The following is a 45213-nucleotide window of genomic DNA, read 5'->3' on the forward strand; positions in this document are numbered from 1 at the left end:
CCCAGCCAATGCGACAGATTTCAAAGAAGGGCTGCACTACGATACATATGCATCATCAAAATTAACAGGTAAGCCTACATTTATTGAATATCTGAGTTTCTTTTGCCCGGCTTGTGAAAATTTGAACACGTTTCAAGATGAGATTTACCGTTCTGTGCCAAAGGGTGTGATTAAGAGAAGGGTGAGTGTCGATATTATATCAAAAACCAGTCCTGATGGTTTTTTAGCTTTATCTAAAGTCATGGCAGTTAGTGATGAGCTTTATCCAGAGATTGGTAATTCTTTAGTCGATTTGATATTTGTGGCCATACACAAAGAGAAAGTGACAATTACACCATCGTTAGTGGAGAAGTTAATCAAGGTTGTGGATGAAAAGTATGAAGCAGATATTTGGGCGCTATATAACAACCCGAAAACAAACGAAGTGGCTAAATTCACTCTTGGAAATCAAAGGTTGATGTCATCGAGAGGTATGCTGAGTACAGTTCCACGCATCATTATAAACGGTCGTCATGTTGTTAAATTTGATGGTTTGGATAAGAGTGATTTTTTTAAAGAGCTTCATGAATTAACTAAATATTTGGTAAATAAGGACTATGGTAATGATGAACATAACAACTAATTTAGAAGATGTAGAATTTATTGAGAATCAAATTATAAGTGATCCTGCAGCAAGCTATTGGCTTAAAGAGCAAATTAAAGAAAGTTCAAATCGCGACATATTAGATGTTTTAAACGACGTTGATATTTTGCGTTCTATATTAACCTTACGTCACGAGGCCATAAAGACTGCAAGGGGTTAAAAACTCTTGAAAATCAAGGGTTTATGTCCGATACTGCCTAGTATTGGACATAAGGCGTTGTTTTTAATCAACTTTATTGTTTTACTATTATATTGCCAGCCTCAAGTTCATCCAATTACAGATATTCTATTACCAATAAACTTACCCATATCGCACAAAGTGTCCGTCTAAATGAGCTTATTTGGTAATATCCATTACTGAAACCAAAAAAGTTGAGTTATAATAAAATAATATATATGCCATATATGGTATAAAAATTAAATTATAATATAGAAATTCAAAAATAATTCATGCAATTAATTGTTTTATTTATCAACAAATTCAATGGCTTGTTGAGCATAATTTGTTCGGAAACAGATTTAAATTTCGACCTATACGTAAAATTATGCATTACAATTATAAGTGCTTGTAAAAGGATTTTTGAGCCTAAAAACCAAAATAAAATATGGAAATTATCTGAGCATGCTTACAAAAAAGTTTACCTATTTATTAAAAGAACTAAAACAACCTCATAGTTCAAGTCTCTACATCGCGTATACTGACACTTTAAAGCAATTCGATTTTGATAAGCAAGATGCTCCCCACCAGCAGTGGATAGAAGCATGGCTTGAGAGCACACCTATTAAATCAATAGAGCTTACAAACCAAGGCATTTATGTTGGAATTACTATTAGAGAAAAGATTTTAGAAAAGTTTTCATTTATTTTAATAGATGCCTTAAAAATCGAAAATACCGCTACTTTACCTGCCGCACAAAATGATATAGAAAAAATAACTGAATTAGAAATAGAAGCATGGTTGGAATACGATTCAGATTGGATGATAACCTTGCTGACAGCAATATTTAGCAAAAACATGGGGATAGACAGTAAATATATAGATCCATACTTAAATGGGCGCCTCTCTATTTATGCAGACTCTTTCAATGAAAGGCTTTCGCTTGCCACAATAGCGATTGAATTTATAGAAAGTGGAGAAATGCCTATTAGTGATTATGAAAAAATCTTGGATTTCTTTGGGGCATTTTTTATATTGGCATTCTGTGAAGATGACGTACTTAAACAAAGAGTTTTGAACACTATAGGTGATATTTGAGCCCTATCACCTTATTTGTAACTCTTGTTTTGGTTAATTTTATTCTAAGATTAAAAATTAGGTCTACTTCATCTTCATGGTTACTCAAGCTTATATTTACACTTGGCGTACCTTTGCACGAAGCTGCACATTACATTTTTGCAAAAATCCTACTTTTAAAAGTCACAAAGACGCAATTTTTACCAAACTTCAAAGATAAAAATAAAATGGGGTTTGTTCAATTCATACCACACAGAGGACTTTTGGGCGCTCTTACCAATATGTTGGTAGGCATCGCCCCCCTGCTTCTTGGTTTCGCTATACTTTTCATTCTATATAACCAGGAGAAAAGCACTGATACAAATGCACTAAGTTATCTAGGTATTGGCTTAACAACTGTGGTTGTTATGCAAAGCATGATCCCCTCATGGCAGGATATAAAGATAGCGCTAAAGGGCCTTTGTATCACGCTCGGTTTGCTCGTTGTAACTTCCCTTGCGTTCCCAGTAAGGTGGGAAAATATCATCTCTTATGAATTGTCTGCCCTACTAGAAGTAGTGTCACCGCACCTTATGGTATTAACCCTATATCAAGTAACAGCAGTTTTAGTCCTAACTGTTCTCAAAACTAGAAATTAAATAAGCACTGAATTATGCTGACTGTTTACTGGCAGCTAGCTTAGTAGTTTTATCTAAATCTTTTATAAAAGACTTCCAAATACCAGTATATTCTAAGACTGAAGATTGCTTACTCAATGAGTTAACCATTTTTACTGTCAAAGTAATTAAATCATCTTCGGCAAATTGTAACCATAAGCACTGTTCCTGTTGCATTATTTTGTTCGGATGATCAGAAAATGCCAACCATAATAAAATGCTGATACCATAATCTGCGTCAGTGAGTTCTATATTTTCAAAAGGCCGCATGGCTGAAGAATAATAGCTATTAAGTAGCATCTTCTTAATTGCAATTACTTCTTTTGTTGAGCCTGTTGGATTTTTGATAATCTGAAGGCATAAATTCCTATATAAAGGAGTGTTTATAGTGTTCAAAGCGCTATCTATATAAGCTTTCATATGTTGCTCAACTCTTTTTGTGTTGGCTCAATAATCTCTGAGCTTTTAAAATCTACGTCGCTAAATCGTTCAAGCAAGTATGGCTTACCGTTACCCTCAATAGCCCAAACATCTTCCCCACTTACAACAAAAGCAAGTTTATAGCTTTTGCTTTCAAATTGCAGATGCCTTGCTTCACTTGCCAAGATTACTGGGTTACCGGAACACGTTTTCATATTTGAAAATAAGTCTTCAACATCAGCGCTTATTTGTCTCGATATTAAAGTACCTGTGAGCGGCATTTGAGCACCACCTACAGACAGCCCGCTTTTAGAAAATTTATATTCTAATAACCCATGAATTTTAATTTTTCCCTCACATTTAGCCGGGTTATATACCCAGTGGCCACTGAGTTTTTCAAAGTCGTTATCGTGAACATTTACAAAGGTTAGACCAGGTGCTTCTTTCTCATCAGAAAATAGAGAGTCGCAGCCAGCTATACATATCGATAACACGGCTGCAAGTAAGATTCGTTTATTCATATTGAGACCTCTTCATTAAAAACACTATGTTATCCATACTTTATGAAGCCCGCAAAAGTTAGAGAGTGCAAATAGGTGTCCTCTAAATTTTTGAAGCTATAAATATGCAGGGTAAAATAACCTAATTAACAATCAACAAACAAACGAATGGAAAAGACAAAAGATTTACTCAACCAATTAGTTGTAGGGAATATCCAATTTCAAGATTTTCTTAACTTGGAGAGTGAGCTTGCTGAATTAATGCAAAAAAGTAGTTACTCGAAACCAGTTCTTCACGAAGATACACCGCTGTCAATTTTATGCATGAACCTATATCAAGCAATAAAGGCTGCAAATAGAAAACAGAGTGCGAGCGTGAAGATTTCGAGCTTTTACAGTAACCCGCTTTGTAAATACTGGCTTAGTAAAGCCCAGTTAGCTTTGCAGAACGGTAGCTAGGTTATTGGATTGTGGTTTAATAATGGGAAGGAGAATTTACATGACAAAATTTGAAATTTATTCCAAGTGCCCTGCTTTGTATTTGCCATCAAAGGTAGAAGATTACACCTATGTAATTGATAATTTTTCTAATCTCAAAACGTGTATAGGCCATGAAATAATAGTTTATGGCTTAGTGAGTAAGAAAGGCGAGCACACATCACAAAGAGGTGTGCCATACACTAGTTACCTCCTAACAGATTCTGACGATTCTGCTTCTTTCGTATTGTTTGGTGATGAAAACTCCCGCGTTAAAGAAGAAAATAAACCAATGCATATCAAGGGTGAAATCGAGCTTGTAAATGGTAAGTATCAAATCAATAAAGCCTCAATTATTGATGATGAAAAGGCTGGTAAAATTGTACCTGTATACGATGGAATTAAAGGTAAGCTAATAAAGGCAGACGCAAATAGATCACTACAGAGCAATATAGGTGAAAGCGAAATTAAAAAAGGGAAAGACCAAATATACTTAGAGTTAGAGCGTTTGTTTGGCAAATCTGTTGAAAGCGTATTAGTTGAATTAGGGTTTGCAGGTACGATGTCAGTCAATAACCTATTATATAAAGCTCACAATCCTAAATTAGTACATGAATTTTATAAATCAATCGAGATGTTAAAGCGACTAAGTACCGCATTAATGGCCGGGGCTATATTAAAAGAACGAAAATGCGTGCCGACTACCACGCTTCAGGTAACCACCAAAATTGATGAAAAATTACTTACCAAATATATACCGTTCACACTAACCGGTGAACAGTTCTATGTTGCTAGCCAAATCATAGATCGTTTGTGTAATGGGCCTACTGCGCTTGATGGCCTACTAATAGGAGATGTTGGGACAGGTAAAACGGTTATAATGGCAATGTTGGCTAGACAGGTTGTACTTTCACAGACTAACAGCAAAGTAATATTCCTCGCCCCTAATGTCTCATTGTGTGAACAACTAAGAAAAGAAGTTTGCGCGATGATACCTGAAGTTCAAAGCGCGTTAATATGCGCAGGTAATAACTCATACGCTAATGAAGCGCGTTTGATATTTGGTACCACAGCCCTACTCTTCAAGGAATTTAATGATGTTGAACTCCTCATAATAGATGAGCAACAGCAATTATCAGTAGAGCAGCGACGCCAAATAAAGTCCACACACTATCTTGAAGCGTCAGCTACACCGATACCAAGAACACTGGCGCTTACAAAATACAGCAGTGACAATGTTTTTTATCTCAAGCAGCAGCATTTACCGAAAGAAATATACACACGAATAGTACATAAAGAGCAAGGCTCTGACCTTATGCGCTCAATCCATGAAACTTTATCTTATGGGTGTAAAGTCTTAATTGTTTGCCCAAAGCGAGATAGCGAAGGGAGTAGCAATAAAATGATTGATGCTGAGTCGTTAGCGAGCAGTCTCAATTCACACTTTCCCGGCTTAGTGCGTGTATATCACTCGGCGCTTGATGATGAGGAATGCGAAATTGTACTTAATGAGTTTAAGACACATATACCAATAATGGTTTCAACGTCAAAAATACAAGTAGGGTTAACCATACCTGATTTGCGCCACTGTATAGTTTATGGTGCAGAACGCTTTGGCCTTACTACTCTACATCAAATACGGGGTCGATTAGCGCGCACACAACCGCAAAGCGGAAGTAATTGGGGGAAGTTTGACTTATTTTTACCTAATAAGCCCTCTGAATCCACTGAATTTAGATTGAATGTATTAACGCAGAGCAGTGATGGTTTTTATATCTCTGAAAAAGATCTCGAAATACGTGGAGCTGGAGAGTTATTGAGTGGCGGTAAAAAACAACATGGCTCTACAGACTCATTAATTAAAAATATAAGTATAGACTTAGGAAGATTAGCTTCTGCAATTGAATATTTTGAAGCTAAGGGAGAAAAAATACTCCAATCCACCAGCCCTGTTAAAATTCATGAATTAGCTTGAAAGCTTGAGTTGGCATTAATTGTAAAGTTAATGCCAGTAGTTGAGAGTCGTTAGAGGAATACGAAATAGCGTTTATGCAGCAACGTTCACAAGAATAGGATTTTTAGATAGTTTTGATTTTAACCTATGCAACCTTACTCGGTCGCGCATTCCAATTTTTCGTAGAGCGAAATCATGGATTGTAAAATCAATTACTTTAATACTGGTTAAGCTTGGTAGTGCAGGGATAATTGAACGAGAAGCACCCTGCCTGTAAATTGAATTAGGATTTAAACTAATCGGCAGTGGTTTTGTTCCTAGGTCTATGAAATCACCTTCCCATTCTATTACTAACTCTGCCCCCGCCCGATTATCCTTTGGTTTGGGCATACAGGATAGCCTTCAATGAAACCATAAATGCCAACCCCACCATATATAGAATCTTGATGAAGATTGAACTGTCCGTTTTTTAAAATTGATATAAGTGATTTTGGAGAACATACATGATTGAATTGAATCAAACTAAAATCTGCCTTTTACAGGAGAATTAAGCCGCAATAGTTATTCATTTTGCGGCACTAAAATTATTGTTGTCTTTGTTGTGCTTTAACAGGAAATTTACTACAAGCAATCATATCCTGACACATACGATTTATATTTCTCAAAATTATATCCGACCCTAAGCCAGCGAAATTTGAAGTATATTGAGCCAGCATAAAATGCCCAATATTTAAGGTTGTAGGCCAATCCATTTTGACAGCCATTGAGCCTCCTTTATGGAATACGCTAGCAAATAAACCATCTTCTTGGCGCTCGAAATTAAACCCTTTGTCTTTATTTTGACCGTGGTTCATAAACTGGCAACTAGTCGTGATACCAAGGAAAACAGCGATAACAACAGGTAGTTCTGTAAGCATGATTTGGACACTAAGCTTTTTACTCCAGTCGTAACGCTTGTCACTATGGTCATTTGGGTTAATGCGAACAGCCCCTTCAATCATAATCGTGTCAAAGCTAAAATTTCTACCTTGGCTTTTTCTAGTTTCACTTAACTTAAATTGCAATGCCGCACGTTTAGAGTAAACGGGGAACATTGTGTAATCTCTTTCGTTTTCACTGTTATTTTGAGGATCTTGTTCTTGATATTGCTGATTATTCGTTAGCCCATTACCTGTCCCTTGCTGAGCTTGTATGTCGTTGTGAGCATAACCATTTACTTGCGAATGTGGCCTTGCTCTATGTAGTGGATTGTTAGGTTGCTCAGTTGCATGGCCAGAGGCAGGCGCTTTCCCGTTATTATAAGAACTTTGCTGTCTATTAGAGCCATTGTTAAATGAGTTCTGCCTTGGTGAATTTTGAAAAGGGTCTGCTTGCATTGGTCACTCCTAAATACATTAGTTATCTTGTATGTATTTATATCAAATTTGTAAAAGCACGCTACTGACTAAATTCGCCTAGATCTACTTTTTACTCTGTTACTGAATAAAACTCAAAACTTAGAGGTGCCCTTTTGGGGTGCTCTAATATTTCGGTAGTTGGTTTAATTTTAATATCATGATGTAAATTTGGGGATTTTAGGAAAAATCATGAAATCAGAAAGTAAGTTAATATGTAGGTTTCTATTTGGCATCTGTGCATTAATATCCGCAACATCGGCTAATGCAGATATTGTTCAATATTCATTTAAGCATTCGCAGACCGGTTCAGACACAATAATGGGTTCACCAGGCTCCACTGAGTATCTTAGTGTTAAGAATACACTTGCGGTATATTCTTCAGCAGGCTTAGATCGAAAAATAAAAATTAAGATTGTTAACAGTGCTGGGTCTACTGTTTCATGGAAAGAAACTGGAATTATAAGTGCATCAGATAGATTTAATGTTGGTGAAAAAAGTTACTACGGTGATACCGTTATACTTGCAGCTCCTTCGGATGGTCGTTATAGCGTTGTTCAAGAGATTCTAACTAAAGATAACCAAATAGTAGAAACTTTTAGTAAAGAAATTATCATAGACACGCTAGCTCCAACCAGTAGTCCTAAATTGAGATCTAATTCACATGGCTATTCAAATGACACCACATCGGATGTTTGGAAGATGGGTATTGCTGGTAGCTCAGACCATTATGTGTTTTTAGATGACATTGAAGATGATATTGGTGTTCAAAAAATAACTATTCGAACCCTTAGACAAGATGGAAGTGAATATAAGTCAGCAACACTCGGATATAATATAACCACTAAAACTATTCAATATAATTACCATGATCTTTTTCCTGTATCTAATTTGGATGAGCTGTTTAATGTCAAAGTCGATATATATGATTTAGCGGGAAATATTAATACAGTTTCTCAGCCAGTTTATTATGATAACTATGCCGGCGCTCCATCAGAACCGTATGCAGTTTACGATCCTGATTCTAAGACAAGCATCGTACCGGGTACTACAGGTTATGTACCTTATGTTGCAGGTATGGGTGTTAAGACGAATCCAATCAAGATAATTTACCGACTTGATAGGAATAATTGGTATTCTTTTAATGAAGCTGGTCTAAAAATTTCAAGCCGTTTTGGTGGCGCCGGTCTTATATATTCCGACGAAAAATATGCATATATTACTTTCACATCTCCTATAAATTCCTTTAATCAAAATGACGTTAAATGGGTAAATTTCGGGTCATGGGCTGGAGGGAGCATACAGTATGATTTGGTATTGGAACCAGGCGTTCCTGAAACTCCAGAATTCGGCGCTGATGCACAATTCTATTATTCTGATATTGGCTGGGATACTTGGAGGAAATATTATATTTATAACGATCGCCTTCCTATTTCGATTCCTAAATTGAAGGTAAATGTATCCCCCAGAACGTTTGAACAAACTGTTGAGTTTAAAGGGTTCAAATGTATAGTTCCTACAGGTGGATCATCTTGTATTATTACATTTTCAGCTCCATTAGAATTAAAAAAAGGGACTACTGGATATATTCATAATGAGATTAATATATATAACGCTGAAAAAACACTTTACGCGCAAAGAAGGTGGGCAGAAGTAGAATGGAATGATGCGTACTACCCAGAAATTAGTACAACTTACGATGAAAGTTCGACAAAACTAACTGCTGAAATTTACCAACAAGGGCAAGGCAGCTATTTTGGTAGGCTTACGTTAAGTAATGTATGGATTGAAGACAAGGCGGGTTCTGTATTTGACGTACCTATAAAAAGAATAAGTTCGAATGGGGGCTATTATGTTTACCAGTGGGAATTGAAAAACCTACCTGAAGGCTCGCACGATATAGTTGTTGCCGCAAAAGAAAATCATGGACCTATATCAAAAGAATTAGCTGTAACTTTTAGTTCAGATAAATCAGCACCAATAGTTGAAATCAACTTTAGTAATAATAGTTCCACTATTCCAAGCCTTGATAATGTTGTAATCACTGCATACGATAATCAATCAGATATAAAATTTAGTGATATACAACTTGTAGGTGGGCCTGCAAATGAAAACGTATATCTTGCAAGCTCTTCATTGGGCTCAGATAAGTATGGTCTTCTATATCCAGTTCTGTTTCCCTCAGAAAATACAGCAGGTAATTATAAACTTAGAGTAAGTGTTACTGATGTCCAAGAAAATATAACCACTGTAGAAGAAAGCTTTTATTATGACCCTCCACGTGTATCGCTCATTGAAGGTAGTTCGTCAATTGTTTTACCAAGTATTAGTCAAAACCTGTTACGCCCTTCAGGTGGTAAACCTATTCAATCAAAAGAGTTAACGGTTAAAGATGGTAATGTACTTAGTGGTTCTTATCCTATTTTTGCTACATTAAGGAGTGATGCTTTAGGCAGTGTAGTTATACAAGGTGTTACTTTAAATCCGGGTGACACTAAAAATATTACTAACAGCTACAACTTTTCGAACGCTGGTGGAAAATATAATCTTGATTTTTATCCTGCTGATGTTTCAAATAATGCAAAGGGTAGCCTACTTATAGGCACAACAGCACCTAATGCCCCCGTTTTAGTATTTGCCTACGAATTTAAAAACCTAGAGACTAAACGAGAGGTAATGACTGAACCATTTGCGGTAATCGAAGAGATGACCTCGGATGTTTCTTTGTCTGAAGTAAGTCAGTTTTGTAAATCATTAACACATGATGTTGAAGCAGCGAAAAAAAGCGATCCTTACAATTCAGCTGTGTGTTTAGTGACACATGTTATAAGTGCCGTAAATAAAAAAGAAGTAACGAAAAGCGGTAAAGTTTCGTTTAGTGGATATATGGACTCCCTATCGTATGAAAACCTAAAAGTACGAATTAGCACTTATTCAGGCTCAAATAATTACACTTTGGGCGAATACACTTATGAAATACACCCGAAAACCCCAGATGGAACGATTAAGTCATCACTAAATATTGATACGTCAAGAGTCTTACATAAAATCGAACTTACTGAGTTTACGGCCACATTCGATAACTTTACAGGCTGTTCGATTACTGGAGATAAAGGTATAGCCATGGATTATGCCTTTGATAAAACGGCGAGCAATGGTGAAACTAAGTGTTACCTTGAATGGATAAAACTACCGATTGGCATAGCAAAAGTCGGAAGTAGTGTTACAGCAAAAGGGTATGCTGACGTTGTAGGCGCTAATACAACCTCATGGAGACTATCAATTTTCCATGATGGTGATCAAAGCTTAGTATTGTCTTCGGGGTCGGTAGTAAGCAACGTGGTCATTCCAGAGAGCCCTAAATTACTCGAAACCACTTTAAGCTATAGCAACGGTAGGCAGACTAAAGGTATTGCGCATTTACTTAGAGATAGCAACGCAAAAGTTAAGAGCATCCAATTCGAAGTAGAACCTAGAGACTTTGTTCAAGTAATAAAACTAAATGGACTTACTTGTAATGTACCAATTGGTATTAATGAATGTCGTATCGCACTCGATATTGGACCTTTAGGTGAACAAGAAACTATCATTACTGGAATGATCCCATTAAATACGCTAATTGATTCAATAATTCCATATTTTACGTCATTAAATGAAGGTAGTTTCGTCCATAAGCTAGATTGGGATTACACGCCACCTAAACTAGTGAAGGTGGCGATAAACAACAAAAGGGACGGCACAGTGCTAGTTGAAGATGTTGATGGGACTGAAATAAAACTAAATGAAGATGAAGTTGCACTAATATTATTCAGTCCATTCACCGATTTAAAAGATGAAGAAACATGGAAATTAGCTAATTCAAGCTTATACATTGCTTCTAATGAAGATATAACGTTTGAACAGTCAGTGTTTATTGATAGAAATCATTTTTTCTTTATTCACGATAAAATTAACTTAAATGATGAAAATAAAATTTTAGCAGACGATATTCAAGTCTATGGTAATTATATTGTTTACCGCTATAGTTTTAAATCTCTACCAGATGGTGCGTTTACCTTTGATGCTGATTTGCGTGACGAATTTACAAATGGCCAAGATTATAAGCACGACACCTTTGTAATGCAAAGAACAGCACCAGAAATTCAGTTAAGTCATCTACGTGATAAAGCGAGAATGATAGACGGTGTTTACTTTGCTACAGACTTTGGGGCTGTTACAAATCCGGGCTGGGATAGTAAAAATACGATAATTGAAGCAACGTTTGGCGGCGAAAACCTAACCTTAGTCGATGACCCTGCTGATCCACGAACTTATGTTAAATTTTTTACTGGTGACTTAGACACATTAACTCCCGGTAAATTATATCCCCTTATCATTAAAGCTAAGGATACAGCAGGAAATATAGGTGTATTTAACCAAGAGTTGACCTATGCACCATCTTTTTTCAACATCAAATCTAGTACAGCTACAACAGAGTTATACCAATATGTTCAGCGTGGTACTGCGTATGTATCTCAAAGCAGATACCTTTGTAACTATGTCGCTTCACAGGAGCTGGCAAGAGAGATCTCACGAGAAGCCCGTAAAGGATGCTACGTTAAAATTGATTCACTTCCTGATGGGATGAGCACAATTTGGCAAGGTTGGGCTCTTAAAGTAACTGGCTCTATTAATAAACTATCTGATAACGAAATAGAATACAGCGCCTATGTCGTTAATCCAGATGGTCAAGAAGTTAGAGTAAGTCATGAAACCTTTTCTTACGATATAAAACCTGCAGAGACAATGACCTTTGAAATGTCACCAATAATCAAGCTAGACGATAGCGTTTACGGGGTCATACCTGAAAATCCAGTTCTAGCTAGATATACGTTGGAAAATGTATCCGGCGAAATAAATATAAACGTTACGCGAGGTGAATATTCTAATAGTGAATTTATGGCTCAACGTAGTCATAAGCCCATTTATGAATTATTAGGTGTAATACGTGATGATGATGCTAACAAGCGTAACGTATTTGATAGATACCCATTTAAAGTTGAGGCTGCATACAACTTATCCCCTCAACACAACGCGGGAACATACGGTGAAGTGATTGTTTTACCTTCACGCAGAGTGGCTTTAAATTTAACGATGGAAAGTAACGACGTAATTTTAAGTACCGATGATGTAAAAGTAACGGCTCATATTGGTGCATGGAACTGGCAAGAAAAGCAAAGTGACTATGAAGTTTTATCGATGGGTGAATGGGATGTTTACCTCGCATATAAAGACAATAAAGGGAAAGAACAACGTATATCAGATGTAAAAACCAATTCAGCAAATGGACAGGTTATTTTCAATTTAAGTATTGAGGATATATTTAGAAAAAGTAGCGGTTTTTATGCAGTAGCGGAAGTTAAATCGCCTCACCCGGAATACACAAAAAAATTAACATCTACACCGATATTTATGCGTATTGTGCTAGGCACAGGTGTAAGTGGTGAGCTGGCGAGTAATCAAGTGCGTGGGAAAGTGCCGTTTACTACATTAGTTCGCTATGACTATGATTCAATAGAAGATATGGTTGCTGGTAATGATGCGGTGTGGCTTAAATCTAAAGACAATAAAAACTGGGAGACTATGGATGAATATAGTGGCAGAAGCGCAATACCGTTTTTTATGGGTGAAGCGGGTGATTACTATGTTAAAGCAAAAATCACGAACAAAAATACAAATGAGTCAACGACTACGCAAGCACTTAAAATAAGCGGTTATGATAAAGCTAGCCTTGTAATCAGTGGACCTTCACAGGTTTATGATGGACAAGATATGAAATTAAAAATGCTTGATTATGTAAAAGAGTTAACTGATTACGACGGCATAGCTCAATGGTCTCGTGATAATGGTGCTACGTGGATTGATGGCTCTCCACAGCAAATATTAGTAGCAACCGGCGAGCAAGAAATAATTTTAGGGCGTTTTAAATACCATACGTCTACTGCTGGTGCGGGTGATGATGCATGGGCGCTTTCACGTTTTTACGTAAGGCCTGTCGGACCAAGAACCGTTATGGCTCAAATCAAAGCAACACATCTCGTTGAGTTAGGCGTTCCTATTAAAGTAGAAGCGCAAGTTTTAAATCTAAATGGGGGGGTTGATTTACCCATAGTTTATCAATGGTCTAAACCAAATGGGGAAACGAGCGATGAAGTCATATTTGACTACACACCTGTAGAGAGCGACTTAGATGCTCAAGGCCGGTTAAACTTCAAATTAAGTGCGTGGGTAAAAGGATATAAGTCTGAAACATTTAGAGAAACACAGCGTAATTTAGAAACGTGGAAATATGTTTTTCCTGAAATGAATATAGCTGTAAGAAGTAATATATTGGTCGCACCAGCTACCATTACGGGCATGATAGAGGTTCAACGTAAATTTATGCCTGGTATTACATATGATTATGAATGGATACAAGAAGATGGCATAGAAGCAAGAACACCAGCTAGAATTTATAGTGAGATAACCCTTAAAGATGCAGGCGTTCATGAGCTAAAAGCAAAAGTGACTGACAGCCGTGGGATGAGTCGTATATTGAGTAAATATGTTGATGTAATTGAGCCAGATGAAACGAAAGGTACTTTTATCCATTTTCCGTCGAACCGATATAGTCGCGCTCCATTAGGCCTTGTAACTAGAGCCCAAATGACAGGAGGCCATCCAAAGGACTATATAATAGATTACAAATGGTTCGTGAATGGGGTTGAACAAGAAACGCTACAATCGCGTAGTCCAATGTTCCGCTTTGAAATTGAAAATCCGGGCAGTTATAAGATAAAAGCAGTTACAACGAGTCAATATGGCCAAGTAACTGAGGTTATCGAAAATTATACAGTTAACGCTAATTCATTACCTGAGTGTGTCAGTGATCAACTTGTTCGTTCTGGAACAATCCGTATTACTGCTAACTGTAAAGACAATGATGGTTACGTGATAGGTTACGACTGGTGGTTTAATGGCGAGTATGTGGGCCGTGGCGCCGCATCTACTCAGTTACGATTCAGTGAATATCCAAGCATGACAGTCAACTATGAAGCAATTGATGATGCTGGTGGACGTACAAAAGGTTCATTTAGCTGGTAGTTAAGAAAAAAACCATAGCCCCATCTAATGCAATATTAGATGGGGCTTTTTTCGTTTTTAACCCCTCTTAATTTCATTAAGAAAATTACAGCACCTATATTGGTACTCTCTATTTTTTAACCTTTCAATTTTCATGCTTGATAATAGAGAAAATTATCAAGGGCGACCCAAATGAAAAAGCATGTTTCAGCAATTTTTGTTGCAGTTTCATTCATATTTTATTTTATATATTTTTCTTCTCGGTACACGCTGGCTTACCCGCCGGGGCAGAGTGCGTGCCTTAACGCGTCTTTTTTCTTAATAGATAAGTGGGATATAGACATTGAACAAGGCGATTTAGCTTATTTTGAAATGAATGTTGAAAATCAATTCTACCCAACGGGTTTACGTTGGATCAAAAAAGTTGCAGCTATGCCTAATAGCGTCGTGTCAGTCGAGGAAAATAAAGTTGTGGTAGACAATTTAACAGAGTTTTCTTTGTCACTAAGACACATCATAACCGCATTAAATTTAGCTGATAACAGTATTGGCGAAATTGAAGATTATACAAAAGTAATTCAACTTGAAAATGATGAAGTATTCATGATTGGCGAGACTATTAACAGTTTTGACGGGCGCTTTTGGGGGCCTCTTAAGAAAGAACAAATTAAAGGAACAGCTTATGCGATTTTCTAAATTAATGACTTTAATCGTTGTCTTATCATGTGGCGCTCACGCACAAACTGCAGAAGAACATGCAGCAAAGGTAAAGCAAGATGCTGCCAATGCAGTCAAATCTATTGATCTGAATAATTCCCCGTTTGAAATTCCTGAAAGTATGAAGGAGAAATTTAGACAAGCTGCTCAGAATAAAGGTGATTTCGCTCTGCCAGATAGCAGCAATAGTTCAATGCACGAGATGACCCCAGCGCAACGTGAACAAATGAAAGTAGCGATTGATAATGTTAAAGCTAAAACAGAAGAAATGAAGGCAAAAGGCTGGTTAGACGCTTTTGATAAAGAAACGGTTAACAAGCAAGTTGAACAATATCGAGCCTCTGCGCAAATGCTTAGTGAGCAATCCACCAGCTCTCTTGAGCGTGCGTTACATGAGCATGCAGGACTAACAAAGGAACAAGCTAGCCACTTTAATGCAAGTGCTGATACTCCAAAATCACGCCAAAATGAAGCCAATGAAAAAGCTATATTTATTAGTTTTTCAATGGACAGAGAAACAATAAAAAATATTATCTACTTAGCCAAAAAGGAAGGGGCTGAGGTCTATGTAAATGGGTTACACCCACAACATAAAATGGTTAATGAAACGATGATGTTACTGCGCGAAATTGTGCAAGGCATTGAAGAACCTCCTATTGTGCGCTTTAACCCAACAGCCTTTAAAAAGTACGATGTAAATTCAGTTCCTACGATTCTTTATCGTGAACTTGATAGATATATCATTGCCTCGGGTGTGACCAGCTTTGATTGGTTAGAAACGGAATATAAAAATCAAAATGAAAGCGTAAATTACGGTGTAACAGGTCCTGTTAGCCAAGTTATAGAAAAAAGCATTATTGATGAAATGAAAGAGCGCATGGCTAATTATGATTGGAAAGCTCAGCGTAAGCGCACAATTGATAGTTTTTGGTCACGACAAGATTATACCCCACTCCCTAGAGCCACCAGCACCGAAGAATGGTTAATTGATCCAACAATATCTGCATCAAAAGATATAAGCACACCGCGTGGCGAACTGATTGCTAAGCAAGGCTCAGTAATGAACCCACTTAAAGGACATGGTGTTGGCTTTACGACAGTTATATTTAATGCAACTGATATTAAGCAAGTTGAATGGGTGTCGAAAAAGTTAAATGAAATGAATACGGTTGGCCAACTGATGTTAATCACTTCACAAGTGAGTAAGCAAAAAGGTTGGGCACATATTGAAGCGCTACAAAATCAGTTTAAACAAAAAATATTTTTAATGCCAAAAGAGCTGGCATCTCGATTCCAACTATCCGCCCTACCAGCAGTCGTTAAAACTGATTTACAAAAATCAATGCTTCACGTTACACAATTCGATATTAATGAGGAAGATAAATGAAAATTATACCCGCTTTATTTTTCGTGGCCGTCGGTATTTGGATAACTTACACATACCCTGATGTTGCCAAGCAAGCATACTCCTACATAGTTGTTGGTGTTAACTGGGCGCTCGCAATGCTCAATGATTTGAGGGGGGCTTAATGTCATTCTTTAATATTAAAAACAGTAACAAAAACAAAAGTGGAATGACCAAAAATATAATGTATACAGCATTATTCTTTTTAGCACTTATAGCTTGTACGGCAAAGGCTGAAGATGTAATTCCTAGTGGGACTGCTGCAAGTACCGACGGTGTAGGCGCTTCATCTGTGATTTGTGAAGATGCAAACTTATTTACGAGTGTATTTACAGGCATTTGCTGGGATTGTTTTTTAGATAACGTTTCATTACTTGGTATTGGCAATCCTCCAGACGGTGCGGCACCCCGCTCTCCTGTTTGTGCGTGTGAAGATAGAGCCGGTGTTCCTCAAATTGGTTGGCCTCTTGCTTTTTGGCAGCCACAGCGAGTAATTGAAGTTACTACTATCCCTTGGTGTAGCGGTGGTTTGGGAGGTATTAGGCTACAAAATAGTTATGAGGGTCTTGGTCACTCAAACGAAGCGCCTAAAGATGGCACTCGCTCAACGAGTGGCTTTTATCAATATCATTACTATTCATACCCAATAATGGTGATGCTACAAATGTTTGTTATGCCCTCATGTAGCTCTGAATACGTTGACTTTGATTTAATGTACCTGAGCGAAGTTGATCCATTGTGGCACAATGATTTACTTGCTCTTCTGTTAAATCCAGAAGCAATTATATTTTCTAATCCAATTGCACAAGCTTATTGCTCTTTAGATTGTGTTCGCGCAACAGCTGATGCACCAATTGAGTCCTCATTTCCTTGTGCCGGTTGTGATGGAAATTTATACCCGTTAACAGGCTTTGTATATCCTCAACCTGACCAAGTTGCAGCAACTTCATTAATATCGCAAAGAGCAATCGCATCTCTACATCGTAAAGGTTTAGCTCGAAAGACTATGGGGCCTGAAGCGCAATGTGAGCCTACATGGGCACCAATGACACCTAGATCTCAGTATAAATTCTCTATGTTGTATCCAATACCTGAGTCAAGCACTACACCAGTACCTAATTTTGAAGTAGATGATGAACTTACTGGTCCCGATTCTATTCAAGTGCAAGCGGGTGAAGGTGAGAGCATAGAGGCGTATGAAAACTGCTGTCATCCTATGGGAATGTCAACAGCGCGTTGGTGTGTTCCCGTTGGTGGAAGAAAACGACCAGGTAAAGATAAAACGTTTTTATACCTAATTTGGAACTATCGTGATTGTTGTGTAAGAGATTTACCGGGTGGTGGTGGTTCTGGCAGCACAGAGGGTGGTGAGTAATGTTAAAAAATATAGGTGTATATGGTTCACTGATCATTTCCACGATGCTAGTAAATTCTAGTGCGTTAACGGTAGGTATGCTTTTAGGTACATACTCAACATCAAGTTACGCTCAAGATGAAGACAAAATACTAAAGGACTTAGATAATAAGTACGATATTAGTAATCCATATCGCCATAATTTAGAAAGCAAAACCTATGATGTAGTACCTCGAGCTTCAAGGGATATGACAAGTCAGCTTGAGACTATGATCCTCAAGTCTAACTCAAGGACCAACACGGTTGATATAAAAGGTACAACAGGCTCAAATGCGGATATGACGACGGCAGTGAAGAATGCAAATGCCGTTAGCTCAACCCAAATAATGCCCAGTGTTGACCCCACTACAAATGACGTAAATGTTAAGTTAAACAAAAGCCGAGCTTTTGAAACGTACCGCGATTCAAGTGGTGCAATCAAAGTAAGGCTTAAGCCAGGGGCAGACTCTTCACTTTCACCTGTTAGCGTATCAGCAGACGAAATATATTCTTCTGAATTAAATCACGGACAAACAAAATGGGAAGGTGAAGGAACGTATGAAGATGAAGATGCCTTTTATCAAGCTGGCCGTGATTCTAATGCGAGACTTAGCTCAACGGCTAACAATACAGGCGAAGCTGTTGCTTATCGAACAGTTTTAAGTAATGCCCAATCGGGCGCACAACAAACTGTTCCAGATGCAATAATGGCACAAAGCTATGCAACATTAGATGAATTAGAAACTGGCGGTGCTGGTTTCTTTGATTCATGTGGCTCAACAACTGTCGCTAAAAGTGGAAATTTATATGCCCCAAATATTGAAGAGAGGTTTTGCCAAAGGCTACAAAAAGATAATCCATTTCATTGCCAAGTAAAGCGAGCAGTGCCTGTAATTTCAGATGCAGTGCTTACTGTTGCAGGTAAAGGGCGAAATATATTAACGGTAGAGTTTAATCTTCAAACAGGAATAGTTAAAGCTATAGAACCAACGGATTCGATTGCTTTTGATTTTAACGTAGCTGCAAATGATGCCTTTAAGAACATGTGTGCAACTGATCCAGATGCAGTTTTTAGCCGGGTTACACTAGATACTTGGGAAGGGACAAGCTTGCCGGGAAAAATTGATAAATCTACGATAATGACTGAGCTTCAAGCGCCAAGCTGTGCAAATGGCTTGGTGGGTATTATTAGCATTGAAGATAAAACAGATGAGTATGGTGACACTGAATGGATTCTAAACGCTCAAGCAAAATATAGATTTGTAGGTAAGCTTGGTGAAGATACTCAAATTCCAGAGGGATGCTATGACGCGCTTTCAAGTGAAGATAAAAAAACAAAGGGACTAACTTCTTTCCCACCTGATCCAATCACGGGAGAATTTGAAGTAAATGGACAATGTACGTTTACTGGTTACCAGACAATACAAGGTGGCTTACAGGGGTATGATGAAGAAATGCTAGCCTCTACCCTGCCATGGTATGACGGCGATATAGAAAATATATCGTGGGAAGTTAACTTAGATGGATATACATGCGATCCCTTTAAAGGTGAAAAAGTATGTACTAACGTAGAGCAACCCGATGGCTCGGTAGATGAGGTGTGTAGATCGTGGGACGAAATTCAATCTACAGGAGGAACGTGTGGAACTTATGAAGAAAAAGATGAATGCGTCGAAATTAAAACAGAGTGTACAGAAGGTTTTACGATTGACGGTTGGAATTACTGCGTAAATGAAACAGTAACCTATGAGTGTGACACAGGCTATGACGTTGACTTTGAATATGAGACAACTGAATCATCATGTGAAGGCATGTTGCCATGTTCAGGTGGTGAATGTAGCTGGGGTGAAAAAGAAGAAAACGAAAACTTCCTTAAAGCTGCGGCCATAGCAAACGTTATGGAACAAATACCAGGTGAAGCTTCGTGTGATGTGCCGGGCGATTTATCAACCTGTCGTATTTTTGAAGGTGAAAGGCAATATTGCTCATGGGCTACCGCTTCAGACTGGGGTAATGATTGCTGCGAAGCACCAGAAGGTATCGACTTTCTTGATTACCTAAACATGACACAAATGATGCTCAAGTTTGAAAATCAGCAAATGGGAGGGGTATTTTCTGAACCCGCTGTAGAAGCCATTAATGGTGCATGGACTACGGTATCTGACTCGGTGACTTCTACAAACGCTTGGGAAAGTCTTAGTTCATTTTATACCAGTGCCGTGGAAACCGTTACGGGCAATGTTGCAACCGCTGTACCGGGTGCGGCTAGCGGTTCTGCAGGAGCAGCAGCTTCAACTGTAGCTGAAGCTGGCTTAGGTCCTATGACACAATATATATATCAACTTATTTATGACGCGTTGCCAGAAGAGTTGGGTAAACTTATGTTCTCAACAGCTGTGTCAACTGAGGCGGGAAGTGATGCGGTTGTAACTGGTTTAAGTGATGGGATGGCAAGTGCCGCTAACTTTTTGGGTGCGGTAATGTTTTGGTATTCTATGTATCAACTAGCACAACTGGTTGGTTCATTATTAACTGCATGTGATGAAGTTGACAGTGATACGGCACTTAAACTTGAAATGCGTCAATGCTATGCGGTGGAGGATAAATATTGCGCTAAAGAAGGCTTAGGTGTTTGCTATATGAAAAGGCAGGATTATTGTTGTTATGGCTCTATTTTAAGTCGAATAGTTATGGAGCAAGCTCATGTATTACTAGGTAAAGATATGACTGAGTGCTCAGGGCTAACGCATGAGGAATTACAAGCACTAGACTTCAATCAAATTGATCTAAGTGAATGGATTGGCGTAATGATTGAGTCAAATTTAATACCCGAGTCGAATCAAGATGATTTAAGCGCTGGTGGTAGGTATGAAAACACTGAATACAGAGAGACACCCACTGAAAGGACTCTACAAAGAACAAGCAATGCAGCTGAGGGAGCAAAGGCTATTAAGGAAAAAATGAACGAACCATTGGATTGTTCAAAGTACCCGCGTCCACAAATTTGTGAGTTCGGGTTTACACTTGGTAGTGAGGAAGGCGGCTGATATTCTTTAGGATGTTAAAATGCCAGCCTAATAGGCTGGCAACTAGAGAAAAATGAATATCTAATTCAGAATAATTATTTGTTTAATTTAAAAGAAGAATTTTCTTTAGTGAATAAATGCATTGTATTGTTATGGATTACGTAAGGGGCTGGAACAGTGTATTTAACCCCACTACCCCAACGACCGAATGTTTGTGGTACTACCGCAAAGCCTGAAGTAGCAATAGCCATATCAGTAAAACCTGCATACCCGCCATGGAAGGTTACTGTAATAACACTTTGTTGCTCACCCTCATAGTTTACCTTTCCAGTTACTTCTACGTTTACTGGCGTAGCGCATGAGCCTTCGTATTCACGTTTTACGTTAATGAATTGTCCTGAGTTATTAGCAAGATCATACTTTAATTTTGGCTGCCCTGTCTTATCACACAGCGCTCCATCAAACATAAACATAAAGTTGTTATCTCTGCCGTCAGCACTAAGCCTCATAATGCCAATGTAATTAGAGTTTTCGATGTTTTCAAAAGTTTTTGTTAATTCAGATTCTACAACTTTTACTGCGTCAGCATCGACGTTTGGGCTATCTAAATCACCTAAAAAAACAAGCATAGGTTTCCAATTAAAGGCTCTGTCTGCCTCTGATTGAGCACCCATGCTCCCAGCTAAATCAATTAAGCCACCAGTTAGGAAAGACATAGCGTATTCCGCCCCAACTAATGCTCCATTTGCTTTGAATTGCGCTTCTTCTGGTAACGCTACATCAGATAAACCTGCGGTTTTACGTGTCATTTGAGCCACATTTAATGCAAAGCTAGCATCATCGTCAAATTGATAAACTTCATTTGATTCCATTGTTATAACAGGTGGCTGAGTAGACATACAAGCTGCCAATGAAAGCGTAGATAGTGCTAAGATTGATTTTTTTATGAAGTTCATTTTTTTAATCCAAATGTTTAATTGCATGTATTAAAACATATTTGTATAAATAGGCTACTGATTGAACTCAATATTATTGATTATATTAGGTGCAATCGCCACAATTCTTCTATTTCGTATACTTTTTCAGTATAGGTATCTTTAATTACGCCACCAGCGGTTACTGTCAAATACAAAACTCTACTAAGCCCACTTTTCTGGCGATACTTAACTGAAGCATGGCAACCAGCTACTTTGTTTATTGCTTGTGAAAGTTGGTCAAGGCTATAACAAAGAAAATCCTCTTTGCCCACTGTTTGAATTTTAATCATGGCTGTAATCCATCCAATACCAGTCCTGTTTTAAATTGAGAAACATGACTTCGCAATATATAAGACAATTTAATAAGTTGACGCTCTTGCGGTTTTGCCTTGCCACTTTCCCAATTTAGGTAATCGCTTACTTGTACATCTAATTTTGTGGCAACAGTTTCTGGCGAAAGTAACTGCTTCTCTCTTTGTGATTTGATACGTCTACCAAGAATGCGACTGTATTTGTTCATATACATATTTACCCTACTTCGAATTTACAGAGGTCATTTTTACCTATTGTAAAATTTAGGCTACTGGACAGGAAATAATAGAATGCATGTTTTAGGCACTTGTAAGATTACATATGGCATTAACAAACGATCAAAACGCTGTAGTTGTACACAGAGACGAAAACAAACTTGTACTCGCTTTACCCGGAAGTGGGAAAACCCATTTATCAATAGAACTGGCCAGTGAGATTATAAAGGCTAATGAAATTAATAAACTAATAATGGTTACTTTTACTCGTTCATCTACAAAGGAAACAGAGCATCGAATTTCAAAATTGATCAGTGAAAATGACTTAAAGCGAATAGATATAAGAACGTTTGCTAAATTAATACTTGACCATGCACGACCGCTATTAGATGGGCGTAGTTTAATAATGGGACCAACACACGATTCATTTAAACGTCGTGCTGTAGGTACAGATGAAAAAAATCTACAATTTTTAGATACACAATTCCCTGTAGAGTATCTATCATCAAATGGGGATATTGGCGAGCTTTCAGAAATTTCAATGAAATATCTTCAAGCACTCTGGCAGTACAAAAAAGTTGATTTAACGACATTGAGTATAGAGCTTATTTTTGCATTAAGTGCTAAGAAAATTGAGCCGTTGGATTTTACTCACATGCTGGTGGATGAATTTCAAGATACGTCAGCAATAGAATATGCTTGGATAAAAGAGAATAAAAAAGAGAATAGATCCTTTACGGTCGTGGGAGACGATGACCAGGCCATTTATTCTTGGCGTGGCGGTTTTGGTTACAAAAACATGGTTAAATTCCAAGAAGAATTTGAAGCCAAAGCTTTCCTTTTAAGTATTTGTTTTAGATGTGCACCTGAGATATTGGCGTATGCAGCAGAGCTCATTGACTATAATGTAGAGCGAATGCCAAAAAGCATGAACTCTGCAAAAGATCCGGGTGGCAGAGTCGTTTTCAAAGATTATGCACGTTTAGATATTGAAAAAGCCCTTAAAATTGATCCTGAACGTATCCACCAATACAAAAAAGAAACTATTATAAATAGAATCGTACCAAGTGGATTATCTTGGCATTACCGCAGAGCAATTGAAAACTACCTTAACCTCATTAATCAAAAAGTGTACGCCAATAAACCTGATAAAGTCATTATGAGCAAAACTTCAGTACCGTTTGAATGCCAAGGCGTAGTAGCCCTAGAAATAGCTCAAAACCCTAAAGGCTGGGCAGTGTTAGCTCGAACCAATAAGTTATTGGATTTGATGCAGGAAGAATTAGTTTACTTAGATATTCCTGTTGAGAGGATTGGTGGTAAATCTATATGGGAGTCACCATTGATTGTTGGCTTAGTCAGCTTATACAGAAGCTTATCGAACCCGAAAAGCATGGTATTTATTGATGATGCACTTAGCTTTATAGGTGTACCAAATAATGTTATTAGCGAAACACATAAGCATGTTGTTGAGGTTGGCGATATAAATAAGGTTAGCTCATTATCATTGCCGGAAAACAAAAACCTAAATATTTATTTGGACTTGGCCAAAAACATACCTAGTAATGACGATGAAGAAGGAATTGATGAGTTTATAAGTAAAGTTTTTAATATTGCATCAGTAATATCAAAGGATCACGAACGCGCTGTTAATAAACTACGGTTAGTTTCTGACCGACTACAAGGTTATAGCGGGTCACTAAGAATGAGGGTGTCAGCTTTGATTCGCCTTATGCAGATGAAAGACGAAATTGACCATAGCGATAAAGATAAGGTGATACTGGCCACTATGAATGGCTCAAAAGGACTTCAGTGGGAAAAAGTATGGATAATAGATGTTGAAAAAAATAGAGTGCCTACAAAATTTAGAGGCGATAGTGACAATGAGGACAGTAAGTTAGCATTTTTAGAGGAAGAAAGGCGTTTGTTATACGTGGCCATCACTAGGGCTGAATCACGATTACATATAAGTTATCGCCATGGGAAGCACTCGCAATTTATTGAAGAAATGCAGCCAGATTAGGCGTTTCTTTAAACGGAAGTAGTCTTTTATCAGCGAGGTCAGAAAACTATTTGACCTTGCTTCAATTTTTTAAATAAAAAACAGTACAAGCATTGTAAAAAAAGTAAATGCGTTATATATTCAAATTATCGCTACGGCGATAAACCCATTTTCGCTACGGTGAAAATAAATCGCTACGGCGATAAACCCATTTTCGCTACGGTGAAAATAAATCGCTACGGCGATAAACCCATTTTCGCTACGGTGAAAATAAATCGCTACGGCGATAAACCCCCTTTCGCTACGGCGAAAATAAATCCCTACGGCGATAACACTTTTCGCACCTGCGATCGGTTTGGCTAAGCCAACAAAACGAATTTAAATATGAATACCAACCCCCCTCCCCCAGTGAGCATTAGCTTATCTGGTATTTTTCATGCTTAAAATTTATTGAAAACATAACTACCTAGTTATGTCCTTAATAATTTTTACCGTTTTTTTTAACTGAAGTTTTTAACTTCGACTCCTTGCATGGAGTATAACCCTTAGCGGCTTTACATCCCTGTATCGCGACGGTTCAACCTTTTTAGGTCAATGAATCATATGCTACGGCATCAACCCCAAACCCAACCAAATAGTCCTGCTATTTGTAAATTAAAAAAACGGAGAGTAACCACTCATGCGAAACTTTAAAAAAAGCGCACTAACCCCTAAGGCAAATAAAAACATCTTTAGTAATTTTTTCAACCTCGTTGGATTAGTTAATAAATGTATTTATCTGCCGACCTATTTAGTTTCAAAACTTTTTCATAGCGAAAATTTCTTTGGGCGACTCGTTGTTTTGTTTATATGGCTTATGAATGTTATATCCTTAATGTTTATTTCATCTACCATGACAAGCACAACAGGCTTATTAACCAATCTTAGCAACTTTATTGTTTCGTTTGGTCTTTTAAGTGCAGTTCCCGTTTTAATTATCCAATTTAGAAAAGACTCTTTTTAAGTTTAACCCCTTAAATCGTAACTAAATAAACCCAAGGCAAATAAAACACCATTAGCAATCCATTCAACCACGTTGAATTTGCTAATTAATGTTCCTAATGCCTAACTAGTAACCGTACTTTAAATCGTAATTATTTATTTGAACCACTCGTTGTAATGCTTATATTGTTTTGACTGTAATAATTTTTTATTCCTTTCATATTTTTCAATTAACACTACATGCTTGCTAACTATCCTTAACAATTCTTTGTTTCTTTTAGTTATTAATTCTGGTTTTAATTTATTTCTACAATTTCAAAGTCACTTTTTAAGTTTATTTCCTTAAATCGTTACTAAATAAACCCAAGGCAAATAAAATGACATTAGCCACCAATTCAACTTCGTTGAATTTGCTTCGCTAAAACCATTATTTTCCACACATTTTAGTTAACTCACTTTCATAGCAAACATTTCATAAACCACACGCCGTACTGAAAATCTTAATTTTGAATGTAATATTTATTTCCTTCATTACTATGATTATCGCGACTCACTTATTGACTAACCCTAACAATATTTATTCTTTGTTTTGTTTAGTGCTTTAAGTTTGGTTTTGTTTATTTGTATTTTGAAAGTTCCTTTTTAAGTCCAACCACTTAAATCGTAACTAAATTAAACCCAAGGCGTCAGCCTAAACCCTACGGGAGTATTTATTCACTCCTTTGGGGTGCATGTACTCCCGTTTTTTATATCCCGGAGAGTAACCATGCAAACCCATGCAAAGAAAAATAAAGTTAACCACCTAGACAAAATTGAATGCGTTTATCGTATACAACACCACGGCTCTACTGTTAGAGCTTGTGCTAAACGTTTTGGTGTTACTGATAAAAAAGTAATTAGTTGGCTTTCGATGCACGAAAAAGGTGAACTTATTAAGCAACATGCTCAGTGGTCACCAAGTTGGAATAGAGAAAATGTAATTCAACACCCGTTGGATTTAGATATATTGCAAGCAATTAAGCGGGGAAATCCCACTTATGAAGACTCAATTATCTCTTTGTTCGACCCTGAACTTGATGCAGTTAACTGTATATCTCATGTTGAATGGCAAGATGAAGAAATTGAAAAACTATGCTTATGGATGGTTGATCGTTCTTTAGAAATTCTGCGTGATGTTGCTATTGATAGTGAAGACTTAATTGTCGAGCTTGAGTTCGTTAGTTCTAACTATTTTGCATTAATTTGTAAAGCGTTTGGCTTTGATCATGTTGAACTCCGTAAAGGAATTTACCATGAACTTAGACTTCGCGGTGTAAATGTATTTGCATTAGAAATGTTAGAAATATCATCTGTATATACTCGTTCTGGAGTTACTTATGTTCCTAACAGTGAATACTAAGCAGTCTCTAAACAATGTACTTACATGTGTATTTGAAATAGATGGAGAGATTAAATGAGAGATTTAGTATTTAGGCAAGCATTTGCTTATAACTTAGTTGAAATTATCACTGCGATAGTTACATCTAAATATCTTAAATTTAATTCATTTATTAACAATACTGATATTTTGGTTTGGATTGCATTAGAGCAAGGTGATGTAGTTCCCCAATTATATATTAGTGAGATAGACAAAGCTTTAACTGAGCTATCAACTGATTTTAATGGGAAGTATATAGAAGCATATGCTTTAGCAGTTCAAACATATAACGAGAATTATGAAATTGATAAAATGGCTGAATCAAGCATTTACGTTTCATAATTTAACAACTGTATAAAAAGTTCTAAACCCTAAATTTAATTCTAAAGATTAAATTTAAAACCCTAATCGGGGATAGTTTTCCCTGATAGGGAAGATCTATCTCCAAAAAACTTAATTCCTTTTGGAGAGTAACCATGTCAAACACAAACACGGCAGAAAACGTAACAGAAATTCAATCAGCAAAAGTAAACTACAACGAATTAGAGAAGGTCGATGCACATAGCATTTTTCCTGATTTTTTCACTCCCGGTGAAAGAACTCTTACTCGTCGTAAAAATCGTCACCCTGATTGTCAAGGCTCTAACAAGTATTACATTCCGACAGAAAAGACGCTTAAACGCTTATTATCTTGGTGGATGGCTCCTGTTCAACTTCAAACTTTTGGTTTGCATGGTGAAACAGGTACAGGTAAAACTGAAATGTTACTTTTTGTAGCAGATCACTTAAATGAACCTGTATACATGGTTAAGTGTCACGGTAGCTTAATGCCAGAAGATTTAGAGGGTTCACGAGTTCTTATGAATGGTGAAACACCTTTTAATCCTGGTCCAGCTGCTAAAGCTTACGCTAGCGGTGGGTTAGTAATTTTTGATGAACTTGATAAGGTAAATCGCAACACTGGTGCTGCGATTCATGGATTACTGGAAGGTAAGCCTTGGCCTATAGAGCAAATTGGAAAAACACTAACTAAACACTCATTGTGTCGTATCGTTGCCACAGGTAACACGACTGGTGAGGGCGGCTCAGAGTTCTACACTTCTTCACAGAAGTTAGACGATGCCTTACGTTCACGTATCGGTTGGTACAGAACGTATTACCCACAACCAGCACAAGAGTTAAAAATAATACAAAAGCAATTCCCTGCAATCCCATATGCTGTCGCACATAAGATGGTCTTAGTCGGTAACGAATTAAGAAAATTACGTGTGGGTGATGATGGTAAAGGCATTGATGATCCAATCGGTTGTATTTTTAGTACACGAACATTGGTTAATTGGGCTTTTCATACGATGGTATTTGGTAAAGATGCGGAATGGCGCGAAGCCTTAGATTTCTCTATGCAAGGCGGTGTTGATAGTGATAGCCAGGAAATAGTTGATGCAGTATTGCAGCGATTATTAGGTTTAGATCTTGATAAACCAAGTGGAGAAGTTTTTGCCTCACACGCAAAAAAGTAACAGGCTCTTCCATAAAACCGGTAGCTAGTTTTTACGATATGACAGACAGTTTAGATTGTTCCGTTTTTGAAGCTCACGAGTTTCCAGACGGTTCATTTAAAGCAATGTCTATCGGTACTAATGCTAATGGAAAGAGATTATCGGTTACATTTAGTTGCGTTGGAGTATTTACTGGTCTTAATAGTATATACAGAAAAGTTAGTGATATAGAGTGGGTGGATAACAATACGCATCTTGATGATGTTGTTACACACTTTACGATTAAACACAGCACTGAATACAAAGGACAAGAAGCGGTTGAATTAGGCTTTCTACCATGTAGGCCGTCTTCGTACCCAACAGAGTCTTTCGATGTTATTACTTTAAGTAAAAGCAATGATGAACTTTGGGCCATTGGTCACTTTAACAATGTTCTTTATGTTTTTTACAAAAAGAACAAACGTTATGGTGATTATTGGATACCGCAAGTAGTAGATAGTAAAGTTTCTTCAAGAGATCGTATTCAAGAAAAGCTGGATGATGGGTATTTAACTACCATTAATAGCTTTGTGTTCGATCACAAAACTAGAAACTTAGAATATTGTAAATAGAGGCTAACACCTCTAAACCTAAACCCTACAGGGGCATAATACCCCTGAACAGGGTTGTTATGCTCCGAATTTATCAAACCCCCGGAGAGTAACCATGACAACCCAAACATATACAGTCGATTCAGCAAAAGAAGCTTCTAAACTAGCCGCAAACAATGCCAATTTAGACATTAAAAGTGGCGCTTGTTTAATTTCAGTAGAAGTTCAAGGAGCATGTGGCGAAAGTATTATCTCTGATAGTAAATCGTTAATAGATGGACAAGTGCTCGACTCTGAGTTGCTTTCAGGTACTAAGCTACGCTGGTTCCCGAAAGAAAAGCTTAGATTTGTTAGTAAGTGTTCAGCTCAAGCTCGTCGCGCTCTTAATCAACGAGGTATTAGCTTTGCAAAAGGCGCTACCCTTGTACCAATCAGTCAATTAGATGATTTGATTACAGAGTTAAATGAAATTGATACTGAATTTAAAGCTGAAGTGCATAACCTTAGAAGTGAGTATGAAAACACTATTGAAGACCATATTTTAAATAATAAGCCTGTAGAGGCCTATATTAGAAAATGTTCAGATGAAGCTAGTAAATTTGCTGGTCGATTCACATTCAAGGTGCACCCACCAATGGCAATTCAACCTCTTTTTGATGGTGATGAAGATGTTATGGCTGTTGAAGCGAGTCAAACTTTGTTTGATGAAATTTCTAACGAAGCAGCGGAAATCTATCAAAAGTCGTTCCTTATGGCAGAAAAAGCAACAAGCAAGAAGTTAAAACCAGTTTTCGCTCTACGCGATAAATTGGTCAATTTATCTTTCTTGGATTCTACTGTTGCTCGTGTAGCTGAGCGCTTTTCTGAAGTGCTAAATGAATTACCTTTAACATACCCTTTAATGGGTGGTGACTATCACAAAGTATGTCATTTTTTGACACTTGTGAGTGACAGAGCAAAAGTTATTGCTTATGGAAAAGGTGGTGATGAGCTAAGCGAAGTTGAAGAAATAGAGGAAGTTGAAGAAGTACCAGTAGTGGATAATGCGTTAATTGCAGAGTCTAGTATAAACACTGAAGATAACCCTTTCAGTGATAACCCATTTGGAGAAGCAGTAGAACAATCAAGTAGTGACCCATTTAACTCTGAATTCATAGTTCAGCAGGAGAATGTGGCTATTGATAGTTTTGCTTTTGATGGTTGGTAATTAATTTTATCAATTGTTAGCACCAGTAAAAGCCTAGCGCTTTTGCTGGTGGCTTACTCCCTAAAAACACTTTTTTTGGAAAGTTTTTTTAAAGATTAAGAATATAAACCCACGCGGGTACACCTACCCGCTTGGGCATGGTTGTACCCCAAATTTAGATATTTTGGAGAGTAACCATGAAAACCGATTTAAAGAAAATGCTTGAAGGTAAAACTATTAAAACTGTAGTCCGTGGAGATTACGTTTTTAAAACAGTTGAACATGAAGGTAAAGATATTGTTGTAGGTGTTAGATCAGTCACTACTAATAGTTCTCGAAGAATTGAGAGTAGTGAACTAGTAACTGCATAACCACCATCCAAGCTCGCTTTTGCCCGCTTGGGTGGCGAGCTTTCTTTTTACCGGGTCACGGTGATCACCAATACACCTGAGACTCGGATGTATTGGGATCACCGTGATTTCGATATATGAGGAAGTAATATTATGAACTACAACAATTTCGACAAAATTAACCATGTTAAAGCATTAGTAGACCAAAGTGGCGGTTGGGAAAGTGTTCTTTCAAACTACCATGGGTTAGCGCAATCATTTGAAAAAGGTATTAGGCAGCAGCCTTGTCCTTTAACCGGTGGTGGCCGTACTAAGTTTAGATGGTTTCGAGACTACAGAGATACAGGTGGGGCATATCATAACGATGTTGGGCCTTTACCAGATGGTATATCAGTTGTGTCTTGGTATGTTGGGTGTTCTGTCTCACAGGCTTTAGATGAAATTATACGTATTTGCGGCGGTGACTTATCACGAGTTACTGAATCAGATGCAGCTAAAGCACAACGTAAGCATACCCAACAAAGCGCATACAAAACGTCAGAAGAGGCCTTAGCAAAAGCTAAAAAAGTTCTTAGGAACAATAAAGCTCAAGCTAAGCCAATTTTGAACACTCATGCGCAAGATTACCTTCGCAATCGTGGTATTAATTCGGACCTTACTAATATGTCTGATTTGGGCTTTCATCCAAAACTTGCATATAAGGAAAGCGATGAAACAAATTGGCAGCATTTCCCCGGAATGCTTGCCATGGTACGTGATGTGAACGGTAAACCTGTCACTATGCACCGCACTTTTCTCGACACAAAACTACCGGTTAAGGCAGATATTATGCGCAGCAAAATGATTTTTGCGCCTATATCTGATGTTCGAGGCTGTTCTATTCAATTAGACCAACCAAGAGACGTAGGTTTTGGAGAAAAAGTTATAGGTATAGCTGAAGGCATTGAAAATGCACTTAGTGTTCGTGAAGCTACAGGAACTCCTATGTGGGTCGGTATTTCGGATCGTTTAATGGAAGCTGTAAAGTTTCCAGATGACGTTACGTTTGTCCTAATTTGGGCTGATATTGAACCTAGTGGGGCTGGTCTTGCTGCAGCGAAGCGCTTGAAGGAACGTTTGGAAAAAGAGGGCAGAAATGCAGAAATCTTTGTACCAAATTGTCCTGAAGGTGTTGATAAAATTGATTGGAATGATGTTTATCAGTCAAAGGGCTTTGATGGTTTTCCACCAGCTCTTAGGCCTGAATTTCAACTTGATACTGGAGTTGTTATTCATGATTAAAATCATCACTTCGTCGCGTCAACATCACAGCGTAGAAAGCAAAGGCACAATACTTCAGAGTCTTGAACAAGGCTCCGTTGTACACAAGTCACAGTGTAGAACTGGAATTTGTGGCTATTGTAAGTGCAAATTAAAGTCGGGTTCAGTGACTTACGTCACTGAGCCTTTAGGCTTTATGTCAAACGATGAAATCTTGCCATGTATATCAATTGCTAATGGAAATATAGAAATAGAGAACTGAAAAGGGAAGTCCTTTTTGGTCCTCTATTTTTCATTTTATTGTTTCTCTAAGCAGTAAAACGAAAAGCAGATGATATAGAACCTAATAGCTCCGGCTATAAACCCTTAAATAAAACCCTATACGGCTTAGCCGTTAAACCCCCTATGGAGAGTAACCACCCATGAAATCAAAAAACAGAGTTATAAAAGTAGCTAGAGTATTATCAAAGTTAATGAGTGACAGAGAAGGTATTAAGGTCACTGTTAGTGGTAGTACGGCTTATAGTTGTGGTGGAAGAATTAATATTCCATTTGGCGATTTTACTGATCCTGATTATGTGTCTATGACGCATGGTTATATTGATCATGAAATTGGCCATGAAAAACACACCAGTTTTTCAATCAACTTTAAGAGTAAGTTACATTCAAATTTATGCAATATCTTTGAAGATGCACGAATGGAGAAGTTAGTTGGTTCAGAGTATCCAGGCGCTAAGTTAAACCTTGAAAAACTTGTTTTAATAGCAATTAAGAAAGGCTTGTTTAGTGAACCTGTGAGTTCTGATAATCCGTTATCACTAGTATTAACATACTGCTTATATAAAGGCCGTGTACTTGGTGCAGGCAACCTTTGTCTAGATCAATATGCTGAACAAGCTTTAGCGTATTTAAAAGCAACCTATGACAATAACTTTATAGATAGTTTAACTGAAATAGTACATGGAATTACAAACACTCGTAGTACGCGTGATTGTGCAGATATGGCTTGGAAAGTTATTGAGCTTATGAAAAGTACAGATGAAGAGGAGCAAGAAGAACCTGAAAATGGTGATGATAGCGACGATTCAGAAAGTGATGAGCAATCAGACGATGAGCAATCAGATGATGAGCAATCAGATGGTGAGCAATCAGATGGTGAGCAATCAGACGGTGAGCAATCAGATGGTGAGCAATCAAATGGTGAGCAATCAAATGGTGAGCAATCAAATGGTGAGCAATCAGATGATGAACAATCAAATGGTGAGCAATCAAATGGTGAGCAATCAGATGGTGGACAATCAGATGATTCAAGCACGGATACTAATGGAAATGAAGCCTCTGTTGAGGACCAAGAAAACGGTGATCAAACTTCACGAATAATTAAGTCAGTTATAGATGCTATCGAAGACGATAATATTGAAGTACCTGACTTTCATGAAATGATAGCCGAAGAATTGAGACGAGAAGCAGAAAACTTTAGCCCTTCTGAAGATGATTCCGAACTTCGCGATATATTTAGTAATACGTTACCTGTAACGACTAAATGGAGAGAGATGGGATTACCTTTCAATAACCCTGAATTAATACCCAGTGCTGGCAAGGCGGTTTACCGAACCCTACACAGAGCGTTAATTGATGACACAGAGGAGTTGAATGGTTTTAGAAATCGTGGCCGAAAATTATCTAGCAAAAAACTTGTTGGATCAGTTTTAGGTGATGATCGCATTTTCAAAACACCTGTTATAGAAAACGAACTGAGCGCCGCTATTAGTATTTTAATTGATGCGTCCGGTTCTATGGCTGGTGGCTATCAAGAGATTGCTAACGCGGTAGCATTAGCAATGTCTAAGGGTTTGCAAAGCTTACAAGTTAAAAATGAAATTGGTTTTTACTCGTCTGAGATGTGCCTATATATAGCAAAACCTTTTAACCAACAATATATCGATGCAAAACGCTTTCAAGTTTGTTCTGATTTATACACTCCAAGCGGTGAGGCAATGAAGTCTGCATTAATGAGACTGAATCGCCAATCTGAAGATAAGAAGTGCTTATTCCTCGTAACTGATGGTGAGCCTAGTTGTCCGGGGTCATTTATTGAAGCATTGGAGCTGGCAAAGATATTGGGTATAAGTATTGCTGTATTAGGTGTGGGGATGACTAGAGATAACATAGAAGGTTTAGATAACAAATACTTTACGAATGTAGAGTGCGTTTCAAACCTTAAAAGTGCGTTATCTAAAATTGTAAAATCAAACATATTTTAACTCTGTCAAAATATCGTATATAGGAGCGTGTTATGTGCGAAACAAAGCTTGTTTCGGGTTATGCAACAACGTTTGTTCATGTTGTTGCAGCTAACGTATGTGGTGAAATTATTAAACCAAGTGATTTAAAGTCATTAGATAGTGGTGCGGGTGACTTATACTGCGCTGCTTCATGTGGTGAAATAATAACGCGTACTAAGTTGAAGCATTTAGATGCATTGTTGATAGAAAACAACCCAGCATTATCGGGTTTGATTTTTAATGTTTACAATGAGGCTAATGATTTCTTAGAACCAATCTATGATCTTACTGAACTAGTGAGTGACGCAGATTATTTAGCAGAACAATACGAAATATATTCTCTATCTGAATTTGAGAATTAACACCGGCAATTAAATAATTGCCTTAAACATTAACCCAAAAGGGGGTCGCTCTCCCTTTTGGGATTGCTCCCCCTCAAATATGAGGATAAGCAATGAGTAATAAAAAGAAAAACTTCGACCAGATACTTGTTGAACTTGTTCTGATGGCTATATTAGTTGGTTTTATACCCAGCTTAATTGTAGGAGCTTTAGAAGATTCCTTTGGAGTTTGCATAAGCCAAGTTGCAGATGTGTGCCACCAGTTACAAATTCAAGGTTTAGTTAAAGCTATAGGAGCATTAATTTGCTCTGTAGCTGCGGTTGTCGTTTCATTTACTATTTCAAAGCAATATAACAAAGAGGACAAATAATATGGACACAAGTATTTATCAAATAGCTACGGTAATTGTGGTTTTGGTGACATTCAGCACACTTGCTGGAGGTCTTTACTTTGTAGCCAATAGGTCTTCTAGTTGATTTTGAAATAAATCTGTTCAATTAAAGCGTCCTTTTGGGCGCTTTTTTTTTGGCTTAAATTTTACTGCCGGAAAACCAATCTGATAAACACTAATCTAAACCAGGAGCAGTGTAGAAATGTTCCTTCCAGTTTTTATCTGTTTTCTTCCAAGTTCCATCAATTCTGGGAAATCTATTTAAACGCTCGACCCAATCAGCTAATGACGGTAAGTATTCAGTATCGGGCATAGCGATAGGGCGCTTATTACTGAGAACGCATTCACTTAGATAGCGAATAACATGTTTTTCCATTTCAGTTAAATCCCTATTGAGCTCTTCATCCTCAACGTGGGGCTTAGAAACTAAGTCAAGTTCAGGGTCAAAGCTTACATTGCACTCAGCAAGAAAATCGATTTCGGCTTGGTTTTTCTTTCTTGGCACTGAATGCGATGTAAATATACTGAGCCTACCTAATCCATTGGCTTTGTCTTGAACAGACGGGAATAATTGCGGGTATGTAAGGTAGACAAGTGCAAATGCCTCATCTTCTTCATAATATTCACTATTAAGGGTTAGATGTGAGGGAATAGCATCAGCACGCTCTTTCGTTAGTTTTAAACCACCATGCCCGGCAGTCTTAACAACCATTATTCCATCTGCGAGTTGTCTTTGCTCTACTATAAGCCCCCATGGTGATGTCAGTTCAAGTATCGCTCTTCGGTCTGACGGTGAATATCCAACGCCTGCATTTTCCAGCATGTTTAGCACCATGCCATGAGAGTAATTATACTTAATGTAGCGCGACAATCGTTCGCCTAGAGCTTCATGGGCGTTGTTTTCTGCTGTTATGTAAATTGGTTCATGTGGGCATGATACATGCTTTATAAGCTCATCCCACGATGCATAACCTAATGTAACAGAAAGGGCTTCATGCACTTCTTTGAGCGTTGGCGGCACTGAGTCGAAGCAGGTTACATCAAACGGTATTCCAGATTCGTTCCATTCGTAAAAAAGAGCATCAGCCCATGCACTCGCTTCTATAGAGTGAGCAGGTGTTATTTTTACGTTTTTCATAGTTACTTTCTTTTTATTTTTTTATGATAAGGTTTATATTAGTTTATAGGTTGTCAAAATCAAAATACCGTAAACTGAGGTATTACCTGGTTGTTAAGAGAGTAGGGTGAACAGAGTAAGTAAAGGAATAACGTGTATTATATCGCTGGAATAATTTGCGATATTTTGTTGTAAGTTATTGTTTTCAAGAAAAATAAAGAATAAATAATTCTTGTATAAAAAACACAAAAAAACCTGCTAATCAGCAGGTTTTTATCAAGGTTATTGGTTATGTTTTTCCAAGAGCGCTACTATAGCTTCTTCGATTTCTCGTTTAGCCTCTTCAGTAATTTTGTCAAATGTATAACTTACCTTTCTACCCTTTTCAGTTTTTTTAGCTGTTCTTTGATTACCCTTACAGTCAAACAGTTTAGTTGTAACCGCTTTATCCTTCGGTTTGGCAGTAAGTTTTTTGTTTGCATTTTTAATAAGAGTTAAAACAGCACTTTTATATTCATCGGCCGCAAGGTTATCATCTATGCTAATAATTTCAGTTTCGATTTCATCTATAAATCCATCAAGAAAGTTGTTACTTTCAAGTTCGTCTTGCACTTGCTTGAGAAGTTTATAGTCAGCAATAGCGAGCGTGTTCACATCAGGGAAAAGCGTTAGCATTTCCTTTTTTACCGAAGCAGCAGTGAGCGCTTTACTTATTAAGCTTTGGCTAACACCGAGCTGTTCTGCTAATGCAGTTTGATTTAAGGTTTCGCCAGTCTCATTAAAGTGATTATCTTTAATCAACTGACAACGCAAACCAATATCTCTTAAGCTATGCTCCTTTGCCGATTGAAGCTCTTTTGCTAACGCTTTCGCATCACTGACGCTTATATCTTCGCTAGAAACGAGAAGGTGAAACTCCTTAATCGCTCCTTCTTCATATAAAAACCGGGCACGCCTACGTGAGCCGTCTAATATATCCATCTTCCCATCAAGTAACCTTGCAATGGCCGGTGTATATTGTTGCGTAAGAATTGAGTTTAGATCTTGTAATGACTCAAGGGTTAAATCGTCTTGGAATCGTCCGTTAACCTCAAACGTGACGGTGGTATTATCGCGTACTTCTTCATAAGACAATGTAACAGGTGTGAATTCTACTTTTTTACCTGACTTCAAAGTCCATACTTTACTTTCCCCAACTGAACTTAAACCAAAGAACTCTTTAAGCACTGCATTTGTATTTTGATTTGAGCTTTCAATTGCCGATTTTAGATCCTTTGATAGATGCTGTATTTTACTTATTGCTGCGTCTACTATCGCATCTTCTCCACCTGGTACACCACCTGTCGGATTGTTAAAGCCACGTTTTTTTGCCATTATTTTTCCTCCTTACTGCTTTCACGCCATACTTTTGCAATATCTCTATATACCTGACTTGTTACTTCATACCCATTTACTTGAGCTTTTAGAAATGAAGATTTACTTTTGTCGTATTCACTTTTGGACATATCGAAGACAGTAGCCATTGATGCTTGGCAATTAGAAACAGCCTCAGATGCTTTAAACTCTTTTGAGTATAAATAGTCCGAGAAATCATCACACAAACCAGTCATCAATCCTGTCGTTGTTGTTGAGCCTTCTTTAAAATTAGTAAGTAACATTTTCATAAAATCGAAGCCGGGATGACCTGCTTTTTTTAAAATAGCCCACACTTGCTGAATAAATTCAAAGTAAGAACTTGTGGCATCAATATCGCTTTCAGTTACACCTAATGGGTAGATAATACCCGTCGCCGCGTAGTAAGCATTATACGTTGGGAAGCCTAGGCTCGGTGGGGTATCTATGATAATTATATCAAATTCACTTTCAACTTCATTGATAATGTTTTTTAAAATTGAATACGGGTTTTCAATTTTATTATTTATAACTTGTTCGTGAAACCAGTTGTCTAAAGCCCTATCTGATTGTGCAGCCGGTAGGATACGTAAATTTGGTATTGTTGTTGGTAAGAATGCATTTGAGATCACTTGCTGCTTTGTTTCACCTTCGTCTAGCTCATAGTTCCCAGTAATCAAATCACCAGATGATAGCTCACCCAACGCCTCTGACTTCGTAGCGTAAAAGGTGGTCAATGTTGCTTGTGCATCCATATCAATTAGGCCAATGCGAAATTCTTGATGGAACTCTGTTGCTAGGCAAGAAGCTAGTGTAGCTGCAGTAGCTGTTTTAGCTACGCCACCTTTTTGATTTTGTATCGCGATTACTTGGAGTTTTTGATTTGATCCACGGTTGAATTTTTCCGCTTTTCTCAAATCTTGAGGCATTAGATCACGTACCTTGTATATTTCTTCTAAGTCCAGTGACCACTGAGAATCATCATGTCTGCGAGGGTCGATGTTAGCTAATTTTGTGTATTTATCTATAGTAGCCGCATGCACACCTAAATAGTCTTTGCTTTCATTACGAGTAAAGTTGCGAAGTTGTTTTTGGTTATTACTCAACAATCTTCTATTACGTGCTTCTTTATGATTCGTTGCGCCTACACTTAAATTATAAAAATCTCTATCAGTTTTAGCTACTTTTTCTGAACTCATGAAAAACCTCATACTTAACAATTATTCTAGTAAAGTGATAGTACATAATATGTATAACTGTGTATACCGATTTTTGTAATGCGAGTCATTTTTTGATACATGAATCGTGCATTGGTGTGTGGGCAATTATTCCCATATATATCGCGATTCCAAAATGCTGAAAACGCAATAAAATGATTATGACTAATGAAATAAAGTACTTAGTCAATTCTGTAAAGTGGCTTTATCCGTGCGTAATGACGTCAGGCAACTCAGTGGCCATAAAAAATAGAGCCGATTGGTTATTGCATTTGTCATCGTGTCTTATCAAAAGTCGTTTAAATGCAGAGCATGTGTTCTGTATTGATTACAGTTTTTTTGCAGAAAAGTAGAAAAGTGTCTTCATTTTTTACACTTTTATTAAACTATCATTTCTTTCTTAAACTTTTTACACATTAAATATGTATACTTCTAAAACACTCATAAATTTAATGTTGTAACAACCTGATTTAAAACACATTAAATGCTTGTTTGATCGTTTGAAAAAATGTGGCTGGCTTATTGCAGAAATTGAGTATGTGACAAACAAAAACTGGAGAAAATGTATGTCTATTCTAACAAAGCGTTATGCTTATGCTTTTGTATCAATTTTTTGCCAATTATTTTTTTACGCTGCAATTATAAAGTTTGGAAATAGTGAAGATATAGCTAGACTTGTATACATTTTAATCAACACAATTAGTATGTATTTGTATATAAAAGCTCTTATTACAGATATAAATTATCATCGAATTTATTAATAAAATTTCGTAAAAACTGCGAAAGTTAGTGCGAAAGCTTTCGCGTTTTTTTCTGTATTTAACATGGATATTTTAGAGTTATTAATATTTTTATTTCTGTAAATTTAAATTCAAATAACTAACTTAGTTAGTGGTTAAGTATAAAGTTCTATATAAACAATGATTTATATGGCTTTTTTGATTTTGGCGTCTGGTTTTAAGCTCGTTCATATTGTAATTAATTGCGAAACTATTCCCTCGCTAATGGCGAAATTGTTTCGCGATAAGAGCGATACTATTTGCCGTAATTGCCTATATGAACAAGCGTGTGTATAATTCAATCATGTTTAAAAGTAGGTAATACCAATGTCTGCAAAAACCACTTCATTAAATCACAAAAAAATGATTCATGAGTTGTGTAATAACTTAGTAAAAAAAGGTATTGAGCCCAACATTCCTATGCTTTTGTCGTTGATCCCTGAAATTAAAAGCACGAGCACAGCTCATAAACACTTACTATCTTGGAAGACTATTAGGGCCCAAGAGCAAAAGGAATGGTTTGATAACAAATTTGCATTGTCATCTAACTTTGCACAAACGTTTATGGATGAATTGGCGCTAAAGGAAAAAGAGGCAGAACTACGCTATAAAAACCAATTTAATGAAGCTAATAGACAGCGTTTAATAGCCGAGCAAGAACTATCACAATTCAAAGCTGAATATGAGGCACTGAGTCTTAAGCAAGTGGCAAGCGAAACAAGGATAGAGCTACTTGAGAGGCAGTTAATGCAGAGTCGAGAGCTTGCTAATGAAAATCAAGAAAATGATGCACAATATCAAAAAGCTCTGGAGGAACTGACTCGCACGCATTCTCTGGCCGTAAAGGAGCTAGATACACAAATTGAACAGTTGAGAACAAAAAATCTGTCTAGTAGTAGGTTGAACCAAGAACTAGTAGAAGAGCTAACTTCACAGAAAGCATTAGCTAGTGAAAGCAAGGCTCTCGCACAAACGCTAGATGAAAGAAACGCTAAATTACTCTTAAGTAATGAAGCCCTTATAAAGCAGAATGAAAAAGTTAATGCAGAGCTTGAAGATGCTACCCAGGCGCTAGAAGACAATAAAAATAAAGTTAATGAACTCACCGAAGTAAAAACTGCATTACAAAACGAACTAAAAACGCTGAAAGCTTCTAATTTAGCTTTACAGGAAGAAACTGACAATTTTGAAATTTATAATAATGATATAAGCCCTAATCACATTAATTTAAATGAGATAGCGGAATCAGAAGATAAAGATTTAACTGCGTTAAATGATGCTAATTTAGCATTAAGTAAAGAACTCGAATCTGTAAAAGCTGCACTCAAAGAGACTGATGCTAAGTTACAGGATGCTTACACGCATAAGATGAACTTGTTAGTTGAAGTAAAAAAACAGAAGACAGCTATAGATTTACTACGCAAAAGAAAGTAGAAATTAGTAAATATGATTAGTTCAATATCGGCAAATGATGACCCTGTCTGGGTTGTTTTTGGTATCGTCGCTTGTGCCGCGCTTGGCATGCTTATTCTGTGGTTTGGGAATGTTAATAAAGGAAAATTGGAAGAATGATTAAAAAGATTACTGAATGGCGAGTAGGGAACACCCTCTTCATAAGATGGTCAAATGGAAAGGTTAGTGCAGTCGGCAAGTCAAATAAGTAGGTATATAATTTACCAATATTTTTGAAGCAACTTCAAATTCATTAATTGAGCTTAACTTACCTGTAGCTATATTGACGTTTGTCGTATCAATTTTATCAGGTCTTTATTTATTTGCAGTTAAGGCCACAAGCTAATAATTTGAAGCTAGTAAAGATTACTAATCTCAGTGCGCTTTTTATATTTAATAGCTTTGTGTATAATTATTATTAAACTACTTCGAGGTATTTATGAATACAATTCAAATTGCGACTATTATAGTTTTAACTATTACAATATTTTCACTTGCTGGTGGTTTGTATGCCTTGAAGCATAAAAATAAAGATTAGTTATTATTTTATAATTTTTGTGGTTCAATCTATTTAGTTAATGACATCAATTAACGCAGCTCGCACCTCTAGAATAATACCAAAAGCATGCTTCCTTACATTTTCAATCTGTTTTATTCGCAAATGAAGAGGATAGAAGTTGCCTTTATGTATTCACCTACCCAAACAAACCAACATCATCTGTGCTATTAAGTGCGGTTGTATCAGCCCCGTTATTTAATTATGCGCTCGTTATTAGTAAAAATAACAAATTAGAGTCACTATATTCACCCCTTCTAGCTTTGTAGCCTAAACATTCAAGTGTGTCATAATTCGTGCAATACAGATTATCAAAATACCAATAGGGTTTTATTTTCTGTTTTTTTTGGACCTAAATACATTCAGTGTTGTGAATTGGCTTTACACAGCCAATGACTACATGTGTTGAACGTCCATGTGAATTTTTAAATGCAAGAAACCACAAAGAGGGAATAACATGATTCATCAGCTCACAGGTAAACTCACTGACATCACAGAAAGTTTTACGGAAAAAACACATAAAACTACCGTGAATATTTATGACTACTTAGAGTTCGACGGTATTAAATATGGAAATATGCAAGTACCTGACGTTATAAATAGACATCTAGTTAAAGGTGTTGGCGAACAATTCACCATTGATTACATGGAAGTTATGGAGCGTTCAACACCCAAGCGCACGATAATCGGTGTAAAAACTCAAGATGGTAAATTTGATCACATTTCAGATATAGAAATGAAGCCAGCGTTAACGGCCATGAAAGCCCTCTTTGCACTCAATATGTTCACTTATTCAATATTTTGGACCATATTTGGTGGGATAATAGCTCTGGTAACGTACTTTATGACTAAAAGTTCAAATACAGCATATATGGTTTTATTCCTTGGCTATATTGTTGTTATAGCTTTAACGACTGTCGCTAACATGAACAGAATGGGGCCTATAAAAGAAGCGCTAGCTTACATAGATGAAAAGAAAGATATAGTTTAAGCATTTTCGCCTGCATAAAACACCCCATAAAAGGGTGTTTTATGCTTTTAACTGAGAGCCTGACCAGGACTACGCTCTTAAAGATAAATTACAGATAATAAGCAATATCTCCATGAGCAAAACACCTTTATCCCCAGCAGCTTCGGACAACTACATGACTTGTGTTGACGTTGAAGTTATTAACGCCAAGCGAAAATTAACGGATGTTAGAAATACTCGCTCTAGGATGAGAAATAAAATTATAAGGTTGAGCACTAAAAGTGATGCACTTGAAAATTTTATAGCTCAGTACCACCCAAGCTTGGCAATTGAGTTTGATAAAAAAGACGAAGCACCTAATGTAGATCTTGAACCCAAAGAGAAACCAATCAAATATATTGAGCAAATATTGAAGGACATCAGCCATAATGCTTATGCAGTAGGGCGATACCAACGCAAGCTTTATAAGCTAATGAACGACCCTGACTATTTAATTTGGTTTATAGAAAATCATTACGGTAATGTTAAGCACAGTAAAAAATCAACTTCTCCGCACTAATTACAGTTTTGAGTATGTGATTTTATTGTTATCAATCAGTTGGTTAGTGTGTTTATATCGTGCTTTATAAAAAACACTATTTTATTAGAGCTTATATATTGACCCTCTCTAGCTTAGTAGCTTAGATATGAAAGTGTGACATAATTTTTAAATAAACCGTTCAGAAGGATTGGGGTGTGTTAGTTTTTTTATTTGTCATTATTTATTTGATTAGTCATTTTGCTACTTTTTATGTTTTTAAAAAGTGTAACTTTATGGGTGGTCCGAACGCGGCGATATATTTACTGTCGTGTTATGCAAGCCAAGTGATTATACCCGTGTTCATATTGCTGCTTTCATTAATTGTGTCGGGTGTGGCACACAATTTATCAGTTACACTAATAGCCGAGTTATTTACAGCTGCTTTGGGCTTAATATTATTAATTGCCTTTAGTTTTATGATTTACACTCCAAAACATGTAAAAAAGCTCAAAAAATGAAATTTAAAAACTTAGGTGAGTTAGCCTGAGTTTTTTATTTAAAGTCCAATTTAACATAAAAATAGCTATCGTAAATAGTGATTTACAAGAGCTATTTTTGAAGTTAATGTGACCAGTATGGAAATTATAATTTTCGTACTTATAGCGTACATAAATATATTGGGCGATTTGAACTAAGGTGTTGTTAAAGTGAACAAATGTGATGTACGGGTTTAATTTCAGAGATTAACATTAAACTATTTATTTTAATTCTACTACAACAAAATACAAAGAAAGGTTCATCGTGACACGATTTGCAAAAGAGCTATTTGAAGTGCGTAAAGATTTGGCCGTTTCCAATGGCAGGCACAATAAAACAATTATCTACAAAGATGCGCAATGTCCGATATATAATTATATATTATCGCTAACCTCTGAAGCCTCTAAAGAAACTGCAGCAAGGGTTTTGAAAGCGATAGCTAAGCATATGGGCAGGGATTCAATCTATGATATTAACTGGCAAAACTTTAGCGGGGTTGCATTAAATAGTTTAATTAATAGTTTTAAGTCTAAAGGAAATTATGCACCAAAGACGATAACCTTGTACATTTCTATAGTAAAACAAGTTGTTGAGCACGCTTATTTACTTGGGTATATGAGTACGTTACAACGTGATGCCATTAAGTTCATAAAGCCAAAAGCAGGCTCGCGTAGCAAAGAATATGAGCTATTAGACCATAAAGGAGTGTGCGATTTACTCAATAAAATACAATCAGGAATAGGGGAGAATGGTGCTAAAATTGGCAATCATGTCGCTAATGTTCGGGATTATGCGTTATTTTCGATACTAACACGTTGCGGGTTGCGGAGGTTAGAAGCGGCTAGTTTAAAGGTGGGTGACGTTCGGGAAAAATCACTTCGAGTTATAGGTAAAGGCAATAAAGAGCGTAAAGTAGCTTTACACCCAGTAGTTACTGAAGCTATTAAACAATGGTTTAAAATTTATAAGTATTCTAATGAAAATGATCCTCTTTTTGTAAGTATTCTAAAAGGGGGGCACTTACAAAATAAAGCAATGAGTTCTGATGCGATATTTAAATTGTGTGTGAAATACAACGCCCCACCTCCGCATTCATTGCGCCGCAGCTATGCAACAAACCTTTACAATAATGGGGCTAATATCAAAAATATTTCGTTGTTGCTAGGTCATAGTCAAATCTCTACTACAGAATTATATCTGCATGTTGGTGAAGATGATCTATACAATGACGTCATGGATAATTTGCTCTAAATAATTATAAAAAACAGTCATTATGAAAAGTCTTTCGTTATTTCATTAATAATAGGCAAGTTAAGTTGTGGCCGTAGGTCTGCTATATAACTTGCTAGCTTGTTACGTAATGCTCGCTATAAATGTAATTGTAAGCAATGGCTTTTTTTTATAACCTAGATTCAAATTGTAAGTGCATAACTTGTTTTGGCTAGATTAAGTGGTCAGTTGCTCATAAGCTAACTGCTTTTTCTCCGGCAAGAGATTTTACAATGAGACATTACAAACAACTGACCTATGCGCAAAGATGCCAGATCGCCGTTCTAAAGAAAAGTGGTTTTACGCAACAAAGTATTGCTGAGCTAACTGATTTATCGCAATCTACGATTTCAAGAGAGCTTTCTAGAAATACAGGTAAGCGAGGTTACAGACATAAACAAGCTCATGAGCGGGCTTTGTTTCGCCGAAGAAGTGTAAGAAAACCGCTTAAGATGACACCTGAAATGATGGCTTTAATTACCCAGAAGCTTAATGAGAAGTGGAGTCCTGAACAAATAACGGGATGGTTGCGTAAAAAAAGTGAACGGTCTGTCAGCCATGAATGCATTTATCTGTATATCTGGGGAGATAAAAAAGCAGGTGGTGAGTTATACCTACATCTGCGCCGACACGGTAAGAAATATCACAAGCGCAGTCATGGTAAAACAAACCGAGGG

The 45213-nt window shown here is 37.1% G+C and carries 37 protein-coding genes; 27 read left to right on the plus strand and 10 right to left on the minus strand.

All coding sequences use genetic code 11. The features are described from left to right. The 4 genes from L659_RS1000000123780 to L659_RS0108885 all read left to right on the plus strand — a co-directional run. The coding region (locus tag L659_RS1000000123780; protein WP_024590286.1) for a hypothetical protein at nt 1-622 on the plus strand (622 nt) is incomplete at its 5' end. After that, nucleotides 603-803: a hypothetical protein gene (locus L659_RS0108875; protein ID WP_024590287.1), complete on the plus strand. Its 201-nt coding sequence runs from the start codon at nt 603-605 to the stop codon at nt 801-803. The genes L659_RS1000000123780 and L659_RS0108875, both read left to right, overlap by 20 nt. 462 nt (nt 804-1265) lie before the next feature. Then, nucleotides 1266-1898 carry a hypothetical protein gene (locus L659_RS0108880; RefSeq protein ID WP_024590288.1) on the plus strand — a complete coding sequence of 211 codons (633 nt, stop codon included), beginning with the start codon at nt 1266-1268 and terminating at the stop codon, nt 1896-1898. After that, nucleotides 1895-2515: a hypothetical protein gene (locus L659_RS0108885; protein WP_024590289.1), complete on the plus strand. Its 621-nt coding sequence runs from the start codon at nt 1895-1897 to the stop codon at nt 2513-2515. Before L659_RS0108880 ends, L659_RS0108885 begins: the two co-directional genes overlap by 4 nt. 12 nt (nt 2516-2527) lie before the next feature. On the opposite strand, the gene L659_RS0108890 is transcribed toward L659_RS0108885, so the two are convergent. Together L659_RS0108890 and L659_RS0108895 are read right to left on the minus strand one after the other, a co-directional pair. Then, nucleotides 2528-2953 (minus strand): hypothetical protein, encoded by a 426-nt coding sequence (locus L659_RS0108890; protein WP_024590290.1) that lies wholly within the window; start codon nt 2951-2953, stop codon nt 2528-2530. Continuing rightward, complete coding sequence (locus tag L659_RS0108895; RefSeq protein ID WP_024590291.1) at nt 2950-3474, minus strand: hypothetical protein; 525 nt, start codon at nt 3472-3474, stop codon at nt 2950-2952. The genes L659_RS0108890 and L659_RS0108895 overlap by 4 nt, the downstream gene beginning before the upstream one ends. Nucleotides 3475-3952: 478 nt before the next feature. On the opposite strand from L659_RS0108895, the gene L659_RS0108905 reads away from it, so the two are divergent. Next, on the plus strand, nt 3953-5905 hold the full coding sequence (locus tag L659_RS0108905; RefSeq protein ID WP_024590293.1) for a helicase-related protein: 1953 nt from the start codon (nt 3953-3955) through the stop codon (nt 5903-5905). 72 nt (nt 5906-5977) lie between these two features. On the opposite strand, the gene L659_RS0108910 is transcribed toward L659_RS0108905, so the two are convergent. Beyond that, nucleotides 5978-6274, minus strand: coding sequence for a hypothetical protein (locus L659_RS0108910; protein ID WP_024590294.1), 297 nt, complete (start codon nt 6272-6274; stop codon nt 5978-5980). 194 nt (nt 6275-6468) lie between these two features. Further along, nucleotides 6469-7260, minus strand: coding sequence for a hypothetical protein (locus L659_RS1000000123215; RefSeq protein ID WP_024590295.1), 792 nt, complete (start codon nt 7258-7260; stop codon nt 6469-6471). A 210-nt stretch (nt 7261-7470) separates the two neighbouring features. Here L659_RS1000000123215 and L659_RS0108920 point away from each other — a divergent pair, with 210 nt between their 5' ends. The 5 genes from L659_RS0108920 to traN all read left to right on the plus strand — a co-directional run bounded on the left by L659_RS0108920 (nt 7471) and on the right by traN (nt 20941). After that, on the plus strand, nt 7471-14400 hold the full coding sequence (locus L659_RS0108920) for an Ig-like domain-containing protein (protein ID WP_024590296.1): 6930 nt from the start codon (nt 7471-7473) through the stop codon (nt 14398-14400). 171 nt (nt 14401-14571) lie between these two features. Next, a complete protein-coding gene (locus L659_RS0108925; protein WP_024590297.1) occupies nt 14572-15075 on the plus strand; it encodes a S26 family signal peptidase in 504 nt (167 codons plus the stop codon). Further along, nucleotides 15062-16483: a TrbC family F-type conjugative pilus assembly protein gene (locus tag L659_RS0108930; RefSeq protein ID WP_024590298.1), complete on the plus strand. Its 1422-nt coding sequence runs from the start codon at nt 15062-15064 to the stop codon at nt 16481-16483. Before L659_RS0108925 ends, L659_RS0108930 begins: the two co-directional genes overlap by 14 nt. A 142-nt stretch (nt 16484-16625) precedes the next feature. Further along, nucleotides 16626-17876, plus strand: coding sequence for a TraU family protein (locus tag L659_RS0108940; RefSeq protein ID WP_024590299.1), 1251 nt, complete (start codon nt 16626-16628; stop codon nt 17874-17876). After that, complete coding sequence (traN, locus tag L659_RS0108945; RefSeq protein WP_024590300.1) at nt 17876-20941, plus strand: conjugal transfer protein TraN; 3066 nt, start codon at nt 17876-17878, stop codon at nt 20939-20941. The genes L659_RS0108940 and traN overlap by 1 nt, the downstream gene beginning before the upstream one ends. Before the next feature lie 74 nt (nt 20942-21015). Here the strand turns inward: traN and L659_RS0108950 are convergent, their stop codons facing one another. The 3 genes from L659_RS0108950 to L659_RS0108960 form a co-directional block, all read right to left on the minus strand. Then, nucleotides 21016-21876, minus strand: a complete 861-nt coding sequence (locus L659_RS0108950; protein WP_029753599.1) for a hypothetical protein — start codon at nt 21874-21876, stop codon at nt 21016-21018. An 80-nt stretch (nt 21877-21956) separates the two neighbouring features. Beyond that, nucleotides 21957-22187 carry a hypothetical protein gene (locus L659_RS0108955; RefSeq protein WP_024590302.1) on the minus strand — a complete coding sequence of 77 codons (231 nt, stop codon included), beginning with the start codon at nt 22185-22187 and terminating at the stop codon, nt 21957-21959. After that, nucleotides 22184-22417, minus strand: coding sequence for a helix-turn-helix domain-containing protein (locus L659_RS0108960; RefSeq protein WP_158001141.1), 234 nt, complete (start codon nt 22415-22417; stop codon nt 22184-22186). Before L659_RS0108960 ends, L659_RS0108955 begins: the two co-directional genes overlap by 4 nt. A gap of 113 nt (nt 22418-22530) precedes the next feature. Here L659_RS0108960 and L659_RS0108965 point away from each other — a divergent pair, with 113 nt between their 5' ends. The 12 genes from L659_RS0108965 to L659_RS0109015 all read left to right on the plus strand — a co-directional run bounded on the left by L659_RS0108965 (nt 22531) and on the right by L659_RS0109015 (nt 34706). Further along, entirely contained in the window at nt 22531-24447 is a 1917-nt protein-coding gene (locus L659_RS0108965) for a UvrD-helicase domain-containing protein (RefSeq protein ID WP_024590304.1), read from the plus strand. A gap of 1726 nt (nt 24448-26173) precedes the next feature. Next, nucleotides 26174-26806 carry a hypothetical protein gene (locus tag L659_RS0108970; protein WP_024590305.1) on the plus strand — a complete coding sequence of 211 codons (633 nt, stop codon included), beginning with the start codon at nt 26174-26176 and terminating at the stop codon, nt 26804-26806. A 54-nt stretch (nt 26807-26860) separates the two neighbouring features. Then, complete coding sequence (locus L659_RS0108975) at nt 26861-27166, plus strand: hypothetical protein (RefSeq protein ID WP_024590306.1); 306 nt, start codon at nt 26861-26863, stop codon at nt 27164-27166. A 134-nt stretch (nt 27167-27300) separates the two neighbouring features. Continuing rightward, entirely contained in the window at nt 27301-28344 is a 1044-nt protein-coding gene (locus tag L659_RS0108980; protein WP_024590307.1) for an AAA family ATPase, read from the plus strand. 38 nt (nt 28345-28382) lie between these two features. After that, nucleotides 28383-28934: a hypothetical protein gene (locus L659_RS0108985; RefSeq protein ID WP_024590308.1), complete on the plus strand. Its 552-nt coding sequence runs from the start codon at nt 28383-28385 to the stop codon at nt 28932-28934. Between the two features lie 94 nt (nt 28935-29028). Continuing rightward, the gene (locus tag L659_RS0108990; RefSeq protein WP_024590309.1) at nt 29029-30120 is read left to right on the plus strand and encodes a DUF3150 domain-containing protein; all 1092 of its coding nucleotides are present in this window, start codon (nt 29029-29031) and stop codon (nt 30118-30120) included. Nucleotides 30121-30296: 176 nt separating this feature from the next. Further along, a complete protein-coding gene (locus L659_RS1000000123700) occupies nt 30297-30470 on the plus strand; it encodes a hypothetical protein (RefSeq protein ID WP_155945838.1) in 174 nt (57 codons plus the stop codon). A 132-nt stretch (nt 30471-30602) separates the two neighbouring features. Then, nucleotides 30603-31730: a DUF7146 domain-containing protein gene (locus L659_RS0109000; protein ID WP_024590310.1), complete on the plus strand. Its 1128-nt coding sequence runs from the start codon at nt 30603-30605 to the stop codon at nt 31728-31730. Further along, nucleotides 31723-31971, plus strand: coding sequence for a class I ribonucleotide reductase maintenance protein YfaE (yfaE, locus tag L659_RS1000000124105; protein WP_033027823.1), 249 nt, complete (start codon nt 31723-31725; stop codon nt 31969-31971). The genes L659_RS0109000 and yfaE overlap by 8 nt, the downstream gene beginning before the upstream one ends. Nucleotides 31972-32131: 160 nt before the next feature. Further along, nucleotides 32132-33973 carry a hypothetical protein gene (locus tag L659_RS0109005; protein ID WP_024590311.1) on the plus strand — a complete coding sequence of 614 codons (1842 nt, stop codon included), beginning with the start codon at nt 32132-32134 and terminating at the stop codon, nt 33971-33973. Between the two features lie 32 nt (nt 33974-34005). Beyond that, nucleotides 34006-34356, plus strand: a complete 351-nt coding sequence (locus L659_RS0109010; RefSeq protein ID WP_024590312.1) for a hypothetical protein — start codon at nt 34006-34008, stop codon at nt 34354-34356. A gap of 92 nt (nt 34357-34448) precedes the next feature. Further along, a complete protein-coding gene (locus tag L659_RS0109015; RefSeq protein WP_024590313.1) occupies nt 34449-34706 on the plus strand; it encodes a hypothetical protein in 258 nt (85 codons plus the stop codon). A gap of 196 nt (nt 34707-34902) precedes the next feature. Here L659_RS0109015 and L659_RS0109020 read toward each other — a convergent pair whose 3' ends face one another. The 3 genes from L659_RS0109020 to L659_RS0109030 all read right to left on the minus strand — a co-directional run bounded on the left by L659_RS0109020 (nt 34903) and on the right by L659_RS0109030 (nt 38435). Beyond that, nucleotides 34903-35748, minus strand: a complete 846-nt coding sequence (locus tag L659_RS0109020; RefSeq protein WP_155945839.1) for a DUF7007 domain-containing protein — start codon at nt 35746-35748, stop codon at nt 34903-34905. A gap of 378 nt (nt 35749-36126) precedes the next feature. After that, nucleotides 36127-37218, minus strand: a complete 1092-nt coding sequence (locus L659_RS0109025) for a ParB family protein (protein ID WP_024590315.1) — start codon at nt 37216-37218, stop codon at nt 36127-36129. After that, nucleotides 37218-38435, minus strand: a complete 1218-nt coding sequence (locus L659_RS0109030) for a ParA family protein (RefSeq protein WP_024590316.1) — start codon at nt 38433-38435, stop codon at nt 37218-37220. Before L659_RS0109030 ends, L659_RS0109025 begins: the two co-directional genes overlap by 1 nt. A 1124-nt stretch (nt 38436-39559) precedes the next feature. On the opposite strand from L659_RS0109030, the gene L659_RS0109035 reads away from it, so the two are divergent. The 5 genes from L659_RS0109035 to L659_RS0109075 all read left to right on the plus strand — a co-directional run. Then, on the plus strand, nt 39560-40666 hold the full coding sequence (locus L659_RS0109035) for a hypothetical protein (RefSeq protein ID WP_024590317.1): 1107 nt from the start codon (nt 39560-39562) through the stop codon (nt 40664-40666). Between the two features lie 1031 nt (nt 40667-41697). Further along, nucleotides 41698-42231, plus strand: a complete 534-nt coding sequence (locus L659_RS0109055; protein WP_024590318.1) for a hypothetical protein — start codon at nt 41698-41700, stop codon at nt 42229-42231. Between the two features lie 112 nt (nt 42232-42343). Next, on the plus strand, nt 42344-42769 hold the full coding sequence (locus L659_RS0109060) for a hypothetical protein (protein WP_024590319.1): 426 nt from the start codon (nt 42344-42346) through the stop codon (nt 42767-42769). Nucleotides 42770-43531: 762 nt separating this feature from the next. Next, entirely contained in the window at nt 43532-44518 is a 987-nt protein-coding gene (locus L659_RS0109070) for a tyrosine-type recombinase/integrase (RefSeq protein WP_024590321.1), read from the plus strand. A 251-nt stretch (nt 44519-44769) separates the two neighbouring features. After that, nucleotides 44770-45213 (plus strand): IS30 family transposase (locus L659_RS0109075; protein WP_024590322.1); only part of this gene is annotated, 444 nt, incomplete at its 3' end.

Source organism: Pseudoalteromonas sp. S8-8 (assembly GCF_000497875.1).
GTDB lineage: Bacteria > Pseudomonadota > Gammaproteobacteria > Enterobacterales > Alteromonadaceae > Pseudoalteromonas > Pseudoalteromonas arctica.

Excerpts from the sequence above, each read along its gene's own strand:
- L659_RS0108955 (WP_024590302.1), bottom strand. The coding sequence starts at position 22,187 with ATGATTAAAATTCAAACAGTGGGCAAAGAGGATTTTCTTTGTTATAGC.
- L659_RS0108880 (WP_024590288.1), top strand. The coding sequence starts at position 1,266 with ATGCTTACAAAAAAGTTTACCTATTTATTAAAAGAACTAAAACAACCT.
- L659_RS0108990 (WP_024590309.1), top strand. The coding sequence starts at position 29,029 with ATGACAACCCAAACATATACAGTCGATTCAGCAAAAGAAGCTTCTAAA.
- L659_RS0108965 (WP_024590304.1), top strand. The coding sequence starts at position 22,531 with ATGGCATTAACAAACGATCAAAACGCTGTAGTTGTACACAGAGACGAA.
- yfaE (WP_033027823.1), top strand. The coding sequence starts at position 31,723 with ATGATTAAAATCATCACTTCGTCGCGTCAACATCACAGCGTAGAAAGC.
- L659_RS1000000123215 (WP_024590295.1), bottom strand. The coding sequence starts at position 7,260 with ATGCAAGCAGACCCTTTTCAAAATTCACCAAGGCAGAACTCATTTAAC.
- L659_RS0108910 (WP_024590294.1), bottom strand. The coding sequence starts at position 6,274 with ATGCCCAAACCAAAGGATAATCGGGCGGGGGCAGAGTTAGTAATAGAA.
- L659_RS0109015 (WP_024590313.1), top strand. The coding sequence starts at position 34,449 with ATGAGTAATAAAAAGAAAAACTTCGACCAGATACTTGTTGAACTTGTT.
- L659_RS0108875 (WP_024590287.1), top strand. The coding sequence starts at position 603 with ATGATGAACATAACAACTAATTTAGAAGATGTAGAATTTATTGAGAAT.
- L659_RS1000000123700 (WP_155945838.1), top strand. The coding sequence starts at position 30,297 with ATGAAAACCGATTTAAAGAAAATGCTTGAAGGTAAAACTATTAAAACT.
- L659_RS0109005 (WP_024590311.1), top strand. The coding sequence starts at position 32,132 with ATGAAATCAAAAAACAGAGTTATAAAAGTAGCTAGAGTATTATCAAAG.
- L659_RS0108895 (WP_024590291.1), bottom strand. The coding sequence starts at position 3,474 with ATGAATAAACGAATCTTACTTGCAGCCGTGTTATCGATATGTATAGCT.
- L659_RS0109030 (WP_024590316.1), bottom strand. The coding sequence starts at position 38,435 with ATGAGTTCAGAAAAAGTAGCTAAAACTGATAGAGATTTTTATAATTTA.
- L659_RS0108905 (WP_024590293.1), top strand. The coding sequence starts at position 3,953 with ATGACAAAATTTGAAATTTATTCCAAGTGCCCTGCTTTGTATTTGCCA.
- L659_RS0108920 (WP_024590296.1), top strand. The coding sequence starts at position 7,471 with ATGAAATCAGAAAGTAAGTTAATATGTAGGTTTCTATTTGGCATCTGT.
- L659_RS0108985 (WP_024590308.1), top strand. The coding sequence starts at position 28,383 with ATGACAGACAGTTTAGATTGTTCCGTTTTTGAAGCTCACGAGTTTCCA.
- L659_RS0108925 (WP_024590297.1), top strand. The coding sequence starts at position 14,572 with ATGAAAAAGCATGTTTCAGCAATTTTTGTTGCAGTTTCATTCATATTT.
- L659_RS0109055 (WP_024590318.1), top strand. The coding sequence starts at position 41,698 with ATGATTCATCAGCTCACAGGTAAACTCACTGACATCACAGAAAGTTTT.
- L659_RS0108970 (WP_024590305.1), top strand. The coding sequence starts at position 26,174 with ATGCAAACCCATGCAAAGAAAAATAAAGTTAACCACCTAGACAAAATT.
- L659_RS0109000 (WP_024590310.1), top strand. The coding sequence starts at position 30,603 with ATGAACTACAACAATTTCGACAAAATTAACCATGTTAAAGCATTAGTA.
- L659_RS0109010 (WP_024590312.1), top strand. The coding sequence starts at position 34,006 with ATGTGCGAAACAAAGCTTGTTTCGGGTTATGCAACAACGTTTGTTCAT.
- L659_RS0108950 (WP_029753599.1), bottom strand. The coding sequence starts at position 21,876 with ATGAACTTCATAAAAAAATCAATCTTAGCACTATCTACGCTTTCATTG.
- L659_RS0108975 (WP_024590306.1), top strand. The coding sequence starts at position 26,861 with ATGAGAGATTTAGTATTTAGGCAAGCATTTGCTTATAACTTAGTTGAA.
- L659_RS0108980 (WP_024590307.1), top strand. The coding sequence starts at position 27,301 with ATGTCAAACACAAACACGGCAGAAAACGTAACAGAAATTCAATCAGCA.
- L659_RS0109035 (WP_024590317.1), top strand. The coding sequence starts at position 39,560 with ATGTCTGCAAAAACCACTTCATTAAATCACAAAAAAATGATTCATGAG.
- L659_RS0108960 (WP_158001141.1), bottom strand. The coding sequence starts at position 22,417 with ATGAACAAATACAGTCGCATTCTTGGTAGACGTATCAAATCACAAAGA.
- L659_RS0108930 (WP_024590298.1), top strand. The coding sequence starts at position 15,062 with ATGCGATTTTCTAAATTAATGACTTTAATCGTTGTCTTATCATGTGGC.
- L659_RS0109025 (WP_024590315.1), bottom strand. The coding sequence starts at position 37,218 with ATGGCAAAAAAACGTGGCTTTAACAATCCGACAGGTGGTGTACCAGGT.
- L659_RS0109060 (WP_024590319.1), top strand. The coding sequence starts at position 42,344 with ATGAGCAAAACACCTTTATCCCCAGCAGCTTCGGACAACTACATGACT.
- L659_RS0108890 (WP_024590290.1), bottom strand. The coding sequence starts at position 2,953 with ATGAAAGCTTATATAGATAGCGCTTTGAACACTATAAACACTCCTTTA.
- L659_RS0108940 (WP_024590299.1), top strand. The coding sequence starts at position 16,626 with ATGTCATTCTTTAATATTAAAAACAGTAACAAAAACAAAAGTGGAATG.
- traN (WP_024590300.1), top strand. The coding sequence starts at position 17,876 with ATGTTAAAAAATATAGGTGTATATGGTTCACTGATCATTTCCACGATG.